54 protein-coding genes, 1 tRNA gene, 1 pseudogene and 2 riboswitches (1 of these 58 cut by a window edge) are annotated in these 56,995 nt (G+C 64.1%); of the genes and pseudogenes, 27 read left to right on the top strand and 29 right to left on the bottom strand.

Going from position 1 to position 56,995, the window contains the following annotated elements:
• The 5 genes from gcvP to BO1_RS29395 form a co-directional block, all read right to left on the bottom strand.
• A protein-coding gene (gene gcvP / locus BO1_RS29415) for an aminomethyl-transferring glycine dehydrogenase (protein WP_028220613.1) crosses the window boundary here: on the bottom strand, positions 1-1,885 show its 5' portion. Its footprint begins 1,079 nt before the window's first position; only the first 1,885 of its 2,964 coding nucleotides appear in the window; it begins with the start codon at positions 1,883-1,885; the stop codon falls past the left edge of the window.
• A gap of 78 nt (positions 1,886-1,963) precedes the next feature.
• Positions 1,964-2,344 (bottom strand): glycine cleavage system protein GcvH, encoded by a 381-nt coding sequence (gcvH, locus tag BO1_RS29410; protein WP_028220612.1) that lies wholly within the window; start codon positions 2,342-2,344, stop codon positions 1,964-1,966.
• 69 nt (positions 2,345-2,413) lie between these two features.
• Positions 2,414-3,532 (bottom strand): glycine cleavage system aminomethyltransferase GcvT, encoded by a 1,119-nt coding sequence (gene gcvT / locus BO1_RS29405; RefSeq protein WP_028220611.1) that lies wholly within the window; start codon positions 3,530-3,532, stop codon positions 2,414-2,416.
• Between the two features lie 89 nt (positions 3,533-3,621).
• A riboswitch (glycine riboswitch) is annotated at positions 3,622-3,762 on the bottom strand.
• Positions 3,763-3,810: 48 nt separating this feature from the next.
• A riboswitch (glycine riboswitch) is annotated at positions 3,811-3,926 on the bottom strand.
• A 75-nt stretch (positions 3,927-4,001) separates the two neighbouring features.
• Positions 4,002-4,367 (bottom strand): hypothetical protein, encoded by a 366-nt coding sequence (locus BO1_RS29400; protein WP_028220610.1) that lies wholly within the window; start codon positions 4,365-4,367, stop codon positions 4,002-4,004.
• Between the two features lie 253 nt (positions 4,368-4,620).
• Positions 4,621-5,670: an oxidoreductase gene (locus BO1_RS29395; RefSeq protein WP_028220609.1), complete on the bottom strand. Its 1,050-nt coding sequence runs from the start codon at positions 5,668-5,670 to the stop codon at positions 4,621-4,623.
• 394 nt (positions 5,671-6,064) lie between these two features.
• On the opposite strand from BO1_RS29395, the gene BO1_RS29390 reads away from it, so the two are divergent.
• Complete coding sequence (locus BO1_RS29390; protein WP_028220608.1) at positions 6,065-8,155, top strand: UvrD-helicase domain-containing protein; 2,091 nt, start codon at positions 6,065-6,067, stop codon at positions 8,153-8,155.
• Between the two features lie 119 nt (positions 8,156-8,274).
• Here BO1_RS29390 and BO1_RS29385 read toward each other — a convergent pair whose 3' ends face one another.
• Complete coding sequence (locus BO1_RS29385; RefSeq protein WP_028220607.1) at positions 8,275-9,183, bottom strand: c-type cytochrome; 909 nt, start codon at positions 9,181-9,183, stop codon at positions 8,275-8,277.
• 352 nt (positions 9,184-9,535) lie between these two features.
• Between BO1_RS29385 and BO1_RS29380 the strand changes: the two genes are divergently transcribed.
• Positions 9,536-9,611, top strand: a tRNA-Arg gene (locus tag BO1_RS29380).
• A gap of 94 nt (positions 9,612-9,705) precedes the next feature.
• Here the strand turns inward: BO1_RS29380 and BO1_RS29375 are convergent.
• The 16 genes from BO1_RS29375 to BO1_RS56545 all read right to left on the bottom strand — a co-directional run bounded on the left by BO1_RS29375 (position 9,706) and on the right by BO1_RS56545 (position 20,478).
• Positions 9,706-9,930, bottom strand: coding sequence for a hypothetical protein (locus tag BO1_RS29375; RefSeq protein WP_043287092.1), 225 nt, complete (start codon positions 9,928-9,930; stop codon positions 9,706-9,708).
• 242 nt (positions 9,931-10,172) lie between these two features.
• Positions 10,173-10,454, bottom strand: coding sequence for a pyocin activator PrtN family protein (locus BO1_RS58035; protein WP_084688256.1), 282 nt, complete (start codon positions 10,452-10,454; stop codon positions 10,173-10,175).
• Between the two features lie 200 nt (positions 10,455-10,654).
• The gene (locus BO1_RS59535) at positions 10,655-10,828 is read right to left on the bottom strand and encodes a hypothetical protein (RefSeq protein ID WP_156992447.1); all 174 of its coding nucleotides are present in this window, start codon (positions 10,826-10,828) and stop codon (positions 10,655-10,657) included.
• A gap of 63 nt (positions 10,829-10,891) precedes the next feature.
• Positions 10,892-11,473 carry a recombinase family protein gene (locus BO1_RS29360; protein ID WP_028220604.1) on the bottom strand — a complete coding sequence of 194 codons (582 nt, stop codon included), beginning with the start codon at positions 11,471-11,473 and terminating at the stop codon, positions 10,892-10,894.
• Between the two features lie 139 nt (positions 11,474-11,612).
• Entirely contained in the window at positions 11,613-12,257 is a 645-nt protein-coding gene (locus BO1_RS60625) for an HGGxSTG domain-containing protein (protein WP_174490614.1), read from the bottom strand.
• Positions 12,258-12,332: 75 nt separating this feature from the next.
• Positions 12,333-14,060, bottom strand: coding sequence for a phage tail tape measure protein (locus BO1_RS29350; protein ID WP_028220602.1), 1,728 nt, complete (start codon positions 14,058-14,060; stop codon positions 12,333-12,335).
• 140 nt (positions 14,061-14,200) lie between these two features.
• Positions 14,201-14,491 carry a hypothetical protein gene (locus BO1_RS29345; protein WP_028220601.1) on the bottom strand — a complete coding sequence of 97 codons (291 nt, stop codon included), beginning with the start codon at positions 14,489-14,491 and terminating at the stop codon, positions 14,201-14,203.
• An 8-nt stretch (positions 14,492-14,499) separates the two neighbouring features.
• Positions 14,500-14,772, bottom strand: coding sequence for a hypothetical protein (locus tag BO1_RS29340; RefSeq protein ID WP_028220600.1), 273 nt, complete (start codon positions 14,770-14,772; stop codon positions 14,500-14,502).
• A 46-nt stretch (positions 14,773-14,818) separates the two neighbouring features.
• Positions 14,819-15,139 (bottom strand): hypothetical protein, encoded by a 321-nt coding sequence (locus BO1_RS29335; protein ID WP_028220599.1) that lies wholly within the window; start codon positions 15,137-15,139, stop codon positions 14,819-14,821.
• A 33-nt stretch (positions 15,140-15,172) separates the two neighbouring features.
• Positions 15,173-15,634: a hypothetical protein gene (locus BO1_RS29330; RefSeq protein ID WP_028220598.1), complete on the bottom strand. Its 462-nt coding sequence runs from the start codon at positions 15,632-15,634 to the stop codon at positions 15,173-15,175.
• A gap of 290 nt (positions 15,635-15,924) precedes the next feature.
• Entirely contained in the window at positions 15,925-16,737 is an 813-nt protein-coding gene (locus BO1_RS29325; protein WP_043287085.1) for a helix-turn-helix domain-containing protein, read from the bottom strand.
• The gene (locus BO1_RS59530; protein ID WP_156992445.1) at positions 16,724-16,939 is read right to left on the bottom strand and encodes a hypothetical protein; all 216 of its coding nucleotides are present in this window, start codon (positions 16,937-16,939) and stop codon (positions 16,724-16,726) included. The genes BO1_RS29325 and BO1_RS59530 overlap by 14 nt, the downstream gene beginning before the upstream one ends.
• Positions 16,936-17,124 carry a helix-turn-helix transcriptional regulator gene (locus BO1_RS29315; RefSeq protein ID WP_043287083.1) on the bottom strand — a complete coding sequence of 63 codons (189 nt, stop codon included), beginning with the start codon at positions 17,122-17,124 and terminating at the stop codon, positions 16,936-16,938. The genes BO1_RS59530 and BO1_RS29315 overlap by 4 nt, the downstream gene beginning before the upstream one ends.
• A gap of 376 nt (positions 17,125-17,500) precedes the next feature.
• Entirely contained in the window at positions 17,501-18,640 is a 1,140-nt protein-coding gene (locus BO1_RS29310; RefSeq protein WP_028220595.1) for a tyrosine-type recombinase/integrase, read from the bottom strand.
• A 531-nt stretch (positions 18,641-19,171) separates the two neighbouring features.
• Positions 19,172-19,468 (bottom strand): hypothetical protein, encoded by a 297-nt coding sequence (locus tag BO1_RS29305; RefSeq protein ID WP_028220594.1) that lies wholly within the window; start codon positions 19,466-19,468, stop codon positions 19,172-19,174.
• Positions 19,465-20,478 carry a hypothetical protein gene (locus BO1_RS56545; protein ID WP_052409639.1) on the bottom strand — a complete coding sequence of 338 codons (1,014 nt, stop codon included), beginning with the start codon at positions 20,476-20,478 and terminating at the stop codon, positions 19,465-19,467. Before BO1_RS56545 ends, BO1_RS29305 begins: the two co-directional genes overlap by 4 nt.
• Positions 20,479-21,316: 838 nt before the next feature.
• Here BO1_RS56545 and BO1_RS29295 point away from each other — a divergent pair.
• Positions 21,317-22,294 (top strand): hypothetical protein, encoded by a 978-nt coding sequence (locus BO1_RS29295; RefSeq protein WP_028220593.1) that lies wholly within the window; start codon positions 21,317-21,319, stop codon positions 22,292-22,294.
• Between the two features lie 98 nt (positions 22,295-22,392).
• Here the strand turns inward: BO1_RS29295 and BO1_RS53245 are convergent, their stop codons facing one another.
• The gene (locus BO1_RS53245; protein ID WP_043287080.1) at positions 22,393-23,301 is read right to left on the bottom strand and encodes a LysR family transcriptional regulator; all 909 of its coding nucleotides are present in this window, start codon (positions 23,299-23,301) and stop codon (positions 22,393-22,395) included.
• A gap of 255 nt (positions 23,302-23,556) precedes the next feature.
• Between BO1_RS53245 and BO1_RS29285 the strand changes: the two genes are divergently transcribed.
• From BO1_RS29285 to BO1_RS29270, 4 genes and pseudogenes are all read left to right on the top strand, one after another.
• Entirely contained in the window at positions 23,557-23,817 is a 261-nt protein-coding gene (locus BO1_RS29285) for a hypothetical protein (RefSeq protein WP_156992444.1), read from the top strand.
• A 44-nt stretch (positions 23,818-23,861) separates the two neighbouring features.
• Entirely contained in the window at positions 23,862-26,033 is a 2,172-nt protein-coding gene (locus tag BO1_RS29280) for a phosphocholine-specific phospholipase C (RefSeq protein ID WP_028220591.1), read from the top strand.
• 392 nt (positions 26,034-26,425) lie between these two features.
• Complete coding sequence (locus tag BO1_RS53240) at positions 26,426-29,452, top strand: O-linked N-acetylglucosamine transferase family protein (RefSeq protein ID WP_052409638.1); 3,027 nt, start codon at positions 26,426-26,428, stop codon at positions 29,450-29,452.
• A gap of 30 nt (positions 29,453-29,482) precedes the next feature.
• Positions 29,483-30,124: pseudogene (locus BO1_RS29270) on the top strand (class I SAM-dependent methyltransferase); the annotation flags it as partial.
• An 87-nt stretch (positions 30,125-30,211) separates the two neighbouring features.
• Here the strand turns inward: BO1_RS29270 and BO1_RS53235 are convergent.
• A complete protein-coding gene (locus tag BO1_RS53235; RefSeq protein WP_052409637.1) occupies positions 30,212-31,657 on the bottom strand; it encodes a tetratricopeptide repeat protein in 1,446 nt (481 codons plus the stop codon).
• Positions 31,658-31,936: 279 nt separating this feature from the next.
• Between BO1_RS53235 and BO1_RS29260 the strand changes: the two genes are divergently transcribed.
• The 6 genes from BO1_RS29260 (at position 31,937) to rpsU (ending at position 38,417) form a co-directional block, all read left to right on the top strand.
• Positions 31,937-33,076, top strand: coding sequence for a flagellin (locus BO1_RS29260; protein ID WP_028220589.1), 1,140 nt, complete (start codon positions 31,937-31,939; stop codon positions 33,074-33,076).
• Between the two features lie 129 nt (positions 33,077-33,205).
• Complete coding sequence (locus BO1_RS29255; RefSeq protein ID WP_028220588.1) at positions 33,206-34,411, top strand: flagellin; 1,206 nt, start codon at positions 33,206-33,208, stop codon at positions 34,409-34,411.
• Positions 34,412-34,545: 134 nt separating this feature from the next.
• Positions 34,546-36,435 carry a flagellar filament capping protein FliD gene (gene fliD / locus BO1_RS53230; RefSeq protein ID WP_052409636.1) on the top strand — a complete coding sequence of 630 codons (1,890 nt, stop codon included), beginning with the start codon at positions 34,546-34,548 and terminating at the stop codon, positions 36,433-36,435.
• 11 nt (positions 36,436-36,446) lie between these two features.
• On the top strand, positions 36,447-36,767 hold the full coding sequence (locus tag BO1_RS29245; protein ID WP_052409635.1) for a flagellar protein FliT: 321 nt from the start codon (positions 36,447-36,449) through the stop codon (positions 36,765-36,767).
• Between the two features lie 92 nt (positions 36,768-36,859).
• Positions 36,860-37,801 (top strand): aldo/keto reductase, encoded by a 942-nt coding sequence (locus BO1_RS29240; RefSeq protein ID WP_028220585.1) that lies wholly within the window; start codon positions 36,860-36,862, stop codon positions 37,799-37,801.
• Positions 37,802-38,204: 403 nt separating this feature from the next.
• Entirely contained in the window at positions 38,205-38,417 is a 213-nt protein-coding gene (rpsU, locus tag BO1_RS29235; protein ID WP_006401410.1) for a 30S ribosomal protein S21, read from the top strand.
• A 115-nt stretch (positions 38,418-38,532) separates the two neighbouring features.
• Here the strand turns inward: rpsU and BO1_RS29230 are convergent, their stop codons facing one another.
• A complete protein-coding gene (locus BO1_RS29230; RefSeq protein ID WP_028220584.1) occupies positions 38,533-38,979 on the bottom strand; it encodes a hypothetical protein in 447 nt (148 codons plus the stop codon).
• Positions 38,980-39,266: 287 nt separating this feature from the next.
• On the bottom strand, positions 39,267-39,890 hold the full coding sequence (locus tag BO1_RS29225; RefSeq protein ID WP_084688254.1) for a DNA-3-methyladenine glycosylase I: 624 nt from the start codon (positions 39,888-39,890) through the stop codon (positions 39,267-39,269).
• A gap of 192 nt (positions 39,891-40,082) precedes the next feature.
• Here BO1_RS29225 and BO1_RS29220 point away from each other — a divergent pair, with 192 nt between their 5' ends.
• Both BO1_RS29220 and BO1_RS29215 read left to right on the top strand, forming a co-directional pair.
• Positions 40,083-40,967 carry a BadF/BadG/BcrA/BcrD ATPase family protein gene (locus tag BO1_RS29220; RefSeq protein ID WP_028220582.1) on the top strand — a complete coding sequence of 295 codons (885 nt, stop codon included), beginning with the start codon at positions 40,083-40,085 and terminating at the stop codon, positions 40,965-40,967.
• Positions 40,968-41,025: 58 nt separating this feature from the next.
• The gene (locus BO1_RS29215; RefSeq protein ID WP_028220581.1) at positions 41,026-41,850 is read left to right on the top strand and encodes a Cof-type HAD-IIB family hydrolase; all 825 of its coding nucleotides are present in this window, start codon (positions 41,026-41,028) and stop codon (positions 41,848-41,850) included.
• Positions 41,851-41,969: 119 nt separating this feature from the next.
• Here the strand turns inward: BO1_RS29215 and BO1_RS53225 are convergent, their stop codons facing one another.
• Positions 41,970-42,695, bottom strand: coding sequence for a hypothetical protein (locus tag BO1_RS53225; RefSeq protein WP_043287077.1), 726 nt, complete (start codon positions 42,693-42,695; stop codon positions 41,970-41,972).
• Positions 42,696-42,863: 168 nt separating this feature from the next.
• A complete protein-coding gene (aqpZ, locus tag BO1_RS29205) occupies positions 42,864-43,610 on the bottom strand; it encodes an aquaporin Z (RefSeq protein ID WP_028220580.1) in 747 nt (248 codons plus the stop codon).
• Positions 43,611-43,895: 285 nt separating this feature from the next.
• On the opposite strand from aqpZ, the gene BO1_RS29200 reads away from it, so the two are divergent.
• Entirely contained in the window at positions 43,896-44,192 is a 297-nt protein-coding gene (locus BO1_RS29200) for an H-NS histone family protein (protein WP_028220579.1), read from the top strand.
• A 205-nt stretch (positions 44,193-44,397) separates the two neighbouring features.
• Here the strand turns inward: BO1_RS29200 and BO1_RS29195 are convergent, their stop codons facing one another.
• The gene (locus BO1_RS29195) at positions 44,398-45,465 is read right to left on the bottom strand and encodes a glycosyltransferase family 4 protein (RefSeq protein ID WP_028220578.1); all 1,068 of its coding nucleotides are present in this window, start codon (positions 45,463-45,465) and stop codon (positions 44,398-44,400) included.
• A 610-nt stretch (positions 45,466-46,075) separates the two neighbouring features.
• On the opposite strand from BO1_RS29195, the gene flhD reads away from it, so the two are divergent.
• From flhD to BO1_RS29145, 11 genes are all read left to right on the top strand, one after another.
• Entirely contained in the window at positions 46,076-46,393 is a 318-nt protein-coding gene (gene flhD / locus BO1_RS29190) for a flagellar transcriptional regulator FlhD (RefSeq protein WP_028220577.1), read from the top strand.
• Positions 46,394-46,773: 380 nt separating this feature from the next.
• Positions 46,774-47,634: a flagellar motor stator protein MotA gene (gene motA / locus BO1_RS29185; protein ID WP_028220576.1), complete on the top strand. Its 861-nt coding sequence runs from the start codon at positions 46,774-46,776 to the stop codon at positions 47,632-47,634.
• A gap of 88 nt (positions 47,635-47,722) precedes the next feature.
• On the top strand, positions 47,723-48,841 hold the full coding sequence (gene motB / locus BO1_RS53220) for a flagellar motor protein MotB (protein ID WP_084688253.1): 1,119 nt from the start codon (positions 47,723-47,725) through the stop codon (positions 48,839-48,841).
• A 90-nt stretch (positions 48,842-48,931) separates the two neighbouring features.
• Positions 48,932-49,306 carry a response regulator gene (locus BO1_RS29175; protein ID WP_028220575.1) on the top strand — a complete coding sequence of 125 codons (375 nt, stop codon included), beginning with the start codon at positions 48,932-48,934 and terminating at the stop codon, positions 49,304-49,306.
• 54 nt (positions 49,307-49,360) lie between these two features.
• Positions 49,361-51,733: a chemotaxis protein CheW gene (locus tag BO1_RS29170; protein ID WP_028220574.1), complete on the top strand. Its 2,373-nt coding sequence runs from the start codon at positions 49,361-49,363 to the stop codon at positions 51,731-51,733.
• A gap of 121 nt (positions 51,734-51,854) precedes the next feature.
• On the top strand, positions 51,855-52,394 hold the full coding sequence (locus BO1_RS29165; protein WP_028220573.1) for a chemotaxis protein CheW: 540 nt from the start codon (positions 51,855-51,857) through the stop codon (positions 52,392-52,394).
• Positions 52,395-52,589: 195 nt separating this feature from the next.
• Positions 52,590-54,476, top strand: coding sequence for a methyl-accepting chemotaxis protein (locus BO1_RS29160; protein WP_028220572.1), 1,887 nt, complete (start codon positions 52,590-52,592; stop codon positions 54,474-54,476).
• Positions 54,477-54,557: 81 nt separating this feature from the next.
• Positions 54,558-54,755, top strand: a complete 198-nt coding sequence (locus BO1_RS59525; protein ID WP_156992442.1) for a hypothetical protein — start codon at positions 54,558-54,560, stop codon at positions 54,753-54,755.
• The gene (locus BO1_RS53215) at positions 54,752-55,726 is read left to right on the top strand and encodes a CheR family methyltransferase (RefSeq protein ID WP_084688257.1); all 975 of its coding nucleotides are present in this window, start codon (positions 54,752-54,754) and stop codon (positions 55,724-55,726) included. The genes BO1_RS59525 and BO1_RS53215 overlap by 4 nt, the downstream gene beginning before the upstream one ends.
• Complete coding sequence (gene cheD, locus BO1_RS29150) at positions 55,723-56,544, top strand: chemoreceptor glutamine deamidase CheD (protein ID WP_028220571.1); 822 nt, start codon at positions 55,723-55,725, stop codon at positions 56,542-56,544. The genes BO1_RS53215 and cheD overlap by 4 nt, the downstream gene beginning before the upstream one ends.
• Before the next feature lie 5 nt (positions 56,545-56,549).
• On the top strand, positions 56,550-56,995 hold a 446-nt coding region (locus BO1_RS29145), incomplete at its 3' end, for a response regulator (RefSeq protein ID WP_028220570.1).

Here is a 56,995-nt window from a genome sequence, read left to right as displayed (position 1 = left end):
GGTTGGTGCCGTGCGCCGAAGCGGGAATCAGGCAGACGTTGCGGTGGCCTTCGCCGCGCGACTCATGGTACGCGTGGATGATGAGCAGGCCCGCGTACTCGCCCTGCGAGCCCGCGTTCGGCTGCAGCGAGACGGCGGCGTAGCCCGTGGCCGCCACCAGCATCTGCTCGAGCTGGTCGACCATCTCGCGATAGCCGACGGTCTGCTCGGCGGGCGCGAACGGGTGGATGCGGCCGAACTCGGGCCACGTGACGGGCAGCATCTCCGACGTGGCGTTGAGCTTCATCGTGCACGAGCCGAGCGGGATCATCGAGCGGTCGAGCGCGAGGTCCTTGTCGGCGAGGCTGCGCAGGTAGCGCAGCATTTCCGTTTCCGAATGGTGGCGGTTGAAGATCGGATGCGTGAGGTACGCGCTTTCGCGCACGAGCGCGGCCGGGAACGTCACCGCTTGCTGTGCAGCGAGGTCGGCGTCGAGCGCGTCGACCGAGGGTGCTGCGCTTGCAAACGCGGCTTGCGCGAACACCGCAAGCAGATCGGCCAGATCGCCACGCGTGGTGGTTTCGTCGACGGACACGCCCACGCGCGTCTCGCTCACGCGGCGCAGGTTCATGCCGCGCGCGAGCGCCGCGTCACGCAGCGCCTGGGTGCGCGCGCCGGCTTCGAACGTGAGCGTGTCGAAGAACGACTCGTTCACGAGCGTGTAGCCGAGCTGCTTCGCACCCGCGGCCAGGATCGCGGCCACGCGGTTCACGCGCTGCGCGATGCGCTTCAGGCCCTGCGGGCCGTGATAGACGGCGTACATGCTCGCCATGATGGCCAGCAGCGCCTGCGCCGTGCAGACGTTCGAGGTGGCCTTCTCCCGGCGGATGTGCTGCTCGCGCGTTTGCAGCGCGAGGCGCAGCGCCGGGTTGCCCTGGGCGTCGACGGTCACGCCGACGAGACGGCCCGGCATCTGGCGCTTGAATTCGTCCTTCACCGCGAGGTACGCGGCGTGCGGGCCGCCGAAGCCCATCGGCACGCCGAAGCGCTGCGAGTTGCCTACGGCAACATCGGCGCCCCATTCGCCCGGCGGCGTGAGCATCGTGAGCGCGAGCAGGTCGGCCGCGGCGATCACCGCGCCGCCCGCGGCGTGGATGGCTTGCGCCAGTTCGCGATAGTCGCGCACGTCGCCGTTCACGCCCGGGTATTGCAGCAGCACGCCGAAGGCGCCTGCGTTGGCGGCTTCAGCGGCGGGGCCGACCTTCACCTCGATGCCGATCGGCTTCGCGCGCGTCTTCACGACTTCGAGGGTTTGCGGCAGCACGTCGTCGGCGACGAAGAACACGTTCGACTTCGACTTGCCGACGCGCTGCACGAGCGTCATCGCTTCGGCGGCGGCGGTGGCCTCGTCGAGCAGCGACGCGTTCGAGATCGCGAGACCCGTCAGGTCGACGATCATCTGCTGGAAGTTCAGCAGGGCTTCGAGGCGGCCCTGCGAGATTTCCGGCTGGTACGGCGTGTAAGCCGTGTACCAGGCCGGGTTTTCGAGCACGTTGCGCAGGATCACGGCCGGCGTGTGCGTGTCGTAGTAGCCCTGCCCGATGTAGGAGCGGAACACCTGGTTCTTGTCTGCGAGCGCGCGCAGCGCGGCGATCGCTTCGGCTTCCGAGCGCGGCTCGCCGAAGGGGCCGAGCGGCAGCGCGTCCTTGCGGCGGATCGCGGCGGGAATGACCGCATCGATCAGCGCGGCGCGCGAGGCGAAGCCGAGCGTGTCGAGCATCGCCTGCTGGTCGGCCGGGTCGGGCCCGATGTGGCGGGCGGCGAAGGCGTCGTGCGCTTCGAGTGCGGCGAGCGAAAGGGCCGAGAGCGGCGTGTTCATCAGACGATCCGGGTGTTCGAGCTTCATAGGGTTTCCTGCGGGCGCGGCGGCGTGGGCAATGCACGTGCCGCCGCGCCGTCTGGTTAAGGCGATTTCGCCTGCGTATTAAACGCCGATGGCCTTTTCGTAGGCGGCGGCGTCGATCAGCGCGTCGAACTTGGCGTCGGCGGCCGGCTTGATCTTGAAGAGCCACGACTCATACGGTGCGCCGTTCACCTGGTCCGGCGTGTCGACGAGCGCCGAATTCGATTCGACGATCTCGCCCGCGACCGGTGCGTAGATGTCCGAGGCGGCCTTGACCGACTCGATCACGGCAACGGCGTCGCCGGCGGCGACGGCGCGGCCCGCATCGGGCAGCTCGAGGAAGACGATGTCGCCGAGCGCTTCTTGTGCGTGGTCCGTGATGCCGATGGTCAACGTGCCGTCGGCTTCGGTGCGGATCCATTCGTGCGATTCGGTATATTTCAGATCGGCCGGGATGCTCATGGGTTGCTCCAGTGCGTGGTTCGTTATGGCTTGAAAGAGGGGGGCGTGCGCGGCTCGGATCCTCGAGGATCAGGCGACGAGCACCTTGCCGTTGCGCACGAAGGGCAGTTTTACCACGCTTGCAGGCAGGGCCTTGTCACGGATCTGCACCTGCACGACGTCGCCCGGCTGCACGCCCTGGGGCACGCGCGCAAAGGCGATCGATTCCTGCATCGTCGGCGAGAACGTGCCGCTCGTGATTTCGCCCTCACCGTGCGGCGTGAGCACTTTCTGGTGCGCGCGCAGCACGCCGCCGGCCTTGCCGTTTTCCTTCTGCAGGATCAGGCCGACGAAGGCCATGCGCGAGCCGTTCGCCTCGAGCACGGGGCGGCCGACGAACTCGCGCGGCTCCTTCATGTCGACGGTCCAGGCGAGGCCCGCGTCGAGCGGCGAGACGTTGTCGTCCATGTCCTGGCCGTAGAGGTTCATGCCCGCTTCGAGGCGCAGCGTGTCGCGCGCGCCGAGCCCGCAGGGCTTCACGCCCTGGCGCTGCAGGGCGTCCCAGAATTCGCAGACGGCGGCGGCGGGCAGCACGATTTCGAAGCCGTCTTCGCCCGTGTAGCCCGTGCGCGCGACCATCAGCTCGCCGAACGGCGACGCTTCGATCTTCGCGGCGTTAAAGGGCTTGAGGAGTTCGGTGGCGCTGCGCGAGGAGGGCGCGACTTGCCAGACCTTTTCGCGCGCGTTCGGACCCTGCACGGCGACGATCGCGAGATCGCGGCGCGGCGTGATGGTGAGGCCAAAGCCGCCTTCGGCGTTGAGCTTCTCGAACCAGGCGATGTCTTTTTCGGCGGTGCCCGCGTTGACCACGGTGCGGAATGCGTCGTCGGCGAAGTAATAGACGATCAGGTCGTCGATCACGCCGCCTTCGGGGTTCAGCATGCACGAGTAGAGCGCCTTGCCCGGCGTCGTGAGCTTGGCGACGTTGTTGGCCAGCGCGCGGGAGAAGAACTCGCGCGCCTTCGCGCCCGAGAAGTCGACCACGCACATGTGCGAGACGTCGAACATGCCGGCGTCGGTCCGCACGGCGCGATGCTCGTCGATCTGCGAGCCGTAGTTGACGGGCATGTCCCAGCCGCCGAAGTCGACCATGCGGGCATTGAGCGCGCGGTGCGAGTCGTTCAGCGGGGTGCGTTTGAGTTCGGTCATGGGGCCTCAGGCGGTCACGATAAATCGCGCGAAAACGAAAAAGGCCATGCAGGAAACGCCACAGGCACTATGCCTGGGGTCGGTTCTTGCATGGCCCCTCTGTCCTCGATACCTGAGAGATTGCGCCGTGCTTGATGCTGCTGCATGGCGCGCGCCCCTTCGGTGGGCAGCCTGAACGTCCGGGGCATATTTGCCCAGCCGTTCTACTGCCGCTCTCCAGAGTTTCGGACTCGAAAGTCACACGCGGCGCACAAGCGCGAGCGGGCGAATCGGAGGTCCGGCGCGCACGGTCCTTTTGCCTGAGAGTTTGTGGGTTGCCCCTTCGGCGGCGCCGCGCGTTGCACCTGCCTGGTGGCGGGGTGCGACAAACGGCGCGCTCTCCCGGCGCGCGCAGCGATTGTGCGCGACGCTTGGCGGGTGTGTCAATGCGGAAAAAATCGGGGGCGGGGTTGCCGACGCAGTTGCCGATTTACTCGCCGATGGCGTGCGCCGCCGTGTCGAGCTCCTGGTTCAACACGTGCTGCTCGTCGCCGGAGAGGCCGCCGCCGTGCTGGGCCGCCATGTCGTGCGCTTCGCCGCGGATCGTGTCGAGGCGGTGATGCAGCGCGGCGCCCTGGGGCGGCGGGTAGTAGCCCTGATTCACGCGCATGTCGATGCGGTGGCTCAGATTGTCGATGCGGCCGTCGATCTCATGCAGGCGGTCCACCGCCACCTCATGCGGATTCGGGCCGGGGTTCACGACCACGGGACGCGGCGGCGGGGGCGGGTTGACCACGCATGCGGCGAGCGTGGAGACGAGCGCGCCGACGGCGGCGTAACGGATGGCACGGTTCAAACGGGTCATTCAGACTCTCCTTTTGGTCGCAGCTTTTAGTCGTTGTTGCTCGGTTTTTTTGCGTTGTATGTCGGCAAACGTGCCGCGCGCGCTACCCGATGACCGCGGCGCGGCATGCACTTGTAACGATTTGTTCACACCTTTCAATTGCGTCGGGAAAATGCAAGGTGCATGGGGTGCCGGCACGCGGGCGCTAAACGCAGGGCGAAGCGCCCGCGACCGCGCCAACGCGAGGTTTCGCGCGGGCCCGTTATCAAGCCGCGCGCGTGAACGCGATCGTGCGGCCTTCGGCGGCGCTCTGCGTGGCGATCTCGATGATCCTCATCACGTCGACGGCGTCCTGCGGGCTCACCGGGAAAGGCTCGCCATCGCAGATCGCGGCGGCGAGCGCGCGATAGAGATCCGCGTAGTTGCCGGCGGCGTTGGGTACTTCGAGCCCGGTTTCCGTGCCGTCGTCAGCCAGCATGTGCAGACGGCCCGGCTCGTTGCCGTCGCCGAAACCGGGCTGGCCCGGGCGCAACCCCGCCTTGAGCTGATCTTCCTGCGTATCGAGCCCGTTCTTCAGATAGCTGCCGCGCGTGCCATGGATGACGAAGCGCGGCGCAAACGCGGCCAGTGCGCTCGCATGCAGCACGGCATCGTGGCCCGGGTAGCGCAGCACGAGGTGCACGTAGTCGGGCGCGGTGGCGTGGTCGCGGCGCGTGTGGACGAACGCCGTGACCGACTCGGGCGTGCCGAAGAGGGCGAGCGTCTGGTCGATCAGATGCGGCCCGAGGTCATAGAGCAGGCCGCCGCCGCGCGTCGCGTCCTCGCGCCAGCGCTGGCGCACCTGCGGGCGGAAGCGGTCGAAATGCGATTCGTAGTGCGTGACGCGGCCGAGCTCACCGTTCGCGAGCAAATCGCGCACGGTGAGGAAATCGCCGTCCCAGCGGCGGTTGTGGAACGGGGCGAACACGAGGCCGCGCTGCTTCGCGATAGCGGCGAGCGTGCTTGCTTCCTCGGCCGTGAGCGTGACCGGCTTGTCGACGAGCACATGCTTGCCGCGCTCCAGCGTGCGGCGCGCGAGCGCGTAGTGCGTGTCGTTGGGCGTGGCGATCACCACGCATTCGATCGCGTCGAGCGAGAGCAGGGCGTCGAGGTCGGGGACGATCGCGGCATCGGGATAGTCGGCCTGTGCGCGCTCGGCCTGGCTCGTCGCGATGGCGGCGAGCGTGGCCGCGCCGCTATGGGCGATCACGGGTGCGTGGAAGGTCTGGCCGGCGAAGCCATAGCCCATCAGGCCGATTTGCAGCGGTGCAGTCATGAAGCGCGTCCTCTTTCCAGCAATGAGGCGGCGCGGCGCGAGCCGTCGCCGCGGGTGACGGGAGCCCGCCATTGTGGCACGCGTGGCTGGCGCGTTGCACGGGCCAGGCGTGGCGGAGGCAGGGGACAGATGGCGTGGACGCAGGCGTGATGCGGGGGGCCGCCTTGATTGAGTGCCGTGTTGGTGGGGCGAGCCGGTGGATGACGTCGGGGCCGCATCGGCGCGCAGCCGCCTCGTGTTAACATCGCAGCTCTCGCGTGAGAGGCCGCAGCGTTGTTACGCGCGCCTCGCGCCGTGCGGCCAGCCGCGCTTCGTCGATCATCCCCCGAAGCCGCAGCGTCATCAGAACCGCACGCTTCCCAGCCGTACCACCCGATTTTCCAATCCAGCAACGATGTCCGCAGGCCTGAATCCCGCCCAAAGCGAAGCGGTGCGCTATCTCGACGGTCCCTGTCTCGTGCTCGCCGGCGCGGGCAGCGGCAAGACGCGTGTGATCACGCAGAAGATCGCGCACCTGATCGAAGCGAAAGGCTTCGAGCCGCGCCATATCGCGGCCGTCACCTTCACCAACAAGGCCGCCGCCGAAATGCGCGAGCGCGTGGGCAAGCTGCTCGAAGGCAAGACGCTCACCACGCCCGGCAAGGAAGGCCGCAAGGTGCCGACCAACCAGCTCACCGTCTGCACGTTCCACTCACTGGGCGTGCAGATCCTGCGCCAGGAGGCCGAGCACCTGGGGCTCAAGCCCCAGTTCTCGATCATGGACTCCGACGACTGCTTCGCGATGATTCAGGAGCAGGTGGGCTCGACCGACAAGGGCTTCATCCGCAAGATCCAGTCGATCATCTCGCTCTGGAAGAACGGTCTCGTGATGCCCGAAGAGGCGCTCGCAACCGCTTCGAACGAGGACGAGCATCAGGCCGCGATCGTCTACCGCAACTACGTGGCGACGCTGCACGCCTACCAGGCCGTGGATTTCGACGACCTGATCCGCCTGCCGACCGAGCTCTTCGCGAAGAACGAGCAAGTGCGCGAGCGGTGGCAGAACAAGCTGCGCTACCTGCTGATCGACGAGTACCAGGACACCAACACCTGCCAGTACGAGCTGCTCAAGCTGCTGGCGGGCCCGCGCGCCGCGTTCACGGCCGTGGGCGACGACGACCAGGCCATCTACGGCTGGCGCGGCGCCACGATCGAGAATCTCGCGCAGCTCGGCAAGGACTATCCAAAGCTGCATGTGATCAAGCTCGAGCAGAACTACCGCTCGACGGTGCGCATCCTCACGGCGGCGAACAACGTCATCGCCAACAATCCGAAACTCTTCGAGAAGAAGCTCTGGTCCGAGCACGGCATGGGCGACACCATCACCGTCACGCCCTGCAACGACGAAGAGCACGAGGCCGAGTCGGTGGTGTTCCGCCTCTCCTCGCACAAGTTCGAGCGCCGCGCGCAGTTCCGCGACTACGCGATTCTTTATCGCGGCAACTTCCAGGCGCGCATCTTCGAGCAGGTGCTGCGCCGCGAGCGCATTCCCTATGTGCTCTCAGGCGGCCAGTCGTTCTTCGACAAGGCCGAGATCAAGGACATCTGCGCGTACCTGCGCCTGATCGCCAACCACGACGACGATCCCGCGTTCATCCGCGCGATCACCACGCCGCGCCGCGGGGTGGGCAACACCACGCTCGAAGCACTCGGCTCGTTCGCGGGGCAGGCGAAGGTGTCGCTGTTCGAAGCGGTCTACATGGGTGGCATCGAGGCGCGGCTCTCGGCGCGCCAGGTCGAGCCGATGCGCGTGTTCTGCGACTTCATGCAGCGGCTTGCCGAGCGTGCGCACAAGGACCCGGCAACGGTCGTGCTCGATGACCTCATGGAAGCGATCCACTACGAGGCCTACCTCTACGATGCTTTCGACGAGCGCCAGGCGCAGTCGAAATGGCAGAACGTGCTGGAGTTCCTCGAATGGCTCAAGCGCAAGGGCACGAAGCCGGAGCAGGAAATCGGCGAGGACAGCGAAGCCACCGGCTACGACAACGCTGACGGCCTCGCCGACACCGGCAAGAACCTGATGGGCCTGATCCAGACCGTCGCGCTGATGTCGATGCTCGAAGGCAAGGACGAAGACCCGGACGCGGTGCGGCTTTCGACCGTGCACGCGTCGAAGGGGCTGGAGTATCCGCACGTGTTCCTGGTCGGCGTGGAAGAGGGGATCATGCCCCACCGCGGCGGCTCGGAAGACGACGTGATCGACGACGCGCGCATCGAGGAAGAGCGCCGACTCATGTATGTGGCGATCACGCGCGCGCAGCGCAGTCTGCATCTGAACTGGTGCAAGAAGCGCAAGCGGGCGCGCGAGACGGTGGTGTGCGAGGCGTCGCGCTTCATCCCCGAGATGGGACTGGACGATGCGCCGCCGCCGACGCCCGAAGAAGCGCCGATGTCGCCGAAGGACCGCCTCGCGAGCCTGAAGGCGTTGCTGCAAAAGGGCTGAGCGCACGCGCGGCGGCGCTCGCTACGTGGCAAATAAAAAGGGCTGCATCTCGCGATGCAGCCCTTTGCCTTTTGTGCCTTGTGGTGCTTTCCGTGCACCGACGCCACGTGCGCGTGCGCTTACTTCGCCGCGCTCACCATGTAGTCGACGGCGGCCTTGACCTGGTCGTCGGGGGCGCTCGAACCGCCCTTGGGCGGCATCTGGCCCTTGCCGTGCAGCGCGTAGTTGTAGATCTTGTCCATCGGATCTTTCAGGCGCGGCGCCCAGTCGTCCTTGTTGCCGAACTTCGGCGCGCCGAGCACGCCCGCCGCGTGGCAGGCCTGGCAGACCTGCTCGTAGAGCTCCTTGCCCGCCTGCGAGGCGTCGGCGCTCTGGGTGGCGCCGCCCGCCGCCGGCGCGGAGGACGCCTGCGGAATCGCGGCGATGGCAGCGGCTGCGGCCGCGGCCTGTGCGCTGGCGGATGCGTCGGCGCCCGACGCAGGCGCAGCGCCCGCCGCTGCCGACGCGGCTTGCGCGGCGCCCGGCGCGGGCTGGGGCGGATCCTGGAAGCTCGCGCCGCCATGGTCGGCCATGTAGACGACCGCGCGGCCGATTTCGTAGTCGCTGTAGTCGTCGGGACTCGTGCCGCCGCGCGGGGGCATCGCTCCTTTGCCGGACAGCGCCGTTTTCCAGAGCGTGTCGAAGCCCTGGGAGATGCGCGGCGCCCAGTCGCCGGAATTGCCGAACTTGGGCGCGCCCGCGGCGCCGCTCGCGTGACACGCGGAGCAGACGGCCTGATAGACTTGCTCGCCCGTCTTGTAGACGCGCGGCGCGTTGGCGTCGTGCACCGACACCTGGGCGATCGGCGCGATGCGCTCGGCGACCTGCTGTGCGGAAAGCTCGTCGGTGCCCGCGCCCGTGCGCGTCGTGTTGTTGACGTAGTTGGCGAGCAGAATACAGCAGACGATGGGGACGGCAAACCCGGCGATGACAGCGGCGATCAGCTGGCCGGGCGTTTTGATCGGGGCTCCGTGGGGTGCTTCGCTCATGCTTGTCTCGTCTCCCGTTGGTATTGTGGTGAGCGGTACAGCAGGACGGCAACAGCCTTGCGATAGATCACGGACGATTATAGACGCAAGGTTTCGCGCCCGGTTGCCGCGCGCGGGGGCTCTTCAGCGGGCGTTTACCCGAAGTGGTGCGGCGCAGCGGCGGGCGTAGTCGTAAATGGTGGCGGATCGTCTGATGCGCGGGTCGATCGTGCGCTGGCGGTAGTTGGCGCCGGGCGCGCCGGCAAGGGCCGCGCGGTGGACGCCGTCATCGAAACCGGGTATTCTCTCGGTCTCACTGCGATGCTGCTTCCCCCTGTTTTCCTGGGGTTGGCGGCAGTATCTGCTTCTCAACGCGCCCGTAGCTCAATGGATAGAGTACTGCCCTCCGAAGGCAGGGGTTGCTGGTTCGATCCCAGCCGGGCGCGCCAAAAATTCCACGAAATATCAAGCACTTGCGAGTAGAGGGTGCCTCTGCTTTTCCGTGTGTACGGAATTTGTACGGAAATTCGTTTCCGCATTCACTCAAACAATCCACACATTTCCGCAGCGCGAGCAAAGCCATTTGCGCCCATACTCGGCCATGCGTTGCGCATGCTCCGCATCCTGTTTGCGCGAACTTCCGCACGCCCGCACAAACAGCGCAGCCGACAATACGCCGCCCGCCAGGATGAAAACGGCACACCAGAGATAGCTCTCGCCGACGCCCGCCGCTGTGGCCGCAATCACTGCGGCGATCATCGTAAGCATCGCCCACTGGAAACCGCCCCGCGCAGATGCGGACGGCGGCGCGCATGCTGCTGTCAAATGGCTGCGGCTAGTCCCGCCACCCGTGCCGACGCGCAAGCCGCTAAACGGGTGACGCATCGAGATAGACGCGAATCCGCCGCCCCCGGTACGCGTGCCAGCCGCGTAGACCATTGCCATGCGACGGCCAGTAGACCCGCACACAGAGCATTTGCAACTGTCGTTAATCATCTCAGTCCCCCTCGCTATGGGCGTCTATGGTTGCCCAGGCCGCAAAGCTGATCGCGCTCCTTCACCGCTGCGGCGCGCTGTGTGTCTATGTATTCTGCCAAATCATTGACGTGAACCCCTCGCGCGGCTTTTTGGGAGCGTTCGGCGCGCATCACCGGCAACGCGATTTCCCCGCGATTGATTTTCAACAGCAGCTTGTTTTCTTCGAGGTGCGGGAAAAATGCCTTCTGCACCTCGCTAAGCGGGATTACTGCGCGCCCATCGAACTGCGCAAGAAGCAAAAAAAGAGTCTGCATATCAATCCTCGCAAGATCAAAAAGTGCGAGTCTAAGCGCTACGCTTGCGCTTTTTGAGAACCGCTACCGTGCTGATATTCGTTCCGCCGAAAAAAGGCTAGAAGCCCTACTGAAACGGTTCGATTCCCCACCATTTACAGCACGCAACGGGAAAAGCCCCGCACGATGGCGAGGCGTTTTCTGTTGCGCTCTGCTGTGGGTCAAGCCGTGGGCGCCTGACCTAGAAACAGGCGGTCCGAAAGCTGACGCGTGAAGCCTTCTAGCACCGCCGCCATATCCTCCGGCTTGACGGTGGATAGCATCGCATCAAATTGATTCTTGGCACGCAGGATTTGTCCGTAGACGGGCGCTTGGGTCGGATTTTGGTAGGTCATTTTGTCGATTCCTCTATTAGTTAGTTGCCGGAATTCCGTCCCGGCATCGGTCCAGCCTGTTCGTTACTTCGCCGCCGTGTCGCGTATGCGGTGAATGGTTCTGCGGCTCACGTCATAAATTCTGGCAAGCTCGGAAATGCTCATGCCCTGGGCCAGCTTTTCCAGCACCTCGGCTTGCTTTGCATCCGACAGCGCCGATGGTCGGCCAATCTCTACGCCTTCATCCCTCGCGCGCTGCAAGCCAGACTGCGTGCGCTCAATCAACAGGTCGCGCTCGAACTCAGCGACGGCGGAAAGCACTTGCATCGTCATCTTGCCCGCCGCACTCGTCAGATCGACGCCCCCAAGCGCCAGGCAATGGACGCGCACGCCCATGGCGGCCAGGTTCTCGACCGTTGCGCGCACGTCCATCGCGTTACGCCCAAGCCGATCTAACTTCGTGACAATCAGCACGTCGCCCGACTCCAGGCGGTCAAGCAGCTTTGCGAAGCCCGCCCGGTCCTTTGCGCTCACACTGCCTGAAACCGTTTCGCTTACGATTCGCTTATCGTCAATCGAGAATCCTGCCGCGCGAATCTCGCGAGCTTGGTTTTCTGTCGTTTGGTCTGCGGTCGATACTCGGCAGTAGGCAAAGGTGCGGCTCATTCTTGGCTCCGGTTTGGCTCCACATGTGCGGAACCGATGTGCGAATCTTAGGCGCTGTGCGAAACAGCGTCAAGCTATATTTCGCACATCTCAACCAGGCCTGTGCAAATTCGCTCGGTTTAGCACAGTGCAAAGACGTTCATTCGTCCTCGCTGTCAGCGTCACCCGAATACAGGTGGACGTTCTCGGCGGTCACGATATGCACCTCGAATTCCGTCACCGGGCCATCATCGCCACCCCGCTTCGAGTCGCGATCCAGTTGGGCCGTCAACAGTTCTGCCCGCGTCTTTTCCAACATTCCAATGCGGCCCGCACAGCGGTCTAGCTTGGCGTCGTAATCGACGCGCTCTTTTACTTCCTCATCGCCTGGGCCGTACTCGCTCGCCTCCCGGTCGTGCCGCTTGATTAGCTCCAAGCCGTGCGGATCGCCCTGAAACGCCCGCTGCTGCGCCAGCAGGATTCGACGGAACTGAATACGCAACGCGGTAAGCTCGCCGTCTATCGAGCCTACGCGGTCATGTACGGCACCCAGCATGCGCACTTCTTCAGACGTGAAGCCATCAGCATAGATACCGTGCTTGGTCGCCGCTGCATTGCGCCTCGCTTTGCCTGCGCCCGTCTTCGCCCCGGTCGATTTGCCGCCGTGCAGCTTGCACCGATCACCACCTTTTACAGCGGGCGCCCCGCATGCGCCGCCGTCGCGCTTCGTTGCGCCGCAACGGTTTTTGTCGCGCGCGGGCGCGTCATGGGGTATCACCGCAGAATTGCCATCTTTCTTAGTCACTGTCTATCAAATTCTCTGCTTTATAGATTGTTGTATGCCAAGGGACGCGCCCGCTATGGACGCGTCGCGTTCTAATTAAGAGTTACCCGGATTAACCAACCCAGCGCCGTAATCTGGACCGGTCGTGCTGTCTCCCCGCGCAGACCGTGCAAGGTCTTTCGCGATGTACGTCGCGGTGTGCCGCCCAACCACCTTGCCGTCGAGCGTATTCGTGGTATGGACCGTCACAGACGTAGACTTTGGCGCAATCTTGTTGCTATTGAGCGCGGCGTAATAGTCAACGTCAGCTTGCGTCGCGCCGTTCACGCCCGCTTTCGGGACCGCCGTAGCGCCGTCGCCGCCGAGCCACGTAGGCCGATGCTTCCACGCCTCACCAATGAAGCCGATAAAGCCGAGGAATCCGTTTTTGATCCCCTGCCAAATCGCACCCCAATCGAGGCCATGCAACCATGAGCCTAGGGCGATGAGGCCGCCAACAGCCACCGTGAACCCTGCAACGGTGGCAGCGCCTGCCGCAGTAACGCCAGCCAACACCGACGCAAGCACCGCGAAGCCCGCACCGACCACAGCCACAGCGCCCGCGACAATCAGAATCACGCCGGTAAGCGCGGTTCCGACCATGGCGAACTTGGTCAGCATCGGATGCTTCTCAGCGAATGCCGTTAGGCTGTTGATGGCCGCCGCCAGTTTTGTGGTCGCACTGGTCGCCAGCGGCAATAGCGACGTGCCGAGCGTAGCAAGCAGGTTCTCCCACGATTGCAAAAGAATGTCGTGTGCGCCCGTTTTGCCCGCTTTGCCTTTCGCGTATGCTTGGTCGCCACTGTCAGCGCCAGCGAATACCTTTTGATCCTTTTCAACCTTCTCGCGGTTCGTGATGAACCATGAAAGGAAGTCGCCCGTACTGCCGTTCGTGTTCGCCGCTACATCGCGCGAAAATTGATCGTCGGTAGCGCCCTTATGCCGAGCCATATAGGCGGAGCGCAGCGGGCCGTTAATCCACTTCTCTGGGTCAGCAGCGAATGCCGCAGCCTGATCGCCTGTCAGGTTCCCGCTCTTGCCCATCAGGCCCAAGCCCTGAAAGAACGCCTTGGCTTTCTTGTCACCGTGGCCGCCGAGCAACGTGCGCGCCGCCATTGCGCCACGCGAACCCGCCGTAGAGCCGCTATGGACTTGAATATAGGCCGCTAATGCACCAGTCAAGAAGCTACTGTCGTAGCCCTGATACGCCTGTTTGCCGGTCTGCGATGCCGCAAGGAAATCTTTAGGCGAAACCTTGCCGCCAGTGGCGAAGTTCACGCGCTCGATAGCAGACGCCTCCGCATCCCGAATGGCCGGGTTCTGGAATACCCGGTCGCCGCGATGCTCTAGCGCCTTGGCCTCCGCATAACCCTGACCGTCGCCGTTTTGCCCGCGCCATTCCATCGCCTTCTGAACGCGCTCAAGGTGCGGGGCGAGCGATACCGCGCCCGCCATGCTCCCGGTAACGCTAAACAATTCAGTCAGGAGCTTCGTGTTGCCGGCAATGGTCGTACCGAGGTTCTTTTGTGCATCGTTGAAAGCCTGCGCCTTCAGTAGCGCCATGTCTGATCCATGAATGCCCGCCTCGCTCGCCGAGATTTGGGCGTCCTGCAAGCGCTGAGCAGCATCAAGGGCGGGCTTCATTGCTGCCGTAATAGCAGCGCCAGCGCCAAAAGCCAAAGCGCCGCTAAAGGCGGTTTTACCCGCCAAACTGAGCTTGCCGAATGACTCGGTTAGCTTTTTTGTGGCCGTCTCGCCCTTGTTCAGGTCGCCAATCACGGCCATAAGGCCGTGCGACATCTCATTAACAAGCGAGAGTCGCACGCCCACGCGGAATGCTTCGAATATGATATTTCCCCTTTCGTTTGTCTTTCGACTCAGCGCCCCCGCAGCGAGATTGCCTGTAGGGGGCTGTCAGCGGCGGATTAGCTGGCGTGTCGGTTGCGTTCCCAGGCTTTTACATCGGCGGTATGCCAGTAGAAAACCGATTTACCGCAACCCTCGCAATCTTCGTAATGCGCGGCCCGCTTGAATGCGGCGCACGGCTTCGGGAAAGGCTCGCACGCCAACGGCGGGTCGCATTCGAGGGGGTTAATTGCATCGCTGAATCGGTCAATGTCAGTAAGGCCGGTAAAATCGCGCGCCTCGCGTTCACTCATAAACGCGCCGCTCTGAATCATTTTCGATTCGGTGATCGGGTCAAACTTCGCTTTCATGTGTTTTCCTATCGGGTGCGCGAGTAGAGCGAGGCGCGCAGCATGCCGCGTTTGCGCTTCTCGTAGTCGGCGTCACTCAACCCGACGACATTGCCCGTATCGCGTTGCGCCGTCTTGCCGATCTCCGTTGCGCGCGCCGTCTTCAGCATCGCCGCCTTATGGGCCGCATACTCGGCGTCCGAGCCGTTGCGGATGGCTTCTCGCCGCTCTGCCTCGATTCGTTGCTCGTAAGCCGCTTTCAATCGGGCCTCGGTTTCTTCGCGCGTCTCTTGAATGCTCATGTTCCAGTCCTGTTGTCAGTTGCCCGCACGGTGGCGGGCGAGTTCGTTAAAGGTGCGCCGCAGCCAGGCGGGCAAAGATGTTCGCTAGAGCGTCTTCCAGGTTCTTCGGCGGGAACACCCCGGCGTATGTGTTGTTTGGCGTCATGTACCCGCCAACGTCGACAACCGGAATGGCGCGAGCCGTAGGCGCCGCCGATTGGCCAAATTGAGACATCAGGCCAGCGTCGAGCCACCCCGCCGCCTTGAGCGTCGGAACATCGCCGTTCGGAACGACGAACGGCTCACCAACGTAGGTCGGGTCGTAGGTGTTCCCGCTCACTTGGCAGAAAACCGGCACGACGCTTTGCGCGATAAGAGTTACAGACACGAGTTTCCTTTCTTGGAAAGTTAGTGAATCGGGTTAGATATGCTTGGTCCGGAGGTTGAGCAGTTCATCGTCTGTGAGAAAGCGACGAATGCCAGCGCTATGACCAGCGGCGCGCACGCGCTGAATGAGGGGCATCAGATCGCCGATAGCGGAAGCCCATTCGGCTTGAATTGCTGCGTAGGCTCGCGCGTGCCGATCCAGCACGCTTTGCTGATAGCCGCGCACGCGTGCCCGCAATTCGGGCTCGGCACGCCGAAGATCTTCGACTTCGCGAAGGATTGCTTCGCGCTCCGCAGCCTTTCGGCCAATTTCATCGGTCAGGGCTTGAATATCGGCGGTACTCGGGGACGCAAGTCGGCGCAGACCGCCCAGCCGATTTGCGAGGTGCTGCCCTTCGTTTTTGAGTTGCTCGGCGGCGGCGAGCCGTTCCGTGATGCGGCTCGCCAACGCATTGAGTTGCACGTCGGGGGCTTGCTTGTTGATTGTGTCTTGCATACTGATTCTCGATTAAAATTTAGGAGTGCATACCAAATTGGTATCGGATATGCTCATTGCTAGGTGCTTCGATTGCTTTCCGGCACACCTCCGTTTTCTGGCAAACCCTTTAAACGGTCCTATAACAGGCTGGCGATCACTCGCCTATACTACCCTAGCGGCACACCTCCATCAGCCCGCGCCAGGCGTGCGAAAGCGGCTGGAATCGCCATCGGCGTTTGCCGGGTAATGCGCTTTTGCCGATTGCCGCGCCAGCAAACCGACTAAAACCGGCTTTTAGAGGGAGGCGCTCAAGCCGCTGCGGCGCTAGCGCGTTCTTTGCGGTACGCCCACGGCTTGGTCCTCATGTTCCATTCCCGCCGCCCTTGCACCCAGGAGCGAAACGCGTTGCTCGTTGGTAATCCGTATGGCTCTGCGGCTAGGTCCGGTCGCTCCGAGAGAACCATGTCGCCAAACTCTGCCCATCGTTCGCCCGGGTCTTTGATGCCGTGCGTTTCGCAGTAGGATTGGCAATGAACGCTGATCGCCGGGCGGGCGTATTCATCTATCGTCGGAGCGCCGGATTTTCCGGCCGCAGACGGTTCGTGAGCGATAGCGAACGAACGGGTTTTATATTCGTAGTTCCCTTCGTAGATAGAGTGACGCTCCGTAACCACCTTTTGCGTCAAAGTAACCGCGTCCGTGTCGCCAGAGTCACCACCTTGCGTCAAAGTAACCACCTTTCCCGCGTCAGATTCGACGGTCGGCAAAGCTGGTGATCCTGCGTCACCACCTTGCGCGCTATCCGTTTCGGGTGGTAGCTCCGCGCCCTTTGGGATTACCGGGTGATACTCGTTGCGCCGCCATGCCTGCCCATTGCCACGCGCCTGGGTGATGCGAAGCCATCCGGCTTGCTCTGCCTTGCCGATGTGTTCCAGTGCGGCGCGCTTTGACATTCCGGCTTGCTCTGCGATCGTTTCGGTTGACGGGAAGGCGGGCTTGCCTTCCTTGTCATTGAGAAAGGTTGCGATCACAAAGAGAATGGCCCGCGTGTGCGTGTCCATCGCCTTGCGCGGCAACGCCTTAAACGCTGCCATCCACTCGTAGGACTTAATCTGCGACACGCTCGAACCCCTCCGGAATCATCGGCGTGAATCCGTATTCGTCAGCCGAAAAACGCTGAACCTTTATCCAGCCCTTGCGCTCCGCGATGCGCACGTTTTTGAGGAAGGTGCGCGGCGTCATTCCCGCCTCACGCGCAGCCTGCCGCAACGACACGCGTACAGCGGGCTCAGGCGCGGCTGTCGCCATCGGTGCGCCGATCACTGCGCGTACCCAGCCGGGTTAGCCAGCCAGCGCTCAACATCGGCGCGATGCCAGGCAATGGCGCGCGGGCCGATCTTGATGCTTTGCGGGAAGCGCCCCGCTTTCATGTCGTTGTAAATTGAGCCCTTGCAGCGGTGCGTAAGTTGCTCAAGCTCGGGCAAGCGGATAAGCGGCGATGCGGACATGCGAATCTCCAATAAAAAAGCCCGCTTGGCCGTTAGGCGTCGCGGGCGCGGACAACAAATGAATGGTTAGGCGGGTAAACGGAAAAAGCCCGCTGGCGGTTAAGCTGAGCGGGCTTCACAAGCGCAATACTTGACGGTAGCCGAATGCTATCAATTCCCTCCCACCCCGTCAAGCGCATTGGGGCAAAACGAGGTATATCGATGCATATTGTGGTGCGTAAACAACAAAGCCCGTTCGCGGTTAGGCTGGACGGGCTTTTTGTTGCGCACACTACTTGACGGTAGCTGAATAGTACTTTTTCCGGTTGGGGCCGTCAATAGCATTGACGACCAATCTAGCCCATATTCGCGAATAATCGCCCAAAAACAACGCCTTCTACAGGATCGCCACCGCATCTAGCTTTGCGCGTGTTTCATCGTGCTTTGCGCGCCCGTAATGCTTGTCGATCATTGCGGTACTGGTTCCGGCTAACTTGGCGACAAGAAAGCTATCCATGCCCGCGTTGATCAATTCGGTGATTGCGACGTGCCGCAGCGTGTACATAACCGTTGTCGGCGGAAGTTCAGCATCTTGAACCGCCTGCTTGAACAGCTTTTTCCAGCTATCCTTATTCCACTGCTGGCCGTATTCCGTGGCGAGTAATGGCGCGTTGCCAATCCTGCTCGATGAGAGATCGGCAAAGAATGTGGCCGCAGCCGTCGAGAGCGTGACGACGCGACGCCCGGTTTTGCCGTCGAGCGCAACAGTCCCTAGCGTCTTGTCGAAGTCCAGCGCCCGCACGCGGGCCAGCTCGCCGGGACGGGCGCCGGTCAATAGCATTGCCTTGACCAGGTTAGCCAGATCGCTGGGGCAGGCCGCTAACAGCGCCTTACGATGCTCTGCATTCAGGAAATCTTCGCGCCGCCGACCGACGCTCGCGAACTTCCCAACCGTTTTCCATCCGGCATCAGTTGCAACCAGTCGATCCCTGAGCGCGAGATTCAGCGCCGCTTTGAGACTTGCCAGATTGCGGTTCGCCGAGTCTTTTGCGCGGCGCAGATCGTCTTCATCCTCCGCGTCAGCCTCATCCATTTCGACCTGCGCGGCGATCCACGCGCGAACATGGGAAGTTTTCAGCTTGGCAACGTCGAGCTTGCCGATACTGGCCGAGTCCACCAAGCGGCGGAATCGCCCCTTCGCATCGTTGGCGCTCTTGCTCCCCTTCCTGGTTCGCAGGTCGGTGACATAGTGGGCGCACACTTGGGTAATCGTCATTCCGTGTGTGGATACGCCAGCATCCACCGCCTGCGCCCAGCGGTTGGCCGCTCTCGCCGCGTCGTCAAATTCGGCGAACGTGCCGAGAGCGTGGTACTTCTGCTTACCGGCTTCGTCGCGACGGCGCGCAATCCAGGTTCCTTGCCCCTGTTCAGCGCGACGATACCCGAGATACAGACCGGCTTCGAGGCGCGACCAATACGGCTCTTTGCGCGCCGCAAGCTTTTCACGCGCGCTCTTTGAAGTGATGTTTTCAGCCATGTCTTATCCGTACGGAAACGATACGGAAATTCTACGCTGAACCTCACTCAACCACAAACTACCTAGATGCCTTATTTGGCGGGGCTCTCAGGCGTATCGATGAACTTTGCTAACCCTCGATAAACGTAAAATCCCGCCCTCCGAAGGCAGGGGTTGCTGGTTCGATCCCAGCCGGGCGCGCCACACGAAGTAAAGCACTTAGGTTTCCTTTTCCGACTTCGGAGCTTGGGTGCTGGGGCATCACGCTTTGCTTGCCATTCAGTTAGATCCTCGTATGTCTCGTGCCTTCCTTGAAGTTCGCACCTTGCGTGGCCAGCCATCGTTTGAATTCGCTTTGCTTCACTGCCTCCCTCAATCGCTAAGAGGACGAGTGACAAGCACAAAAAGGCCGACTCGGGAGAGGGGCGGCTTCTAGTTTGGGCGCTTACTCTTTCGCTTGCTTAGGCGGCGTCCCGTTAATCGGCTGTAGTCTGGACTGCTCGGTCAGGGTTTCGGCGATCACGTCGGTCTTCGTTGCGTGCTTGAACTCGCTTACCCCTTCGATGGCTTGGTTGGCTTCCACTCCATCGGCATTTCGGTGGTGATCTGGATGCGTGCTTGTAGTTCGGGGTTTGCGCCCGCGATGGCGAGGATTGCCATACCGCCAAGCTTCCGAGCGTCTTCGTCGGTAAATGGGCTGTCGGTGTGTTCGGGGGCGTCTGGCGGCACGCTAATACACATCACGCGATCGATCGCCGATTGAACGAAGTGTCGTGGCACAACGCAGAACTTCACCTGACCACTGTGCTCGTCGAAGTAGGTAATGAACGCAGTTTGTCTTTGACTCATGAATAACCTCGGCAGGTTTGATAGTTCTGAAACGCGCGCTGCTTGCACAACGCATAGGTGCGCGGATCGCGATAGATTGCACCAGCCGCAGAACACGCCATCATTTCGGCATCGTAGATCGCGTCACACTCGGCTTCCTCGGCTTCGCTAACACCTCGCGCGACAAGCTCCGTTACATCATCACTCAACGTGTCCGGTATGTACTCGAACGGCTGAGCATCGCCAAGCGGTGTCGAATCGCCGCCGTAGTCGGTGCTAAACACGTCATCGTCATCGCCCGAATCATTGTCCCCGAGTAGCGCGCTCGCTGCCGATGCAACAGCGCCAAGCATGCCAAAGCCATCATCTGCAGTGACCGGGGTGCTCAAGGCGGGCCGTGGATCGAGCGTCGCACTCACGACGCCGCTCCCTGAGTCCAACGGGGGAAGCTCGCCATTGGCCCGCCGTAGCGCATCAAATTCACTGGCGTTCAGGACCTTGGGCGCGTATCCATAACCACCGCCGCCACTCGTCGCGGGCCAGTGCTGTGGCCCGGGAGTGGGCTGCGACACGCGCGGCAAGCCCCGGTATTCATGATTGACCACCGGAACAAGCCTTCCGCTCGCGACGGCCTCACAGAGCATGCGCTCAACGCTTTCATTGTCGGTCGGCTGCTCCCAGTGAACTACATCCAGCGTAGCGCTCCGAAAGCGCTGAACATGGCGCAAGTTGTCGTCACCGGTAATCGTATGCAAGTCCCAGCGTGGACGGAAGTGACGGGCAAATGCCGCCCGGTCATCCGCAAGCTGTCTCAGCCGGTCTTTCTCCCACAACTCGCTCTTGTCCACTTCGCTCAGGGGCCGCGCATTCCACGACCGCGAGGCATTGTCCCGACCAGCGTTTGGGTAAAGTTGACGGGCCGACATATTGCGGTATCCGCGCCCCCAGCACATCAGGTCGTAATACTGCGGCCCCGGAATGAGCGTGCATTGCCACCCGTTTTCGAGCGGCACGGAAAGGGTGTTCCACATGGGCAACGGTTCCTTGACACGACGAGGAACCGGCATACATATCGGAAAACGCGCCGTCAGCTATTGATTTCGCTCCAGTTTCCGTGCGCTGAACCCACTGAGCCTGCGTCGCCATTATCCAGCGCCCATCAATCTGACGCCGTAGTGTTGGCAGCCACCGGGAAAACCTGAGTGCGTCCGGGCGCTTATACGCGATCTTGGGGCACCTACCAGTTGCCCCAAGATCGCAGACCCCACCGCGCATGCGGGCTTCTCTTAACAGAATGTTCTTCGTACACCGAGTCACCCGTCCCAACGGTCCCTGGGGGCGGCATACAGGGCATGCTATTGGCAAGTGGAATGATGCAATTTGATGCACGATGACGTGGTGCAAAGCCCTCAAGCCACGCGAAATGTCGGCGCGTTTGATGGCGAGGGGCAAAAGTACTCCAGATCCGCAGCTAAATTGCAGCCTGGGCGAGCAGGATTGGCCTTGCTTAGCCTTGATCTTACAGTTTGCGATTTGCGTAAGGCCTTGATTTATAAGGGTGTGCTGCGTGTCGCCAAAGCTCCGAAGGCAGGGGTTGCTGGTTCGATCCCAGCCGGGCGCGCCAATACAAGACTCGCGTAGATCCCCACAAAGCAAAGCCCTCCGGCAGATCGAATGCCCAGCGCATATTCTGTTGCCGCGATCTGCCTACACGTTGAGTTTCGTCCGGAATTGAACTAATTTCCCCAACAGACTCGCGTCGAAATTCGATACACCCTCCACGGCGTTCCGCTCTTGCAGCAGCAGGAGACGCGACAGTGATCGACGCGGGATTCTCATGGGGAACAATTCGATTCCGGAGACCACAACATGCCGCGGCTAGTGATCCTGAATTTGGCGGACCCTGAGCAGATCGGGCCCGTAACGAGAGTGAAACGAGGGCTGGAGGCAAAAATCCAGGCCGGGCCCAGGACCGTGCTCGTTGGCGAGGATGTCGTTCCGATCCACGATCTATTCGACGAGCTCAAGGATTTGCAGGATGGAACGCCACTGGGGAACAAGCTGAAAGCGGCACGCGACGACTGCGACGTCGCCGAAAAAATCTACCTGTGCACGCACGGTTTGGCGAACGATACCGAGCACGCCTTCGCGAAGGCTTCGGGTGGGGAAGCGCTAGGTACGTGGAAAGACTTCGGCAGATTGATCCGCAAGGTGCTGCCCAAGCGGAGCAAGCACTATAAAGTCGCCCTCGTTATGTGTTACGGCGCCCGAACCGACGAATATTACGCGAGAGACCTCGATCATCAGGGGATGATCCCGCTAACACTGCTCAACACCAGTTTCGCGTACAAGATGTTCCACTATCTATGCAGCGACCATGGGCGCACGATGACCATGACCGCGAGAACCGGGGCGGTGGGCTTCGACGAAACGACGGGTAAATCGAGCGTCGAGCAAGAGGCGGCCATCGATATCGCGCTCGAGAAAGAGGAATTTCTGCGCAGCCCGAAGATCGACCGGGTCATGAAGCAATGGGCAGCGTATAGACGTGCCATCGATAGCGACAAGGCGGCGCAAGAATGGCTCGAAATAGACAATAAATACAGAGACAACCCCAAGGCTTACGCGAGCCCCTTTAGCAAAAAGGCTCTCGCGGGCAAGGCATATCATCAGGCTGTCGCGCGCAAGATTGCGCTCGAGACGCAAAAGAGCGCATACCAGGACCTCCAGAAGTACGGGAAGCTGGTTTATACGCACGCAGGCGGCACCCTGACGATCGTAAACAAATACGGCAACAACGGCGGGATAGGGCCGCAAACCGTCCTCTATACGGGTCCCTTTCTTTGATCGTTGGCGTTCGGGGGAACGGGGCTCCCCTGTGAATGCCACCCGCCCCACACCGCAGCGGACCGTGACGGTCCGCTCGTATTCCTCGAACGTCCCCCTCAACACCCCACCGACGCCTCGCGCATTCGCCTTGCGTTGTCCCTTCTGTCGCCCCCCGGCGCGATGCAGGCGAGAAACGCGTCGATCGCCGGACTCTGGCGGCGCGCCTTCAGGAAATAGATGTATTCGTCGATCGTCGTATCGACGTCGCGCAGTGCGATCACGCGCAGAGCCGGATGCCGCTCCGCTTCGCCGAGCGGAAAAATACTGCCGCCCACGCCGTGCAGAATGGCTTCGCGAATCGCCTCGCGGCTGCCGATCTCCGCAATCGAGGCGGGTGCGACGCCGGCCTTCGCGAGAATCTCCTCGGTGCAGCTGCGCGTGACCGAGCCTGTTTCGCGGATCAGGAGACGCACGTCGGCCAGGCGCGCCGCGTCGACTGCCTCGAAGCGCGCGAGCGGATGGCTGTGATGCACGACGAGCACGAGCGGATCGGTCGAGATCACGCGCCGCTCGAGCCCATCCGCATCATTGCGATGCGACGACACCGCGAGGTCGATCCGAAACTCCTGCACTGCGTTGAGGATGTCTTCCGAATTGCCGATCCGGCAAGTGAGCGCGATGGCCGGATGCGCCTTCGAGAAGCGGCTGATCGCGTCCATGATGTAGTAGGGCCCCGTCGCGCCGATCCTCAATTGACCTTCGAACAGGCCGCCGACGTTACGCAGCATGATGTCGGCCTGAGCCTCGAAGTCGATCATCTTCTCGACGAGCGGCAAGAGCGCGATGCCGGTTTCGGTGACGGCGAGGCGGCGTCCGCTGCGATAGAACAGCTCGACGCCGTATAGCTGCTCGATCTGCCGAATTTGCGCGGCGATGGTTGGCTGACTCACGCCGAGGTGCCGCGCGGCACGCGTGATGCTGCCCTGGCGGACCGTCGCGTGGAACGCCTTCAACTGATCGAACAAAATGCTGTCCTCTTCTCCTCCGCACCCGCGCGACAGCGTAGCGTGCCGATGTGTCCGCCGCGTGACGCGCGCACGCTCCGGTGGATGCCGCGCTCGCGTGCAGTTGCGCACTCATCGGTCGACAGAGACGATTTTTCAGCAAAGCCTCAAACAAAAAAGCTGAGGTACACCGCAAGAAAGCTGGTGGAACCGGTCACTTCGAGGACATTCGCCAATGCGTTAATGGCCGCATTCGTCATCCACGGACCGATTCTCATGCGTCGATTCGATATGCGCGCCCTCTGCGCCGCGCTGCACTTTTCTCTCGTGCTCGCCGCGTGCGGCGGCAGCGACAGCGATGGCTCCTCGGCTTCGCCGGGAGCGAGCAACCCGCAAAGCAGTCAGCAGAACGCCCTGCAAAACAGCCAGCAGATGGCGGGCGCCGGCACGAATGCGAACGCGAGTGGCGAAGACAACGCGCCGGGCGCACCCGACATGCATTGGGCGCCCGACTCCAACGCGAGCGGCGCGCACTGATTCTCAGGACACCTCCACTTTTTCCCCCAATAACAGGATTTCCCATGACGTCGAAAAACAGACGTGATTTCCTGCGCCTTGCTACGCAGTCGGCAGGCGCGATGGCTGCTTATGCAGCCTTTCCGCCCGCGATCCGCAAGGCGCTCGCCATGCCCGCCGCGACACGCACCGGCACGATTCAGGACGTCGAGCACGTCGTGATCTTCATGCAGGAGAACCGCTCGTTCGACCATTACTTCGGCGGCTTGCGTGGCGTGCGCGGCTTCAACGATCCGCGCCCGCACCAGCTGCCCAACGGCGCGCCGGTCTGGCAGCAGCCGCCCGCTTCGGTGCAGACGTCGCACTATAATTCGCGTGGCTTGAGCCCGTCGGCGCCTTACGTGCTGCCGTTCTATCTCAATCCGAAGCTGACGAGCGAATACCAGCCGGGCACGAACCATGGCTGGAGCACCGGCCATCTTGCGTGGGACTACGGCCTGTGGGACCAGTGGGTGAACCAGAAGCAGGACGTGCTGACGATGGGCTATCTGCAGCGCGCGGATCTGTCGTACCACTACGCGCTCGCCGACGCGTTCACGATCTGCGACGCCTATCATTGCTCCGTGCATGCCGATACCGCGCCGAACCGGATCTACCTGTGGTCCGGCACGATCGATTCGCGCAACATCTACGGCGTTGGCAATCCGCCGAACGGCCCCGGCCTTGGCGAGCGTGATAATACGAACGGCTATACCTGGACCACGTATGCCGAGCGTCTGGAGAACGCGAACATCTCCTGGAAGTTGTATCAGGGCGGCACGGGTCTTCCGAATAGCCCGACCGACAACTTCACCGACAACTCGCTGATGTTCTTCAAGAACTTTCAGGTGGCGGAAGGTGCGAGCGGTCCGCTCGTCGAAAAGGGCGCCTCGAACCACACGCTTCTCGAGCTCCAGGCCGACGTGCAGGCCAACCAGCTGCCGCAGGTATCATGGATCGTTGCGCCTGACCTGTACTCCGAGCACCCGTCCGCGTCGCCGACTGATGGCGCGTTTTACATCAACATGGTTCTCGAGGCGCTGACGTCGAACCCGGACGTGTGGGCGAAGACCGTGTTCATCCTCAACTACGATGAGAACGACGGCCTGTTCGATCACGTCGTGCCGCCGGTGCCGCCGCTCTCGAGCGGGCTGAACGGCGAGGGGATGATCTCGTCGAGCCTGCTTTCGAATATCGGCGATGAATACCTCGATCTCGGCAAGTATCCGAGCGAGATGGGACCGCTGATCCCGGGTGCAGACCCTGGAGGGATCCAGCCGATCGGCCTCGGGCCGCGCGTGCCGCTGATCGTGATTTCGCCGTGGTCCAAGGGCGGGTGGGTTTGCTCGGAGACGTTCGATCACACGTCGGTGCTGCGCTTCCTCGAGGCGCGCTTCGGCGTGCAGGAGCCGCTCATCAGCGAGTGGCGCCGCTCGGTTTGTGGCGACCTGACTTCCGCGTTTGACTTCTCAGGCAAGCCGGATACGTCGACGGTGAGCTTCACGGTCCCGCAGCACATTCAGACGGCCGGGCAGGCGTACCAGGTGCCCTCGCCACAGACGATGCCGACGCAGGAGCCCGGCACGCGGCCGGCGCGCGCGCTGCCGTACGAAGTCTTCGTTCACAGCCGGGTGAGCGGCCACGACGGCAATCTGTGGCTCGATTTCGCGAATTCAGGCAGAGCGGGTGCGGCGTTCTACGTGTATGACCGCCTGAATCCGACCAATCCGCCGCGTCGCTATACGGTCGCTGCGCGGGATAACTTCGCCGATTACTGGAGCACGACGGCCGCGCAGGGTGCGTACCATCTGGCGGTCTATGGGCCGAACGGCTATGTGTGCGAATTCCAGGGCAATGTGCAAGTCGCGGTTGATGGCCATCACGCGAATCCGGAAGCGCGTATTGGCTATGACGTGCGCAATCGACACGTGTATCTTGAGTTGCGCAATAGTGGTGGTGCTGCGTGCAGCGTCATTGTCGATAACGCGTATAGCAGCGCGAACTCGCGGCACTACACGCTGCGGCCCGGGCAGACGATGCAGGACCACTGGGAGCTCAGCTCGAGCCATGGGTGGTATGACCTGAACATCGCAGCGTCGACGGTCGGCGGCGCGTCGGACAAGGTCGTGCGGCGCTTCGCGGGCCACGTGGAGACGGGGCGGCCGAGTCAGAGCGATCCGGGGCCGGTGAAGGGGTGAGCGGGATCGATCGCTTCGGTTGAGTACTGAACGGACGAACCAGCAACCTGCGGCTTGCGCGACGCCTTGCGCAGGCACGGGTTGCGGGGTCGATCGCGGCCGGGTGTACCCAGTTCGGGTTCCCATTCCCCCCCTTTTTTATCCGCAGCTTCTTTTGACGCCTGCCTCTGTTCGTGCGCTGCGCGAATTACGGGGGAAAGTCGGCCCTGCTCGGGCAATCGACGCCGCGCCCTCGCGTCTAGACTTGCACGCAGTAGAAGTCCCGCCGTGCGTGCCGGGCTGGGCCGCGCTTGCGTGCGTGCCCCAACTCGTGTGCGCCTCGCCGCCGGTTCGACCGGAACATCGGCGCCCGGCGGTCGCGTGCTAATTCCCGTCCGGAACCGTCTACAGACATGAACACGAGCATCCCCTCCGACCCTTGCCCGTGCGGCAGCGGCCAGCTTTCCAGTCAGTGTTGCCGCGTCGCGGGCGGCGAGGCCCAGACGCCGGCATCGATACCCGAAACGCTCCAGCTCGCCTGGCGTCATCATGAGGCGGGGCGTCTCGCCGAGGCTGGCACGCTCTATCGCGCGATTCTCGCGGCCGAGCCGGACCACATCAGCACGATGCGCTCGCTCGGCGTGCTCGCCAGCAGCCAGCGCGATCACGAGACAGCGATCGAGCTCATCAACAAGGCGATCGCCAGCGACCCGAACTATGCGCTGTGCCACATGAATCTGGGCGAAGCGTACGCGTCGAAGGCGCAGATGAGCGCGAAAGCGGAGCAGGACGAGGAGAAGCAAAAGGCCATCGAGTCCTATCGCAAGGCCATCGAGCTCAATCCCAAACTGATTCGCGCCCGTGAAAAGCTGGGCGTGCTGCTGCTCATCGACGAGGACAATCGCGCGGCGATCGACGTGTTCGAGGAACTCCGCGAGCAAGATCCGGAAAATCTCGCCGCCTGGCAGAATCTCGGGCTGCTATGGGCCCGCGTGGGTGAGTTTGAGAAGGCGGTCAGCTGCGGCAAGCGCGCGGTGGAACTCGATCCCACGAACCCGGCCGTCTATAGCAATCTGGCCAACGTGCTGATCAAGCAGGAGAAGTACGAGGAGGCGCTTGAGAATTGCCACCGCGCGCTCGAGATCGACCGCGACAACTACGCCGCGCTGATTTCGTCAGGCAATGCGCTCGCTGCGATGAAACGCTTCGACGAAGCCATCGATGCCTGCAAGCGCGCCATTGCGCTCAAGCCGCACATGTCCGAGCCCTACGGCAATCTCACTAATTTTCTCGGGCGCGTGCGCCGCACCGACGAATCGGTCACATGGCTACGGCAGATGCTCTCGCTCATGCCCGACAACTATAGCCTCTACGACACCATGCTGTTCCTGCAGCACTACGACGAGTCGCTACCCATTCTCGAGAACAAGGCCGTGGCCAAAGCCTACGGTCATGCCGTGATGGCGGGCTGCACGCCGTATCTCCACGCCGCGCCATCTGCGGCCGAACGCGCGCGCCGTCCGCTGCGCGTCGGCTTCGTCTCGGGCGATTTGCGTTCGCACCCGGTCGGCTACTTCATGGAGAGCGTCTTCGGACATCTCGACCATGCTCGTGTGCAGCCCGTGGTGTACTCGACCGTGCGTGGCGAGGACGGCGTCACCGAGCGCATCAGGCAGCGTGTGACGGAATGGAACAGTCTGGTCGACATGACGGCGAAGGCTAGCGCGGAAAAGATTCACGAGGACCGCGTCGACATCCTCATCGACCTGTCCGGCCACACCGCCAAGTCGGGGTTGCCGCTTTTCGCATGGAAGCCGGCGCCGGTGCAGGCGACCTGGATCGGCTACTTCGCCACGACCGGCATGCCGACGATGGACTACTTCATTGGCGACCGCTACACGCTGCCCGAAGGTGAGGAAGAGCAGATGACCGAGAAACCGTGGCGCCTGCCCGACGGTTACCTGTGCTTCTCGGAGCCCGCCGACGTGGTGGAGGTCGGTCCGCTGCCGATGCTGGAGAACGGCCATGTCACGTTCGGCTGCTTCAACAAGCTCAGCAAGGTCAATGATGCGGTTGTGGCGCTCTGGGCGCGCCTGCTTCAGCGCCTGCCCGACGCGCAGCTCATGCTGAAGGCGACGGAGCTCAACGAGCCGTATAACCGCGACGACATCACCGCGCGCTTTGCGGCGCACGGCATTGCCGCTGAGCGACTGATACTCGAGGGATCCACGCCGCGCAAGGAGTATTTCGCGTCGTACCACAAAATCGACATCGCGCTCGATCCGTTTCCGTACAACGGCGGCACGACGACCGTGGAAGCGCTGTGGATGGGCGTGCCCGTGATGGTCAAAAAGGGCGATCGCTTCGTCGCGCACATGGGTGAGGGCATCCTGAACAATCTCGGCCATCCCGAGTGGATCGCCGCCGACGAGGACGCCTTCATCGAGCTGGCCTGCTCGATGGCGGCCGATCCGGCGACGCTGGCAGCGCATCGCGCGGCGTTGCGCGACGAGATGCACGCGTCGCCGCTTTACGACGCACCGCGTTTCACGCGCGGGCTCGAAGACGCATTCGAGCAGATGTGGCAGATCCACTGCGATGAAGCACCGGCCGATCCCGACGCTGCCATTGCGCAAAACATTGAGGCGGCGACCGAGTGCCAGATTGCCGGCGATTTCGACGCGGCCGAGTGTCTGTATCGCGAGGTGTTGCGTCTGCGCCCGAATGATGCGGAGGTCAATCACAACCTTGGCGTGCTCGCGATCCAGCGCGGCCGTCCCACCGAGAGCTTGCATTATTTCCGCTCTGCGGTGCAGACCGAACCAGAAAACGAAGAGCGCTGGGAAATTTATATTGAGGCGCTGCTCGCTTGTGACCGAACGGAAGGCGCGAAGCGCATTCTGAACCAGGCGCGCGACCGCGGCTTCGAACTGGAACGCATTCGTCTCGGTGCTCGCGCGGAAAAGGCGAGCCAGCTCGCGCCCGAGATCGCGGCGCTGTTCGAGCAGTTCATCTCGACGCTCGACGCGCTCAACCGCAACGGCCTCCACGAGCAGGCGCTCCAGGTCGCGCGGCAGATGCTGCAGACGTTCCCGGACGATGCGCACGCGCAGAAGGCGATCGGTATTGCGCTCGCGAAGTTGCGCCGTTATCACGAGGCGTTCGCTCCGCTAGCTCGCGCGGCGACCCTGCTCGCGGGAGACCGCGAGGTGCCGCGCGTGCTCGGCGAGGTCGCGGCGCTGCATCAGGCACGCCACCTCGCGGCGGATTTGCTGCGCAAGGGCAACCACGCCGCCAGCCAGCGCATCTGCGCACAGCTCGAGGCGTACGGCTGGCGAGATCATGAGGTCGAGGCGCTCTCACGCGAGCAGCCCGACACGGGGCCCTTGATTACGGTGAGCGGCGCGTCTGAGTTCGACGCCTTTGATGTCATGGCCTGACGCCGCTGGCGCCGTGCAAATGCCCGGCGTCGACGGCGCAAACTAACCTTGTTATTCGACTCGATCAAGATGAGCAAATCCTTTCTGCACGTGGGCTGTGGTCCGGCGCGCAAGGCCAATACGGTCAAAGGCTTCAACACGCACGAGTGGCGCGAGCTGCGTTTCGATATCGACCCTTCGGTCGAGCCGGACATCGTCGGGACGATGACGGACATGAGCGCAGTCGAGAGCGCTTCGGTCGATGCCCTGTACTCGAGCCACAACATCGAGCATCTCTACCCGCACGAAGTTTCAGTCGCGCTGCGCGAGTTCCATCGCGTGCTGCGCGACGACGGCTTCGCGGTGATCACGTGTCCGGACCTGAAGTCGGTATGCGCGCTCGTCGCGCAGGACCGGCTGCTGGAGCCCGCGTACATCTCGTCAGGCGGACCGATCGCGCCGCTCGATATCCTCTACGGGCTGCGTTCGTCGATGGCGAAGGGCAATCTGTACATGGCGCACCGCTGCGGTTTCACCGAACGCGTGCTGCGCGGTTCGCTGCAATCGGCGGGCTTCGCCGTGGTGGCGACGATTGCGCGCCCCGCCACTTTCGACCTTTGGGCGCTCGCGAGCAAAAGCCCGCGCGGCGAGCCGGAAATGCGCGAGATGGCCGAACTCTATTTCGCACATTAGACCTGCGTTCGAGAGGCCGCGAATCGATTGGCTTCGCGGCGCCTTTCGTCGTTCGATTCCTTTCAGGGCAGATGAGCGCGCGCTACCTCAGGCGGCCACGCGCTTCGCGAGGGCGTCGCGAACCTCGGCGATCGCTTCAGCCCAATCTCCTCCCGCGCGCTGCCTGAAAAGACGCAGCGTCCCAGGGTACCAGATCGACTCGTGTCCTTCGCGCTGCCAGCGCCAGTCCGTGCCGATCCCGGGCAGCAGCACCCAGCAAGGTTTGCCGAGGGCGGCGGCCAGATGCGCGATCGCCGTATCCACGCAGATCAGCAGATCGAGCTGATCGAGCACAGCCGCGGTATCGGCAAAATCTCCGAGTGCCGAGCCGAGGTGCAGCATTGGCAGGTGCGTCGGCGCGTGGCGTGCCTCGTCCTCACCATGGCCTTTTTGCAGGCTCACGAAGCGCACGCCCGCGACGTCCCAGAGTGGCGCGAGCGTTTCCAGCGCGGGCAGCGAGCGGTTCGCATCGTTCTTGTGTGCCGGATTGCCCTTCCAGACGAGACCGACGCGCAGGCCGTCGAGCCGCGCGATGGGCTCGCGCCATGTGGCCACGCGCGTGGCCGGCGCCTTTAGCCACACTGCGGGCGCAATGGTTTGCGCCGTGGTGCCGAGGTGCAGCGGCACGCTCAGCGCAAACGTCCAGTAGTCGAATGCCGAGGGATCGGTGACGGCTTGCTCGTGCGTTACAGCGTCGATGCCGGGCGCGCCGTCGAAGAGGGCGTGCAGTGCGCTCGCGCACGCGAGCGTCACGCGGCGCGCGCCGCTTACCTTGAGCGGCGCAAGAAACCGCCCGAACTGAATCAGGTCGCCATAGCCCTGCTCGGTCCAGACGAGCAGTGACTTGCCTGCGAGTGGCTCGCCTTGCCATTGTGGCAGCGCGAGCGGCGGCGCGAACGCATTCCGGTCGCTCAGGCGCGCGTCGTAGCGCGCCTCGTGCAAAGGCCACGCCTCTTCGAAGCGGCCGGCGGCGAGCAGACATTGAGCAAGGTTGTAGCGCGCATCGGGATAGTCGGGGCGCAGCGCGATGGCCTGCCGCCAGGCGGATTCGGCCTCTGCATGGCGCCTGAGATCGCCGAGCGCGTTCGCGAGGTTGTTCCACGCGCTCGCATAATCGGGCCGGTGGCCAAGCGCGATGTGGCACGCCTGAGCCGCCTCCTCGAAGCGGCCCAGCCGGCGCAGGACCACGCCCAGGTTGCTGTGCGCTTCGGCGTAATCGGGTTTGAGCGTGACGGCCGACTGCCAGTGCGCGAGTGCGTGTTCCGGACGGTCGAGCGCGAGCGATGCGGCGGCGGCGAGATTGAGCGCCGCGACGCGCACCTCGAGCGCCAGGCCCGAGAAGGCGGCGAACAAGGGTGAAAGCGTGCGCAGCACGTCGTCGAAGGCGCCGTGCGTGTAACAGCGCAGCGCCGCGTGATAACGCTCGACGCTCGAGCACGCAGGCACCTGCTGGGCACGACCCGGCGTTTGCCCCGCGTGATTGCCCTGCGCCATGTCATCTGCCTCGCATTTTTCCTCTCCTCTGCGGATAACGGCCGATCCGCGCGGAAGTTGAGGGGCGCGGTTGCTCGCGGCCGCGCCGCCGCGCGCGCAGGCGCTGCACGGCACAAGACGTCGAGGCTCGCGCGCTGCGTCGATCCGGCCCGCATATTTCCGGGCCCCGCTAAAGTCTTTCGGCAGCCAACCGTAAACGAGCAAGAGGCGGCGATCATCACAGCGTCGTCGTCCCATCCAACCTCAAGAAATCTGGCTCGAAGCCGTTCGGAGATTCGAATGCTCACCATCAACAGCAATATCAGCTCGCTCGTCGCGCAAGAGAACCTGAACGGTTCGGGCAGCGCCCTGTCGCAGGCGATTACGCGTCTGTCCTCGGGCAAGCGCATCAACAGCGCAGCGGACGACGCAGCAGGCCTGGCGATCTCGACGACGCTGCAAACGCAGATCAACGGCCTGAATCAGGGCGTATCGAACGCGAACGACGGCACCTCGATCGTGCAAACGGCAAGCAGCGGCCTGTCGCAGATCACCTCCAGCCTTCAGACGATCCGACAGCTGGCAGTGGAAGCGTCGAACGGCACGCTGTCGTCGAGCGACATGCAGTCGCTGCAGTCGGAAGTGCAGCAGCAGATCGCGGAAGTGAACCGCATTGCTTCGCAGACCACGTACAACGGCAAGAACCTGCTCAATGGTTCGGCTGGCGCGGTGACGTTCCAGGTGGGCGCGAACGTTGGCCAGACGATGACGCTGAACCTGTCGACGAACATGTCGGCCTCGCAGCTCGGCGGCGGCAGCGCAGCGAGCGGCACGGTGCTGGGCACGGTTGACGTGTCGTCGCTGGGCGTGGACACGAGTGGTAACGCCACGAGCTCGACCGACACGACGGCGCAGCTCACGGAAATCAATGTGATCGCCAACGGCAGCGGTGGCTACACGTTCACGGACCAGAACAACACGGCGATCACCGATACGTCGGTGCTGGGCAGCGCGTTCTCGGGCATTGCGGCATCGAGCGGCTCCGGCGTCCTGACGCTTGGCACGGCGGTGACCGACGTGAACGCATCGAACGAAGTCGCGTCGATCAATGCGAACAACACCGTTCCGCAAGTTTCCGACATCAACGTCAGCACGGCCAACGGCGCGAGCGCGGCGATCGAGTCGATCGACGCGGCGCTGTCGACGGTGAACAACCTGCAAGCGACGCTGGGCGCGGCCCAGAACCGTTTCGAAGGTATCGCCACCACGCAGCAGGCCGAGTCGACCGACCTGTCGAGCGCCCAGTCGCAGATCACGGACGCCGACTTCGCACAGGAAACGGCGAACCTGAGCAAGGCGCAGGTGCTGCAGCAAGCCGGCATCTCGGTGCTGGCGCAGGCGAACTCGCAGCCGCAGCAAGTGCTCAAGCTGCTCCAGTAACCGTTACCGGGTGGAGGCGGGGGCTAAAGTCTGCCCCGCCCCGACCGTAAACCAGTCAGGGGCAGCGTCATCAGGCCTGCCCGACTGGACAAACAGAAGTTTGGCATTGATGCCGTTTGGGAGATTCGAATGCTCACCATCAACAGCAATATCAGCTCGCTCGTCGCGCAAGAGAACCTGAACGGTTCGGGCAGCGCCCTGTCGCAGGCGATCACGCGCCTGTCCTCGGGCAAGCGCATCAACAGCGCAGCGGACGACGCAGCAGGCCTGGCGATCTCGACGACGCTGCAAACGCAGATCAACGGCCTGAACCAGGGCGTGTCGAACGCGAACGACGGCACCTCGATCGTGCAAACGGCAAGCAGCGGCCTGTCGCAGATCACCTCCAGCCTGCAGACGATCCGTCAGCTCGCGGTGGAAGCGTCGAACGGCACGCTGTCGTCGAGCGACATGCAGTCGCTGCAGTCGGAAGTGCAGCAGCAGATCGCGGAAGTGAACCGCATCGCTTCGCAGACCACGTACAACGGCAAGAACCTGCTGAACGGTTCGGCCGGCGCGGTGACGTTCCAGGTGGGCGCGAACGTAGGCCAGACGATGACGCTGAACCTGTCGACGAACATGTCGGCCTCGCAGCTCGGCGGCGGCAGCGCGGCAAGCGGCACGGTGCTGGGCACGGTCGACGTGTCGTCGCTGGGTGTGGACACGAGTGGCGCCGCCACGAGCTCGAGCGACACGACGGCGCAGCTCACGGAAATCAACGTGATTGCCAACGGCAGCGGCGGCTACACGTTCACGGACCAGAACAATACGGCGATCACCGATACCTCGGTGCTGAGCAGCGCGTTCGGTATCAGTGTGACGAGCGGCACTGGCCAACTGTCGCTGGCGACCACGGGCGGCGCGACGGCTACGTACGCGTCTGCCGGAGCGACGTTGACTTCGACCGCGGCGACGGCATACAACGTCACGGACGTGAACGCATCGAACGAAGTCTCGTCGATCAACGCAAACAACAGCGTTCCGCAAGTTGCCGACATCAACGTCAGCACGGCCAACGGCGCGAGCGCTGCGATTGAGTCGATCGACTCGGCGCTGTCGACGGTGAACAACCTGCAGGCAACGCTGGGCGCGGCGCAGAACCGTTTCGAAGGCATCGCCACCACGCAGCAGGCCGAGTCGACCGACCTGTCGAGCGCGCAGTCGCAGATCACGGACGCCGACTTCGCGCAGGAAACGGCGAACCTGAGCAAGGCGCAGGTGCTGCAGCAAGCCGGCATCTCGGTGCTGGCCCAGGCGAACTCGCAGCCGCAGCAAGTGCTGAAGCTGCTCCAGTAAGCGCAGCGCAGACATGGGCAGCGCTTTTCCGATGACATTCGCGGATCGCGCCGCCCCTGCTTGACCCAATGGGAGGCTCGCCTCCCATTCTTCGTTTGCAAAGTCCTGTCAACTCCGGCGTTAAAGGTTCCAGCATGTCGACGATCAACACGGCCACCACCAACGCGGCAATCACGGCGGCGCAGTCGAGCGCGAATACGGCCGTGCAGGAAGCGGCGCAGTCGCTCATCAGCGGCTCCACCGGCAACTCGTCGATGGACGTCAACTCGCTGGTGACCGCGCTGGTCAATGCCAAGACAGCAGGGCAATCCGCCGTTCTCTCGGCGGAGCAAACGAACGACACCACCCAGATTACGGCGTACGGTACGCTCTCCGCCGCGCTTTCGGCGCTCCAGGTAGGCGTGGCGTCGCTGTCCAACGGTTCGCTGCAGTCGACCTATACCGCGACGTCCAGCGGCACCGGGCTCACGGCATCGGCGGGAACCGGTGCGGTCGCGGGCTCCTACGACATCAACGTCCAGCAGCTCGCGACGGCGCAGGCCTTGTCCTCGACTGCGTTCAGCTCGACGGCACAGCTCGGCACCGGCACGCTCACGGTCTCGGTTGGCGGCAACTCGGCCCAGATCTCGATCAACAGCACCAACAACACGCTCAGTGGCATTGCGGCTGCGATCAACTCGGCGAGCAACAACCCCGGCGTCACGGCGACCATCGTGACGGGTTCCGATGGTGCTCACCTCGTGTTGCGCTCGTCGGCGACTGGCGCCGCCAACACGATCAGCGTCGGCGTTTCCGCGACCACGGACAACGGCCTTTCGAAGCTCGCGGTGACCTCGACGGCTGGGACCTCGGCCTCGACGATCGCGTCTACGGGTTCGCTCGCCTGGACGCAGACGACCGGTGCGGACGCCACCGACGCACAATCGATCACGTCGGGCGAGTTCACGAGCGGCGCACAGCTAGGCACGGGTTCCCTGACCGTTTCGCTCGGCTCGACGTCGATGTCGCTGAGTATCGATAGCTCGAACAACACGTTGCAAGGCATTGCCGATGCCATCAACGGATCGAGCAGCAATCCCGGCCTCACGGCATCGGTGCAAACGAATACGGACGGCACGCAATCGCTCGTGCTCACGTCCAATACGGCCGGTGCGGCGAACACCATCAGCGTCGGCGTCAACGCCACGGCGGACAACGGCCTGAGTAGCCTCGGGGTAACTTCGACGGCTGCGACGAACACGTCGACGATCAGCTCCACCGGCGGCTGGTCGCAGACGACGGCGGCGCAGGATGCCGTGTTCACGGTCGACGGAACGACGGTCACGAGCTCGACGAACTCCTCGACGAGCGCGATTGCGGGCGTCACGCTCAGCATGAGCGCGACGGGCGACCAGACGCTCACGGTCGCCACCGACACATCCACGCAGGCCACCACGATCACGAACTTCGTCAGTCTGTACAACTCGCTCGTCTCGACCTTCGGCACCTTGACGACCGGCACGTTGTCCTCGGGCTCGTCGGGAAGCGCGGGCCCTCTGATGGGGAGCTCGGTGGTGAATTCGATGCAGAACGCGCTCGCCAGCATCGTGGGCAGCGGGGTCAAAACTGGCACGGGAACGGTCACGCTCGCGGCCATTGGCATTACGCTGAACGCGGACGGCACGCTGTCGACGAATTCGACGACACTCAATAACGCGTTGCAGAACTCGCCTTCGACCGTGGCTGCGTTGTTTAACACGACCAACGGCATCGGGACCCAACTAAACAACGACATCGAAGGCTATACACAGACCAACGGCACCATTGCCAACGCGACCACTGCGCTCAACAGCAGCCTGCAGAGCATCACTGACCAGCAGACACAACTGACTGCGTATATCGCGCAGCTCACCTCGCAATACAATGCGCAGTTCACCGCGCTGAACACGTTAATGGCGACGATGAACAGCAACACGCAATACCTGACGGCGTTGTTCGGCGGCGCCAATAGCGCGGGCGCACTTGCGACCGCCAAGAGCGGCTAAGGAGTCCCGGCGTGAACCAGTCCCAAATCCTCGCGACAGTGCTGTCGCATACGTTGCAGATGGAAGCTGCGTCGTTGCTCGAAAACTGGGAAGAGGTCGTGCGCCTTTCTCTCGTGCGCGATCCGCTCCTGATGTCGTTGCAGCCGGAGCAGCCGCGCGAGTCGCTCGACGTCGTGCAGCGCATTCAGGCCATCGACGCGCAGATTTTGACGCGTGCAGCCAACTCGCGCTCCGAGTTGCAGACTGCCTTCGCGGAAGAAATGGCGAAATTCTCGGGGGCGATGTCGCGCTATAGCGCGGTCAAGTCCTATCACAGCGTCGCCCGCATGTAGCTGGTCGCGCCGATTGCGTGGCGCGCCAGCAAGGTTCGTCGAGCCGGCGTATCCTCAGCAGTTCCTCATTCCCGCTTTTTTTGGGAGACACCATGGAACTACGCAGGATCGGCACTTCGGCCTTGCAGGTCGCGCCGCTGATGTTCGGCGGCAACGTATTCGGCTGGACCGCCGACGAGGCAACCTCCTTCTCGATCCTCGACGCCTTCACCGACGCCGGCCTCAATTTCATCGACACCGCGGACGTCTACTCCGCCTGGGTGCCCGGCAACCAGGGCGGCGAATCGGAGACCATCATCGGCAAATGGCTCGCCCGGAGTGGCAAGCGCGAAAAGGTGGTGATCGCAACGAAAGTGGCAAAGGACCCCCGCCGCCCCGGCCTCTCAGCCGCGAACATCCAGGCGGCCGTGGAAGACTCGCTGCGCCGCCTGCAGACCGACCACATCGACGTCTACTTCTCGCACGAGGACGACCAGAAGGTCCCGCTCGAGGAGACGCTCGGTGCCTACCAGCGCCTGATCGAGGCGGGCAAGGTGCGCGTGGTGGGCGCGTCGAACTACACGGGGGCGCGCATCGAGGAAGCCCTCGCAGTTGCGCACAAGACCGGTCTGCCCGCATACCAGATCCTCCAACCCGAATACAACCTGTATGATCGCGCCGCCTACGAGGCCGACATCGAGCCCGTGGCGCTCGCGCAGAAGCTCGCGGTCGTGCCCTATTACAGCCTCGCGAGCGGATTTTTGTCAGGCAAATACCGTTCGCGCGAAGATCTCGCGAAGAGCACGCGCGGCTCGCGCGTCGAGCGCTATCTCGACCATCGCGGGGTGCGCATTCTCGCGGCGCTCGACTACGTGGCCGGGCGCCACAACAGCTCGCTGGCGGCCGTGGCGCTCGCGTGGCTGATCGCGCGGCCGAGCATCACCGCGCCGATCGCGAGCGCGACATCGCTCGAGCAACTCGGGAGCCTCGTGGCCGCGGTGCGCCTGAAGCTCGATCCGGCGGACATCCAGGCGCTCAACGACGCGAGCGCCTGAACCCGCAACGCGACTCGCGAGGGGCGCAACGCGTTCATCCAGGAGTCCTAGGTGCGTGGCGGGCCCGCCGGGCGGTGTTCGCCACGCAAGTGTCTGAGTAGAATCAAGAAAGTGTGGCTGGCAAGATCTTTTCCTGATATCATTGGGAGTGAATTGAGATCTTTGCCTGTTTTGTTGCCGTGTTCGTTACTGTTGGCGGCCGCAAACCGGCGGTCAGGTGTGTTGCAGCAAGGTCTACCTGATCGCGTTCCGCTGTGAACCCCCTACTTCTCTTTTCCGGCCTCCGTGGCCGCCTTGCCTTTCGTTACGCCCCCATCGTGGCGAACGACCGGAGGGCCGGTGCGTGAATGGTGGTTGCCGTTCGCGCCTTTGAACCGTATCAAGCGATTGAGTTAGGAAATACATGACGACGATTCTTCTGAAGGAAAACGAGCCGTTCGAAGTGGCCATCCGCCGCTTCCGCCGTGCAATCGAAAAGAATGGCCTGATCGCCGAGCTGCGTGAGCGTCAGTCTTACGAAAAGCCGACGGCCGTGCGCAAGCGCAAGAAGGCTGCTGCTGTGAAGCGCCTGCACAAGCGTCTGCGCAGCCAGATGCTGCCGAAGAAGCTCCACTAAGAGCCGCTTCAGCTTCCGCCAGACGGCGGCGCATGCTTCGCAAGAAGCTGCGCCGCCGTTTGCATTTCTGGCGCTGGTTTTCGATTTCGATTGCGCGAGTACGCGCCGCTTTGGCTCAAGCGGCGTCCTGAAGCCGTTGCGGCGAAAGCCCGAACTGCGCAGCGATCGACAGTAGCCGATCGTGCCACTCCCAGACGCCGAAGACATCGTGGACGTTCTGCAGGCAGCTCAGGAGATTCACGGTGTTGGGGTCGTAAATGTTGATGTGGGCGCGCAGAAGTGCCTTTTTCAGCGCGGCGACGCCAACGTCCATCCATGCGGGCACCTCGTTCGCCTCACGCGCGAGATAGCCCACGGGGATGCCCTCCATTGCGCTGATGTAGTCGCGCGCACGGATGAAACTGCCGACCGGACAGCCACCGTAGTTGCGCGAGCCGCCGCTGTAGCCGTTCCGATACGCTCCGCCGCCGCAAGGCAAGAGCGCCGCGCGCCCTTGTCCATGGAGGTGCGCCACGGCGCGGTCGAAAATCTCCTGATGAGTCAGGAAGTGCACGTTTTTCATTTCAGCCCCCTGCGCGACGCACAGCGGTAAGGCCCTGCAAATGCGCCGCTGCGTGCCTTGCGGCGCGCTCCCCGCGGTGGGCGGTCCCTTGTTGCGCCTGCTACCGGTGCAGCAAACCCGGACGTGCCGTTTTCAGTTATAACGGCGTGCCACGAGAAAACCGTTAGGCCGCGCACCAAGACAGGTGGAAATCGCGCAGATCCGCTGTTGTTTGTGCACCGTAGCCTGGCCGGCCCAGCTAGTTCATAACCGATTCGGGGCTGTTTCAGGGCCGGCTAATTGCCGAGTCAGGCTCCGGCTGCCGAGCGCGTCTTCGCGGCTGCGGCCTTGCCTTTGGACTTGGCCTTCGACTTGACGCCGCCGAGCGCTGCGCAGGTTTTGCGGCAGAAGCAGTCGCGTTCATGGTCGTTGACCATGCCCACCGCCTGCATGAACGCGTAGCAGATCGTGGTGCCGACGAACTTGCAGCCATACTTCTTGAGCGCCTTGCTGAGCGCGTCGGAGACTTCGGTGGACGTGGGCGCGTCGCGATACGAAGCAAGGTCGTTCTGGATGGGCGTGTCGTCAACGAACGACCAGACAAATGCTGCAAGCGAGCCGTGCTCCGCCTGGATTTGCTGCACGGCGCGCGCATTGAGAATGGCGGCCTCGATCTTGGCGCGGTTGCGCACGATCGAGGCGTCCTGCATGAGCGTTTCGACATGCTTCGGTGTGAAGCGCGCGACCTTTTCGACCTCGAAGTTGGCGAACGCGCGGCGATAGCCCTCGCGCTTGTTGAGGATCGTGGACCATGACAGCCCCGCCTGCGCGCCTTCGAGCACGAGCATTTCGTAGAGGTGCTGGTCGTCGCGCGAGGGCACGCCCCACTCCTCGTCGTGATATTGCACATACTGCGGCGACGCGCCGGCCATTACCCAGTTGCAGCGGTGTGTCACGGTGAGTTCTCCTTGCGAGTAGCCCGGCAAGGATAGCCGATTGGCTGTGCTCCGCCACCTGGCCGTCCGGCCAATTGTGCGAATGGCGCCGAGCCGTTAGTCTCTGCGACACGATTCAATGCTCGATAATCCTCAACTCACCGGCTCGCGCACGGCGCGGTAAACATCATGCAGAAATATTCCTGGTTGATCGGCGTGGATGGCGGCGGCACCGGCACGCGCGTCGCGCTGGGCGATGCCCAGGGCGCCGAGCTCGCGCGTGCGTCCGCGGGCCCGTCGGGGCTTGGGCTCGGTATCGCGCGCGCCTGGCAGTCGATCGAAGAAGGCGCGCGCGCCACTTTTGCGCAAGCCGGGCTGGCGTTCGACTGGTCGCGCTGCGTGCTCGGCTGCGGCCTCGCGGGCGTGAACAACCCCGACTGGCTCGCCGCGTTTCGCGCCGCGGCGCCAGCGGTTGCAGGCCTCGCGGTCGAGAGCGACGCCTATACGACGCTGCTGGGCGCGCACGGCGGCGAGCCAGGCGTGGTCGTGGCGCTCGGCACGGGCAGCATCGCCGCCGCGCTCGATGCGCACGGCGTCTGCCGTATTGCGGGCGGCTTCGGCTTTCCGTCTGGCGATGAAGCGAGCGGCGCATGGTTTGGCTTGCGCGCGATTGTGTGGGCGCAGCAGTCGCTCGATGGCCGCGTCGTGCCTGATGCGTTTTCGCGCGCGCTGCTCGCCCATATCGGCGCGGCCGACCGCGAGAGCCTGATCGTCTGGCAATGCGCGGCCAACCAGACCGCTTATGCGAGCCTCGCGCCCGTGGTGCTCGCGCACCGCGATCACCCGTTCGTGGCTAAGCTGCTGGCCGAGGCTGGCGAGGCCGTGGCGCGCCTGATCGAGGCGCTCGATCCCGAAGCCGCGTTGCCGGCGGCGCTCGCCGGCGGCCTCGGCGTGCCGCTCACCGACTGGGTGCCGCAAGCCGTGCGCGAGCGGCTGCGCGCGCCGCTCGCCGACTCCACCTCTGGCGCTTTGCGCCTCGCACGTCGCGAGGCCGAGCGGCTTGGCGGCGCTTAGCGCCTGCGCTCCCCTTCAGGTGCTAGGATTGAGGGTTTCCCCCAGCCCCCGGATAGCCATGTACAAGGTCATCGCAACCGATCTCGACGGAACGCTGCTCAACGCCGACCATCAGCTGGATCCGTTCACGGTTGCCACGTTCAACAAGCTCCACGCGCAAGGGCTGCAGTTCATCATCGCGACCGGCCGCCATTATTGCGACGTCGCGAGCATCCGCGGCTTGCTCGGCATTCCCGCGTACCTGATCACGTCGAACGGCGCGCGCGTGCACGGCCCGGACGACGCGCTGATCCACGCGCGCAACGTGCCCGAGGCGGTCGTGCGCCGCCTCGTCGCCCCGGACACCGTGGGCGCGCATGGCCGCGTGATCGTGAGCCTCTTTACCGACAAGGAATGGTTCATCGACCGCGATGCGCCCGAGTTGCTCGCCTACCACCAGGATTCGGGCTTCACCTATCGCGTCGCTGAGGATCTCGGCGCGCTCGGCGGCGCGGGCGTCGCCAAGGCGCTCTATATCGGCGATCCGGCCGATCTCGCGCATGTTCAGCGTAGCCTGGAGCGCGAGTTCGGCGACGCGCTCTATATCACCTACTCCCTGCCCGATTGCCTGGAAGTCATGGTCGCGGGCGTCTCCAAAGGGCGTGCGTTGAGTGTCGTGCTCGAGCGTCTGAATGTGGATGCCGCGCGTTGTGTGGCGTTCGGCGACAACATGAACGACATCGACCTGCTCGAAACGGCGGGTCATCCGTTCATGATGAACAACGCGAATCCCGACCTGATCGCGCGTCTGCCTCAGGTGCCGCGCATCGGCAACAACTTCGAGGCGGGCGTCGCCCATCACCTGCGCAAGCTCTTTGCGCTGGATGATGAGCTGGCGCGCTAAGCGGCGCTAACCTGCCCGCGCTGCGAATCGCGTATCGCGTATCGCGTATCGCGTGGCGCTGGCGTGAGCATGGCGCTTCGGCGTGGGCGCCGGCCGTTTCGTCTACCCCGGGGCCTCGCCTATTGCGCGGCAGGAAGCGCCGCACACGGGCATTCGTCTGACCGTCCGTCGAGGCCCTCGTGGTCGTGGCTGAAGCGTGCGATCGGCGTGGCGCCGCTCCAGTCGATGCGCACGACGTAGATGCTGTCGAAGTCGGCGCTCTTCCATTTGGGCACGTCGGACGCCTGTCCGCCATGCTCGGCCACGATCTTGCGCACCAGCGTCTCGATTTCACGGTGCTCCCATCCAACCAGCACAGTGCGATTGCGCCACGCCGGATCGAGCAGCGTTTTTTCGAGGGCGTCGGTTTGGGCGTATCCATAGGGCGTCTGAATCGGCAGACCAAACTGGATGGCCGTGGGCTCGACGGTCGCTAGCGGGCGCACATAGTAATAAGTCTGTCCGCCGTCGTTCTTGCGCCCGCTCGGGTCCGGCGCGTAGATCGCATCGGGCTTGCCGTACTTCGCCGCAATCACGGCGGGCAGCGCGAGCGACCGGTTCAATCCCTTGCAGTCGAGCTGGCCGAGCCCCTTGGCGGGCTTTTCGCCGTGACGCACGAAGACCAGTGTTTCGATGTCCTGTGTGCCTGCCGCGCGCGCGGTGCCCGCACTCGCGAGTGCACCGCCGGCGGCAGCCGCGAGCAGCGTCGCCAGAATCGCAGCGTTGCGCGCTACGGGGCGAAGCGCCTGAGCATTGAGTCTCATCGCGACGGCGAAGCGGCCCAGTGGATGTCGTGAACGCATCATGCTGTGCGCCTTGAATTCGAGATGAATGGGTCGCCCGATTCTAGCAGCGCCGCGCCGCCACCTTGCGTGATCAGGCATCTCGCTGGGGCGCGAAAAGGTCCGCAAAAAGCGCAAGCAAAAACAAAAACGGGCGCCGAAGCGCCCGCGTATCGAACCGGGTGATGCTCGTTATGCGTGCACGCGAGCCGGAAGTTCCGCCACGGCTTCACGGCGGCCCGCGATCATCGGATAGATCACGCCCGCGATCGCTGCGCCGATGATCGGCGCAATCCAGAAGAGCCACAGCTGCGAGATCGCCTCGCCGCCCACGAAGAGCGCCGGGCCGGTCGAGCGCGCCGGGTTCACGGACGTATTGGTGACCGGGATGGAGATCAGGTGAATGAGCGTGAGGCACAGGCCGATGGCGATCGGCGCGAAGCCCGCGGGCGCGCGCTTGTCGGTCGCGCCGAGGATCACGAAGAGGAAGAACGCGGTCATCACGACTTCGCAGACGAATGCCGCGGCCAGCGTGTAGTGGCCCGGCGAGTGATCGCCGTAGCCGTTGGTGGCGAAGCCGCTCGCGACGAGGTCGAAGCCCGGCTTGCCGGTGGCGATGCAGGCGAGCGTGGCCGCGCCGAGCACCGCGCCGACCACCTGGGCGACGACGTACGGCACGAGGTCACGCGCCGGAAAGCGGCCGGCGACCATGAGACCGACGCTCACCGCGGGATTCAGATGGCAGCCGGAAATATGGCCGATGGCGAATGCCATGGTGAGCACCGTCAGGCCGAATGCGAATGCGACGCCCACGAAGCCGATGCCGAGCCCCTGCACCGGGCCGTCGAAATGAGCGGCGAGCACGGCGCTGCCGCAACCGCCGAGCACGAGCCAGAAAGTGCCGAAAAGCTCGGCGAGAAGTCGTTTGGATAAGTGCATTTCGTGATGCCTCGAAAAGATATTTGACGGGCGCCCGGTAAAGCGCCGGCGCCAGGAAATGCCAGATTCTAGGGATTCACGAAAAGCGCGGGTGTGAAGGATTGTCAATTCCGCAGTAATTGCTCTCATTATTGCGGTAGATGCGTACCGAGTGTGGCTTCCCGCACGCAATCGTTAAATGCGGCAATATCCCGATAAAGCAGTATTAGCCTCGATTGCTAATTCTCTTATTTACGTCTAATCTGCGTTCGAGTCAGTTAGATCGACAATGAAGGGGAGGGGGAAATGTCGCAATATTCAGAACTCAAGGCCCAGATCGCCAAACTCCAGGCGCAGGCCGACGAAGCGCGGCGCACGGAAATCGCCGACGTCATCGCCATGATCCGCGAGAAGATCGTCGAGTACGGCCTGTCGGCCCAGGACCTCGGCTTTGCGGCGGCCGCCAGGCGCGGACGCCCGCCCAAGAAGGCGCCGCTGCCCGCGCGCTATCAGGATCCGAAGACGGGCGCAACCTGGAGCGGGCGCGGCAAGCCGCCCAAATGGATTGCGGGCAAGAATCGCGAGCGTTATTTGATCGCCTGATTGCCGTTATCGAAATGTCAGGTCGCGCGGTGCCGGGTGCACCGCGCGGAACCGCCCTGGCGCATTCGCTTATCGAAATAAAAAGAGCCGCATGAAACATGCGGCTCTTTTTTAGCTGTGGGCATTCGGGCTATTACACTGTGCGCAAACGATTCACGCTGCCCTTTTTTTGTCTTTTTATCTCAAAGTGAGGTATGCCGCGCATTCAGCCCGCGGCTGCGACACGGCGAAGCACAGGACGCCGCGTGGCTTCGATCAGCGCCGAATAGCTTTCGACGTAGTTACTGGCCATCGTGTGCGAGGTGAAGCGGCGCTCGAACTGCGCGCGAATGGCTTCGCGCGAAAGCGTGTCGATGTTTTGCAGCGCCGCCACGGCGCCCTGCACGTCCTCGCAGATGTAGCCGGTCAGGCCCGGATCGATCACTTCGGGCACCGAGCCGCGGTTGAAGGCGATCACGGGTGTGCCGCACGCCATCGCCTCGATCATGACGAGGCCGAACGGCTCGGACCAGTCGATCGGGAACAGCAGCGCCTTGGCGCCCGAGAGGAATTCGGGTTTCTGCGCTTCGTTGATCTCGCCGACGAACTCCACGTGCGCCTGCGAAAGCAGTGGCTCGATCTCGGTCTTGAAGTAGTCCTGGTCGACCTTGTCCACCTTGGCCGCGATCTTCAGCGGCAGGCCGGAGAGCGCGGCGATCTTGATGGCGGTGTCCACGCGCTTTTCCGGGCAGATGCGGCCGAGGAAGGCGAGATATTCGGGCTTGCGGCTGGTTTGCGGCGTGAGCAGGTTCTTCGGCAGGCCGTGATAGATCGTGTTCAGCCAGTTGGCCTGGTCGAGCGGCTGGCGCTGCGAATCCGAAATCGAAATGACGGGCGCCTCGGAGAACGAGTCGAACACCGGCTGCAGCTCGGGCAGATCGAGGCGGCCGTGCAGCGTCGTCACGAACGGCGTGTCGAGCGTCGAGAACAGCGGGAACGGCAGATAGTCGAGGTGAAAGTGCAGCACGTCGAACTCGTGCGCCATTTGGCGTACGCGCTCGAGCAGGACGATGTGCGGAGCGAGCGCGTCGCGGACCGTCGGGTCGAGGCGCAGCGCGCGCGGCCAGGCGGCTTCGAGTTTGGCCGATGTGACCGAATCGCCGCTGGCGAACAGCGTCACGTCGTGGCCGAGGTCCACCAGCGCTTCGGTCAGGTAGGACACGACACGCTCGGTGCCGCCATAGAGTTTCGGCGGAACGGCTTCATAAAGTGGCGCAATTTGTGCGATTCGCATTGGCTAGATCTCCTTGGGCAGTTGCCACGTGTCGTGCGACTGACAGCAAAAAAGTGCACGGTCAGTCGCAATTGGCTGAGACGGGCACTGCGGTATCGGGTTATCCCTGAGCTCGATTATGGACATTTGAATGCGCGAGACGAGTTGTTTTGCAATCACTTAATGTTGTTACAGCGGGAAACACCCCCTGTAAGCAGGCATTGCAAAGCGCGGCGCGCGGGAGCGCGCCAATGCGCAAATCACATGCCTGAACGCGGCAATATGTTCAGACCCTGCGTACACATTTGAGACGCATCAATGAAAAGGCTTTTATAATCGACAGACGATTAGGAAAATATGCCATGAGCATCATCTGGGCAGCTTTCCATCTCTCTTTTTCCCGGCTTGTCAGAAAAATTCCTACATAAAAAGGGAAATTTTTCTCACAACGCGTCGCGGCATCCGTCCAATTTCCAATTGCGAGCACCCTCGCCACAATGCGTGGACGACCACTAAACGGGCCGTTCGCCTTGCCGCGCGCCGAATGCGCGCCTGTGAGCGCCAGGACGAACGAGCAAACGTTTCCGTTACAGGCCTGACCAGCCGCTACGTTTCGAATTCGGGGGAATCCATGAGCGCGACGACGCCAAGCGACATGCTCAGCGAGATCAATGAAGTCAATTTGTCGTACCTGTTGCTCGCGCAACGGCTGCTGCGCGAAGACCGGCCAGCCGGGATGTTCCGCATGGGCCTCTCCGAGCAACTGGCCGACGCGCTGACCCGGCTCACCGCCGCACAGACCGCGCGCCTCGCCGCGTCCAGCCAGCTCCTGTGCCGTTTCCGTTTCGACGAGCACGCGATCCTGAGCGCGCTTGCCGAGAAGGGCAAAGCCGCGCAGCTCCACGCCGCCATGCTCATGGCCGGCCAGAACGTCGAGCAGGTTGGCTGAGCCGGTGGCCTGTGCCATCCACGCAGCGGCGCTTCATGCGCGCAGGTCAGTCCTCGCCTCTCCACACCCGCCGATCCAACTCCCAACGATCCAACCCCGCCGCTTCAACCCATTGCGCACTCGCGGCCGTCCTGGCCGGGCATCGGCGGCCAACAAAATAGTGACAGATTGCTTGCGGTGACCCTTCCTTGGGTGTCCTCACCGGGCGCCCGTCACCCTCTCCACGCGGCGCGCCTTTCCGACCCGGCCCTCAAACGTTTGCCCCTGCGGTAAACACGCGCCCGCCCGATCTCAAAGTTTTCCGCGCCGGTGCCGTAAACCCAATCAAGGGCGCGGGCCGATGGGGGCACGCGTCGCAATCTTCCAGTGAGGACCCGGCAGTGCTGATTATCGTGGGAACACTCTTGACGATCGTCTGCGTCTTCGGCGGCTACGCGCTGGAGGGCGGCCATCTGGCCGCTCTCATGCAGCCGATGGAGCTGTTGATGATCGGCGGCGCGGGCCTCGGCGCGTTCATCCTCGGCAACGGCATCAAGACGATCAAGGCCACGCTGCGCATCATTCCGTCGCTCTTCAAGGGCGCCAAATACAACAAGGACGTGTACATGGAGCTGCTCGCGCTGCTCTATGTCCTGCTCGCGAAGGCGCGCAAGGAGGGCACGCTCACGCTCGAAGCCGATATCGACGATCCGCAGAAAAGCCCGATCTTCACGCAGTACCCGAAGATCCTGTCCGACCATCACATCGTCGAATTCCTCACCGACTACCTGCGGCTCATGGTGGGCGGCAACATGAACGCCTTCGAGATCGAAAGCCTCATGGACGAGGAGATCGAGACGCACCACGCCGAGGGCGAGGCGCCCGCGCATGCGCTCTCGAAGGTGGGCGACGCGATGCCGGCGTTCGGCATCGTCGCGGCGGTGATGGGCGTCGTGCACACCATGGCGTCCGCCGACAAGCCGCCCGCGGTCCTCGGCGAGATGATCGCCCAGGCGCTGGTGGGCACCTTCCTCGGCATTCTGCTTTCGTATGGTCTGATCGGCCCGCTCGCGAGCCTCGCGGAGCAGCGCGTGACCGAGTCGACCAAGATGTTCCAGTGCATCAAGGTGACGATCCTCGCAAGCCTGAACGGCTATGCGCCCGCCATTGCCGTCGAGTTCGGCCGCAAGGTGCTGTTCTCGACCGAGCGTCCGTCGTTCACGGAGCTCGAAGAGCACGTGCGCCGCGTGAAGGCGAAGTAAGCGCAATAACGCGTATTGAGGCGAGGACGGCGACGATCATGAAGCACGAGATGCTCGAGATGCAGGCAGTGAAGACGGGGAGCGGCCGATGAGCGGCAACAAAGACCGCGCCATCGTGGTGAAGCGCGCCGCGCCGAAGAAGGGCGGCCATCACGGCGGCGCATGGAAGCTCGCGTACGCGGACTTCATGACCGCGATGATGGCGTTCTTCCTGCTGATGTGGCTGCTTTCGTCGGCGTCGACGGTGCAATTGCGCGGCATTGCCGACTACTTCAACCAGCCGCTCAAGATCACGCTCTGGGGCGGCGATCGCAGCGCCACGGAATCGAGCGTCGTGAAGGGCGGCGGGCGTGACATCACCTCGCAGGAGGATGGCATCACGCGCCGCAGCGACGGCATGAAGGCGCATGCGGACCAAACCGTCGCGCATGCCGACGACCAGTCGCAGAGCAAGCAGGAAGGCTCGCTCGAGCGCATGGAGCAGGTCCGCCTGCACGATCTGCAGGTCAAGCTGATGGCCGCCATCGAGGCCAATCCGGTGCTGCGCCAGTTCCGGCAGCAGATCCGCATCGACTCCACGCTGCAGGGCCTGCGCATCGAGATCGTCGACTCGCAGAAGCGGCCGATGTTCGCGACGGCGCGCGACGTGGTCGAGCCGTACATGCGCGACATCCTGCAGGCGATCGGCAAGACGCTGAACGACGTGCCCAACCGCATCGTCGTGCAGGGCCACACCGACGCCGTGCCCTATGCGGGCGGCGAGAAGGGCTACAGCAACTGGGAGCTTTCGGCGGACCGCGCGAACGCGTCGCGCCGCGAGCTGATCGCGGGCGGCATGGACGAATCGAAGGTGCTGCGCGTGCTCGGACTCGCCTCGACGCAGAACCTGAACAAGGCCGATCCGCTCGATCCGGAGAACCGCCGCATCAGCATCATCGTGCTCAACAAGAAGTCCGAAGACGCGCTGATGCACGACGACACCACGACCACCACGCTCTCCGACGACGCGGCGGGCTCGGGCAAGACGCTGCTGCCGGGCCAGATGCCGGGTCTCGCGCCTGGCGCGGGCGGTGCGCAAAGGGTGCCGCCGGCGCAGTTGCCAGGCACTGCGCCGGCGGGCATGAAGCTCACGCCCGTGGCTCAGTCCGTGGTGCCGGCGCTGGCTCCCGCGGCGCCCGATGTGCCGGGCAAGCCACTCGAGCCGTGAGGCGCGCGACGAACGGCAACGGCGCAGCGAAAAGGTGAAAGAGCGAAAGAGCGAATGGGCGCGAAGTCAAGGCGCGCGAACGAGGAAGGAATGATCAGAAATATTCTGGCGATCGACGATTCGGCGTCCATGCGGGAGATCCTGCGTGCGGCGTTCGGATCGGCGGGATACGAAGTGACGGTGGCCAACGACGGCGAAGACGGGCTCGAGCACGCGCTCGCGCAGCGCTTCGATCTCGTGCTCACCGACCTGTACATGCCGCGCATGGGCGGGCTCGACCTGATCAAGCGCTTGCGCGCGAATCCGTCCTACCTGGAAACGCCGATCCTCGTGCTGACCACGGAATCGGACGAAGGCTTCAAGGCGGCGGTGCGCGATGCAGGCGCGACGGGCTGGATCGAAAAACCGGTGGACCCGGAGCTGCTCGTCGATCTGGCGAGCGCGCTGGGCGAAACGAATACATGAGGCGCGCAGGCCAGCGTCATACGCCGGCCACGCAATTATCGCGGTGAAAGAGCAATGACTCTCGATATCACTCAGTTTTACCAGACGTTTTTCGACGAGGCGGACGAGCTGCTCGCGCAGATGGAGCAGCTCCTCCTGAACCTGAACGTCGGTCAGCCGGATCCCGAGGATCTGGCGGCGATCTTCCGCGCGGCGCACTCGATCAAGGGCGGCGCGGCGACGTTCGGCTTCACGGCGCTCACCGAGACGACCCATATCCTGGAGTCGCTGCTCGACCGCGCGCGCAACAACGAGCTCGTGCTGCGCAAGGACATGATCGATACGTTCCTCGAAACGAAGGACGTGCTCTCCGACCAGCTCGGGGCCTATCGCGCGAGCGCCGAACCCGACGCGTCGGCCGCTGCCGCCGTGCGCGCCAAGCTCGAGCGGCTCTACGCGGAAAGCCGTGGCCTTGCCGCGCCCGCGCCGGTTGCCGCTGCGCCCATTCCTGCGCCTGCTGCCGCACCGGTTGTGGCTGCGCCGGGCGTCGCTACGCCGGGCGTCGCTGCGCCCGTGTTTGCCTCCGCGTCCGAAGTCGACTCCGAAGAAGATCTCGAAGCCGCATTCGAAGCCAACCTGCCCGCCGCGATGGCCGCGCGCGCCGGCGTGGCGACGCCCGGCGTGGCAACGGCCGGCGTCCCCGAGCACGTGGTGGATGAGGCGATCGCCGCCGGCCCGGCTGGCGGAGCGGCGAGCGGCGGGGCCGAGGGCCCGCACCTGCGCATCACGTTGCGCAGCGTGGGCGCGAAGGATCAGGAACTGCTCGCCGAAGAGCTCGGTAATCTGGGCCGCATTCTCGGCCAGATGAAGAACGGCGACGACCTCACGCTCTGGCTCGAAACCGACGTGCCCGCCGACGACATCACCGCGGTGTGCTGCTTCGTGATCGACGAAAGCCAGATCGTGATCGGCCGCGGCGCCGCGCCGCAAGGCGAGGCCAGCGCCGCGCCTGTCGCGCAGGCGAGCGCCGTTGCTGCACCCGTGGTCGAGTCCATGATGCAGACCGCGCCGGCTGTCGCGTCAGCGCCTGCCGTTGCTCCCGCGCCGGCACCCCAAGCGCAGCCCGAGGCAATCGCTCCCGTTGCGCCCGCCGCGCCGTCAGCCGCGGACCACGACCGCAAGCCGCGCGCGGCGGCGGCCGCATCGTCCGAAGGCAGCTCGATTCGTGTGGGCGTGGAGAAGGTCGATCAGCTCATCAATCTTGTGGGCGAGCTCGTCATCACCCAGGCGATGCTGGCGGAAACCACCAGCAGCTTCGACCCGGCCCTGCACGACCGGCTCTTCAACGGCATGGCGCAGCTCGAGCGCAACGCGCGCGATCTGCAGGAAGCGGTCATGTCGATCCGCATGATGCCGATGGACTACGTGTTCAGCCGCTTCCCGCGTCTCGTGCGCGACCTCGCCGCGAAGCTCGGCAAGGAAGTGGAGCTGGTCACCTTCGGCCAGGCGACCGAGCTCGACAAGAGTCTCATCGAGCGCATCATCGACCCGCTCACGCACCTCGTGCGCAACTCGCTCGATCACGGTATCGAAACCGTGGAAGCGCGTCGCGCCGCCGGCAAGGACGGCACGGGCCAGCTCGTGCTCTCCGCCGCGCACCACGGCGGCAACATCGTGATCGAGGTGAGCGACGACGGCGCGGGCCTGCGCCGCGACAAGATTCTCGCCAAGGCGATCAAGCAAGGCATGCAGGTCAGCGAAACGATGACCGACGAAGAGGTCTGGAACCTCATCTTCATGCCGGGCTTCTCGACGGCCGAGCAGGTGACCGACGTCTCGGGCCGCGGCGTGGGCATGGACGTCGTGAAGCGCAACATCCAGTCGATGGGCGGCCACGTGGAGATCACCTCGCACGCGGGCAAGGGCACCACGACGCGCATCGTGCTGCCGCTCACGCTGGCGATCCTCGACGGCATGTCGGTGAAAGTCGGCAACGAGATCTTCATCCTGCCGCTGAACTTCGTCATGGAGTCGCTGCAGCCGCGCCACGAAGACATCTACACCGTCACCAACGGCGACCGCGTGGTGCGCGTGCGCGGCGAATATCTGCCGCTCGTGGCGCTGCACCAGGTGTTCAGCGTGGCGGACGCGCGCACGGACCCCACGCAGGGCATCGTCACCATCATGGAGACCGAGGGCCGCCGCTTCGCGATGCTCATCGACGAGCTCGTGGGCCAGCAGCAGGTGGTGGTGAAGAACCTCGAGACGAACTATCGCAAGGTGCACGGCATCTCGGCGGCGACCATTCTCGGCGACGGCAGTGTCGCGCTGATCGTCGACGTGGCCGCGCTCAACCGCGAGACGCGCGCTTCGCACGGCGTGAGCATGGGCGCTCATGCCGGCGCGAGCGCGGCCAGAAACGCGGGGGCGTTTGCCGAATTCGCCTGAGCGCGTGTGCCGGCAACAAGGCCGTGCGTGAAGGCGCACGGCAGATTGAGCAGAAGTACGAACAGCAGCAAGAGCAGCAGCACGGATCAACCAGGCATTTCCCAACCGTTCAGGGGCTAACGTGGCAGAAGTCCAATCCATTCAGGGTTACGGCGCGCAGGGCGCCGCAGCTGGCGCGCACCGCCGCGACGCGCAACAAGCCGATGCAGGCGGCCAGGAGTTCCTCGTCTTTACGCTCGGCGCGGAAGAGTACGGCATCGACATTCTCAAGGTCCAGGAGATCCGCGGCTACGAGAGCGTGACGCGCATCGCGAACGCGCCCGAGTTCATCAAGGGCGTGATCAACCTGCGCGGCATCATCGTGCCGATCGTGGACATGCGCATCAAGTTCCATCTGGGCCGCGTCGAGTACGACCACCAGACCGTCGTGATCATCCTGAACGTCGCGCATCGCGTGGTGGGCATGGTGGTGGACGGCGTGTCCGACGTGCTCACGCTGCAGCAGGACCAGATCATGCCGGCGCCCGAGTTCGGCGCGACGCTCACGACCGAGTACCTCACCGGGCTCGGCACCGTGGACGGCCGCATGCTGATCCTGATGGACATCGAAAAGCTCATGACGAGCCGCGAGATGGCGCTGATCGAAGCGCTGGGCGCGTGAGCGCCGGTTTCGTCGGCTGAAATACAGCAGGCAAAGGCAAGAAGCAAGGTTGCCACGGGGGGCGGGCCGCGAGGCCCGCGATAAAGGAAGAGCGGAAAGCCGCCGGCGCGGGCAGTCATCAGCGCGGGTGAGAGCGGCGCACCGCCATGCTATTCGCGTGTCACGCAACCGCCGCACAAGACAGGAGCAAACGAGATGTTGCACAGGTGGTCGATCCGCACGACGCTCACGGGCGTCGGAGTCATTCTGTTGGCGCTGACGGTGCTCGTCGGCGCACTCGGGCTCGTCGCGCTCGGCAATGCGAGTGACTCGCTCTACACGATCGCGCGTGGCGACATGGTCGCCACGCGTGCGCTCAGCGATTCGTCGTCGTATCTGCTGCGCGCGCGCGTCTCGCTAGACCGCGTGAACTCGCTGTACGCGGCGGGCCAGAACGATGAGGCCAAGCAGGTCATCGACCGCGCCGACGTTATGCTCGACAAGTCCAACGAGGCGTGGAAAGCCTTCCAGGCCGCGCCCAAACAGGGCATCGATGCCGGCGCGCTCGACACGCTCAACACGAAGCGCGCGAGCTTGCTGCAAGACGGCGTGCAGCCCGAATTCGCGGCGCTGCGCGCAAACGATCAAGCGGCGTACCACGCGATCGCCGACACGAAGATCAGCCCGATGTTCGTCGACTACGACAACTCGGCCGCGCCGGTCGCCCAGCAGTTGCAGGACGGCGCGCAGGCGCGCGAGGAAAGCGCGCGCTCGGAAATCGCGGTGTTTCGCACGCTGATTGGCGCGGCGATCGCGGCGGCGCTCGTGATCGTGGTGGCGATTCGCTTCGCGCTGCGCGGCCTCGTCGTGCAGCCGCTCGCAGACGCCGTGCAGTCGTTCGAGCGCATCGCGCAGGGCGACCTCACCGAGCGCATCGAGGTGTACAGCAGGAACGAAATGGGGCGCCTCTTCGCGGGCGTCAAGCGCATGCAGGAAAGCCTCGTGACGCTGGTCACCGCCGTGCATACGGGGGCGGGCTCCATCGACGTGGGCGCGCGCGAGATCGCCATGGGCAACACCGACCTCTCGCAGCGCACCGAGCAGCAGGCCGCGTCGCTGCAGGAGACGGCGTCGAGCATGGAGCAGCTCACCGGCACCGTGCGCCAGAACGCCGAGAACGCGCGCCAGGCGAGCCAGCTCGCCGTCAACGCGTCGGATATCGCGACGCGCGGCGGCGTGGTGGTGGGCGAAGTCGTCGACACGATGCAGGACATCGCCGCGAGTTCGGCGAAGGTCGTGGACATCATCAGCGTGATCGAAGGCATCGCATTCCAGACCAACATTCTCGCGCTCAACGCGGCCGTGGAAGCGGCGCGCGCGGGCGAGCAGGGCCGCGGCTTTGCCGTGGTCGCGGGCGAGGTGCGCAGCCTCGCGCAGCGCAGCGCGAGCGCGGCCAAGGAAATCAAGGAGCTCATCAACGATTCGGCACAGAAGGTGCAAAGCGGATCGGAGCTGGTGGGCCGCGCAGGGACGACGATGGAGGAAATCCTTCAGGCCGTGCGCCGCGTGACCGACATCATGGGTGAGATCAGCGCGGCTTCGGTGGAGCAGTCGGGCGGCATCGAGCAGGTGAACCGCGCCGTCACGCAGATGGACACCGTCACGCAGCAGAATGCGGCGCTCGTTGAAGAAGCGGCTGCGGCTGCGGCTTCGCTCGAAGAGCAGACGCGCAATCTGCAAACCGTGCTGGCGACGTGGCGCACGAATGGCGGCGACCACAGCGGGCACAGTGGGGAAACGCGTGCGGTGCGTGCGGCGGGCACAGTGGGTTCGGCGCCCTTGTCCACCGCTGCGGCGGCGAGCGCGCATGCCGTGAAGCCCGAGATCAAGGCGGCGCCGGCGGCCGTCGCTACGGCTGCAAGGCGCACGTCGCCTTCGGCGGCCGTGAGCGCAAAGCCCGCGGCTACCGCCGATGCCGGCGCGGGGACGAGCGCGGTTGCAGCGAGGCCAAAGCAACGGCCGGCCGCCGCGGCACGCGTGGAGCCGCAAGTGGCTAGCACGGCGGCGCCCGTGAAGGACGATGGCGACTGGGAAACGTTCTGAGTAACCCGACCCGGCCCGAGCGGGCCGGCACATGCAAAAACTGACGCGACAACAAGCACAGTAACGAGCACGGCAATGCACATGAGCGCACAAGGACGGCAGGAACCGCACCGCAACGCAGCCCACGAGGCGGCGCAGGCGCTGCACGCCGCGCACGCGCCGCACGCATTGCAGGCGGGCGGCCACGCGGCGTGTTCCAGGGCGGCGCTGGCGGTGGTGGCAAGTGCAACGGCGCACGCGCCGGCAGGGTGTGCGCGGCGCGCAGGGGCGGCGTCATGAAGGCGCTGCGCTTTTCCCGCACCGCCCGCACGGAACGGGCCGAACGCGGCGACGCTTCGCGCTCGCCCGCGCCAGCCACGGCGGCCTCGCTGGGCGACGGCGGCGCGCGCGATTTCGATTTCACGCCGGCGGACTTCGAGCGCATCCGCGCGCTGATCCATCGCCGCGCGGGCATCTCGCTCTCGGACCACAAGCGCGACATGGCATACAGCCGTCTGGCACGGCGCCTGCGCGCGCTCGGGCACGACAGTTTCCGCGCCTATCTCGACGAACTCGAGCAGCGCAACGACGCGAGCGAGTGGGAGGCGTTCACCAACGCGCTGACCACCAACCTCACAGCGTTCTTTCGCGAGGCGCATCACTTCCCGATCCTCGCCGAGTTCGTGAAGCGCCGCTCGCAGGTCTCGGTGTGGTGCTCGGCGGCGTCGACGGGCGAGGAGCCGTACTCGATCGCGATGACGCTGATCGAGGCGCTCGGCGAGCGCGCCGCGCGCGAGGCGCGCGTGCTCGCGACCGATCTCGACACCCAGGTGCTCGCGAAAGCGGACGCGGGCGTGTACGCCTTCGACCAGGTCAAGCATCTCTCGCAGGAGCGCCTGAAGCGCTTCTTCCTGAAGGGCACGGGTGGGCACGCGGGCCTCGTGAAGGTGCGCCCGGAGTTGCGCCAGATGATCCGCTTCGAGCAACTGAATCTCACCGACGCGGACTACGGCTTGCGCACGACCTTCGACGCCATCTTCTGCCGCAACGTGATGATCTACTTCGACAAGCCGACCCAGGCCCAGGTGCTCACGCGCTTCGAGCCGCTGATGAAGCCGGACGGCTTGCTGTTCGCGGGTCATTCGGAGAACTTCACGTATGTGACGCAGGCATTCCGCCTGCGCGGCCAGACCGTGTACGAGCGCGCGCAGGGTGGTACCGCAGCGTCGAAGCAAGGCGCGAAGGCCGAGCCGATGGGAGCGCCCGCATGAGCGCCCGCCTTCCCATTGCGACCAACCGCTATTTCGACTCGCACTTCCAGCGCCCCGGCGTGAAGCTGCTGCCCAACGAGTTTTTCACCACGAACGACGACATGGTGCTCGTCACCGTGCTCGGCTCGTGCGTGGCCGCCTGCATCCAGGACCGCACGGCGGGCATCGGCGGCATGAATCACTTCATGCTGCCCGACGACGGCGCCGATGCGAACAACACGCTGCCCGCCGCCTCCGACGCGATGCGCTACGGCGCCTACGCGATGGAAGTGCTGATCAACGAGCTGATCAAGGCGGGCGGGCGGCGCGAGCGCTTCGAGGCGAAGGTCTTCGGCGGCGCGGCCGTGCTCGCGGGCATGACGACCATGAACATCGGCGATCGCAACGCCGCGTTCGTGCGCCGCTATCTGGCGACCGAGAGCATCCGCATCGTCGCCGAGGACTTGCAGGGCTCGCATCCGCGCAAGGTGGCGTTCCTGCCGCGCACGGGCCAGGTCATGGTCAAGAAGCTGCGCTTGCAGGAGGCGAGCGTGGCCGAGCGCGAGCAGCAACTCGCGCGGCAAACGCCTGAAGCGCGCGCCGAGCGGCTCGCGCGAGCCCGCGCGCGCGTGGAGCTGTTCGGCCTCGGCAGCGCGGCGCCTGGCGTCGGCACGGGCGCCACGGGTGCGGGCAGCACCGCAGCCAACGCCACGAGCCACGCATTTGCATCATCCGCGCCGCAGCCGGCGCGCTCGCGCATCGAGTTGTTCGGTGCGGGTTCGTCCGCGGCTCTGCGGCCATCCGGTCAAGACAACGCCAGGACAGTAGAGGAGGCGTGAACGCTGTGCAGAAAATCAAGGTTCTATGCGTCGACGATTCGGCGCTGATCCGCAGCCTGATGACGGAGATCATCAACGGCCAGCCGGACATGACCGTCGTCGCCACCGCGCCCGACCCGCTCGTGGCGCGCGAGCTCATCAAGCAGCACAACCCCGACGTGCTCACGCTCGACGTCGAAATGCCGCGCATGGACGGCCTCGACTTTCTCGAGAAGCTCATGCGCCTGCGGCCGATGCCGGTCGTGATGGTCTCCTCGCTCACCGAGCGCGGCAATGAAATCACGCTGCGCGCGCTGGAGCTGGGCGCCGTCGACTTCGTGACGAAGCCGAAAGTGGGGATTCGCGACGGCATGCTCGAATACGCCGAAAAACTCGCCGACAAGGTGCGCGCGGCTGCGCGCGCCCGCGTGCGGCCGGCCGCGCGTGCGGCGACGCCGGCTGCGGCGGTGAC

Source organism: Paraburkholderia oxyphila NBRC 105797, assembly GCF_000685075.1.
Classification (GTDB): domain Bacteria; phylum Pseudomonadota; class Gammaproteobacteria; order Burkholderiales; family Burkholderiaceae; genus Paraburkholderia; species Paraburkholderia oxyphila.
This window is presented reverse-complemented; position numbering and strand designations above follow the sequence as displayed.

Bases quoted from the DNA above. Each gene is read 5' to 3' on its own strand.
- gcvH (WP_028220612.1), bottom strand. From the start codon at position 2,344: ATGAGCATCCCGGCCGATCTGAAATATACCGAATCGCACGAATGGATC.
- gcvT (WP_028220611.1), bottom strand. From the start codon at position 3,532: ATGACCGAACTCAAACGCACCCCGCTGAACGACTCGCACCGCGCGCTC.
- BO1_RS29395 (WP_028220609.1), bottom strand. From the start codon at position 5,670: ATGACTGCACCGCTGCAAATCGGCCTGATGGGCTATGGCTTCGCCGGC.
- BO1_RS29390 (WP_028220608.1), top strand. From the start codon at position 6,065: ATGTCCGCAGGCCTGAATCCCGCCCAAAGCGAAGCGGTGCGCTATCTC.
- BO1_RS29385 (WP_028220607.1), bottom strand. From the start codon at position 9,183: ATGAGCGAAGCACCCCACGGAGCCCCGATCAAAACGCCCGGCCAGCTG.
- BO1_RS29375 (WP_043287092.1), bottom strand. From the start codon at position 9,930: ATGCTTACGATGATCGCCGCAGTGATTGCGGCCACAGCGGCGGGCGTC.
- BO1_RS58035 (WP_084688256.1), bottom strand. From the start codon at position 10,454: ATGCAGACTCTTTTTTTGCTTCTTGCGCAGTTCGATGGGCGCGCAGTA.
- BO1_RS59535 (WP_156992447.1), bottom strand. From the start codon at position 10,828: ATGACCTACCAAAATCCGACCCAAGCGCCCGTCTACGGACAAATCCTG.
- BO1_RS29360 (WP_028220604.1), bottom strand. From the start codon at position 11,473: ATGAGCCGCACCTTTGCCTACTGCCGAGTATCGACCGCAGACCAAACG.
- BO1_RS29350 (WP_028220602.1), bottom strand. From the start codon at position 14,060: ATGGCCGTGATTGGCGACCTGAACAAGGGCGAGACGGCCACAAAAAAG.
- BO1_RS29345 (WP_028220601.1), bottom strand. From the start codon at position 14,491: ATGAAAGCGAAGTTTGACCCGATCACCGAATCGAAAATGATTCAGAGC.
- BO1_RS29340 (WP_028220600.1), bottom strand. From the start codon at position 14,772: ATGAGCATTCAAGAGACGCGCGAAGAAACCGAGGCCCGATTGAAAGCG.
- BO1_RS29330 (WP_028220598.1), bottom strand. From the start codon at position 15,634: ATGCAAGACACAATCAACAAGCAAGCCCCCGACGTGCAACTCAATGCG.
- BO1_RS29315 (WP_043287083.1), bottom strand. From the start codon at position 17,124: ATGTCCGCATCGCCGCTTATCCGCTTGCCCGAGCTTGAGCAACTTACG.
- BO1_RS29310 (WP_028220595.1), bottom strand. From the start codon at position 18,640: ATGGCTGAAAACATCACTTCAAAGAGCGCGCGTGAAAAGCTTGCGGCG.
- BO1_RS29305 (WP_028220594.1), bottom strand. From the start codon at position 19,468: ATGAGTCAAAGACAAACTGCGTTCATTACCTACTTCGACGAGCACAGT.
- BO1_RS56545 (WP_052409639.1), bottom strand. From the start codon at position 20,478: ATGTGGAACACCCTTTCCGTGCCGCTCGAAAACGGGTGGCAATGCACG.
- BO1_RS29295 (WP_028220593.1), top strand. From the start codon at position 21,317: ATGCCGCGGCTAGTGATCCTGAATTTGGCGGACCCTGAGCAGATCGGG.
- BO1_RS29285 (WP_156992444.1), top strand. From the start codon at position 23,557: ATGCGTCGATTCGATATGCGCGCCCTCTGCGCCGCGCTGCACTTTTCT.
- BO1_RS29280 (WP_028220591.1), top strand. From the start codon at position 23,862: ATGACGTCGAAAAACAGACGTGATTTCCTGCGCCTTGCTACGCAGTCG.
- BO1_RS53240 (WP_052409638.1), top strand. From the start codon at position 26,426: ATGAACACGAGCATCCCCTCCGACCCTTGCCCGTGCGGCAGCGGCCAG.
- BO1_RS53235 (WP_052409637.1), bottom strand. From the start codon at position 31,657: ATGGCGCAGGGCAATCACGCGGGGCAAACGCCGGGTCGTGCCCAGCAG.
- BO1_RS29260 (WP_028220589.1), top strand. From the start codon at position 31,937: ATGCTCACCATCAACAGCAATATCAGCTCGCTCGTCGCGCAAGAGAAC.
- BO1_RS29255 (WP_028220588.1), top strand. From the start codon at position 33,206: ATGCTCACCATCAACAGCAATATCAGCTCGCTCGTCGCGCAAGAGAAC.
- fliD (WP_052409636.1), top strand. From the start codon at position 34,546: ATGTCGACGATCAACACGGCCACCACCAACGCGGCAATCACGGCGGCG.
- BO1_RS29240 (WP_028220585.1), top strand. From the start codon at position 36,860: ATGGAACTACGCAGGATCGGCACTTCGGCCTTGCAGGTCGCGCCGCTG.
- rpsU (WP_006401410.1), top strand. From the start codon at position 38,205: ATGACGACGATTCTTCTGAAGGAAAACGAGCCGTTCGAAGTGGCCATC.
- BO1_RS29230 (WP_028220584.1), bottom strand. From the start codon at position 38,979: ATGAAAAACGTGCACTTCCTGACTCATCAGGAGATTTTCGACCGCGCC.
- BO1_RS29225 (WP_084688254.1), bottom strand. From the start codon at position 39,890: ATGGCCGGCGCGTCGCCGCAGTATGTGCAATATCACGACGAGGAGTGG.
- BO1_RS29220 (WP_028220582.1), top strand. From the start codon at position 40,083: ATGCAGAAATATTCCTGGTTGATCGGCGTGGATGGCGGCGGCACCGGC.
- BO1_RS29215 (WP_028220581.1), top strand. From the start codon at position 41,026: ATGTACAAGGTCATCGCAACCGATCTCGACGGAACGCTGCTCAACGCC.
- BO1_RS53225 (WP_043287077.1), bottom strand. From the start codon at position 42,695: ATGATGCGTTCACGACATCCACTGGGCCGCTTCGCCGTCGCGATGAGA.
- aqpZ (WP_028220580.1), bottom strand. From the start codon at position 43,610: ATGCACTTATCCAAACGACTTCTCGCCGAGCTTTTCGGCACTTTCTGG.
- BO1_RS29200 (WP_028220579.1), top strand. From the start codon at position 43,896: ATGTCGCAATATTCAGAACTCAAGGCCCAGATCGCCAAACTCCAGGCG.
- BO1_RS29195 (WP_028220578.1), bottom strand. From the start codon at position 45,465: ATGCGAATCGCACAAATTGCGCCACTTTATGAAGCCGTTCCGCCGAAA.
- flhD (WP_028220577.1), top strand. From the start codon at position 46,076: ATGAGCGCGACGACGCCAAGCGACATGCTCAGCGAGATCAATGAAGTC.
- motB (WP_084688253.1), top strand. From the start codon at position 47,723: ATGAGCGGCAACAAAGACCGCGCCATCGTGGTGAAGCGCGCCGCGCCG.
- BO1_RS29175 (WP_028220575.1), top strand. From the start codon at position 48,932: ATGATCAGAAATATTCTGGCGATCGACGATTCGGCGTCCATGCGGGAG.
- BO1_RS29170 (WP_028220574.1), top strand. From the start codon at position 49,361: ATGACTCTCGATATCACTCAGTTTTACCAGACGTTTTTCGACGAGGCG.
- BO1_RS29160 (WP_028220572.1), top strand. From the start codon at position 52,590: ATGTTGCACAGGTGGTCGATCCGCACGACGCTCACGGGCGTCGGAGTC.
- BO1_RS59525 (WP_156992442.1), top strand. From the start codon at position 54,558: ATGAGCGCACAAGGACGGCAGGAACCGCACCGCAACGCAGCCCACGAG.
- BO1_RS53215 (WP_084688257.1), top strand. From the start codon at position 54,752: ATGAAGGCGCTGCGCTTTTCCCGCACCGCCCGCACGGAACGGGCCGAA.
- cheD (WP_028220571.1), top strand. From the start codon at position 55,723: ATGAGCGCCCGCCTTCCCATTGCGACCAACCGCTATTTCGACTCGCAC.